Annotated in this window: 45 protein-coding genes and 1 pseudogene; 21 read left to right on the plus strand and 25 right to left on the minus strand. The window is 71.8% G+C overall.

Annotated elements, in window-relative coordinates; all coding sequences use genetic code 11:
* Positions 1 to 200 precede the first annotated feature (200 nt).
* From ABZX96_RS29205 to ABZX96_RS29225, 5 genes are all read right to left on the minus strand, one after another.
* A complete protein-coding gene (locus ABZX96_RS29205; protein ID WP_355550156.1) occupies positions 201 to 743 on the minus strand; it encodes a choice-of-anchor K domain-containing protein in 543 nt (180 codons plus the stop codon).
* Between the two features lie 326 nt (positions 744 to 1,069).
* Positions 1,070 to 1,543, minus strand: coding sequence for a hypothetical protein (locus ABZX96_RS29210; protein ID WP_355550157.1), 474 nt, complete (start codon positions 1,541 to 1,543; stop codon positions 1,070 to 1,072).
* A gap of 135 nt (positions 1,544 to 1,678) precedes the next feature.
* Positions 1,679 to 3,040: an erythromycin esterase family protein gene (locus ABZX96_RS29215; protein ID WP_355550159.1), complete on the minus strand. Its 1,362-nt coding sequence runs from the start codon at positions 3,038 to 3,040 to the stop codon at positions 1,679 to 1,681.
* A 443-nt stretch (positions 3,041 to 3,483) separates the two neighbouring features.
* The gene (locus tag ABZX96_RS29220; RefSeq protein WP_355550161.1) at positions 3,484 to 5,106 is read right to left on the minus strand and encodes an FAD-binding protein; all 1,623 of its coding nucleotides are present in this window, start codon (positions 5,104 to 5,106) and stop codon (positions 3,484 to 3,486) included.
* 301 nt (positions 5,107 to 5,407) lie between these two features.
* Positions 5,408 to 6,088, minus strand: coding sequence for an SRPBCC family protein (locus ABZX96_RS29225; protein WP_355550163.1), 681 nt, complete (start codon positions 6,086 to 6,088; stop codon positions 5,408 to 5,410).
* 218 nt (positions 6,089 to 6,306) lie between these two features.
* Here ABZX96_RS29225 and ABZX96_RS29230 point away from each other — a divergent pair, with 218 nt between their 5' ends.
* On the plus strand, positions 6,307 to 6,966 hold the full coding sequence (locus ABZX96_RS29230) for a TetR/AcrR family transcriptional regulator (protein ID WP_355550164.1): 660 nt from the start codon (positions 6,307 to 6,309) through the stop codon (positions 6,964 to 6,966).
* A 37-nt stretch (positions 6,967 to 7,003) separates the two neighbouring features.
* Here ABZX96_RS29230 and ABZX96_RS29235 read toward each other — a convergent pair whose 3' ends face one another.
* The 5 genes from ABZX96_RS29235 to ABZX96_RS29255 form a co-directional block, all read right to left on the minus strand.
* Positions 7,004 to 7,480 (minus strand): hypothetical protein, encoded by a 477-nt coding sequence (locus ABZX96_RS29235; protein ID WP_355550166.1) that lies wholly within the window; start codon positions 7,478 to 7,480, stop codon positions 7,004 to 7,006.
* 134 nt (positions 7,481 to 7,614) lie between these two features.
* Positions 7,615 to 7,881: a DUF397 domain-containing protein gene (locus ABZX96_RS29240; RefSeq protein WP_355550168.1), complete on the minus strand. Its 267-nt coding sequence runs from the start codon at positions 7,879 to 7,881 to the stop codon at positions 7,615 to 7,617.
* A gap of 39 nt (positions 7,882 to 7,920) precedes the next feature.
* A complete protein-coding gene (locus ABZX96_RS29245) occupies positions 7,921 to 8,160 on the minus strand; it encodes a DUF397 domain-containing protein (RefSeq protein WP_355550170.1) in 240 nt (79 codons plus the stop codon).
* 58 nt (positions 8,161 to 8,218) lie between these two features.
* On the minus strand, positions 8,219 to 8,389 hold the full coding sequence (locus ABZX96_RS29250) for a DUF397 domain-containing protein (RefSeq protein WP_355550227.1): 171 nt from the start codon (positions 8,387 to 8,389) through the stop codon (positions 8,219 to 8,221).
* Positions 8,307 to 9,251, minus strand: a complete 945-nt coding sequence (locus ABZX96_RS29255) for a helix-turn-helix transcriptional regulator (protein ID WP_355550171.1) — start codon at positions 9,249 to 9,251, stop codon at positions 8,307 to 8,309. The genes ABZX96_RS29250 and ABZX96_RS29255 overlap by 83 nt, the downstream gene beginning before the upstream one ends.
* 115 nt (positions 9,252 to 9,366) lie before the next feature.
* Between ABZX96_RS29255 and ABZX96_RS29260 the strand changes: the two genes are divergently transcribed.
* Positions 9,367 to 9,816, plus strand: a complete 450-nt coding sequence (locus ABZX96_RS29260; protein WP_355550172.1) for a hypothetical protein — start codon at positions 9,367 to 9,369, stop codon at positions 9,814 to 9,816.
* A gap of 302 nt (positions 9,817 to 10,118) precedes the next feature.
* On the opposite strand, the gene ABZX96_RS29265 is transcribed toward ABZX96_RS29260, so the two are convergent.
* Together ABZX96_RS29265 and ABZX96_RS29270 are read right to left on the minus strand one after the other, a co-directional pair.
* A complete protein-coding gene (locus ABZX96_RS29265; protein ID WP_355550174.1) occupies positions 10,119 to 10,427 on the minus strand; it encodes a hypothetical protein in 309 nt (102 codons plus the stop codon).
* 617 nt (positions 10,428 to 11,044) lie between these two features.
* Positions 11,045 to 11,848, minus strand: coding sequence for a site-2 protease family protein (locus ABZX96_RS29270; protein ID WP_355550176.1), 804 nt, complete (start codon positions 11,846 to 11,848; stop codon positions 11,045 to 11,047).
* Between the two features lie 128 nt (positions 11,849 to 11,976).
* Between ABZX96_RS29270 and ABZX96_RS29275 the strand changes: the two genes are divergently transcribed.
* Positions 11,977 to 15,531, plus strand: a complete 3,555-nt coding sequence (locus ABZX96_RS29275) for a BTAD domain-containing putative transcriptional regulator (protein ID WP_355550178.1) — start codon at positions 11,977 to 11,979, stop codon at positions 15,529 to 15,531.
* 248 nt (positions 15,532 to 15,779) lie between these two features.
* Here the strand turns inward: ABZX96_RS29275 and ABZX96_RS29280 are convergent, their stop codons facing one another.
* From ABZX96_RS29280 to panB, 3 genes are all read right to left on the minus strand, one after another.
* Positions 15,780 to 16,682: an ABC transporter permease gene (locus ABZX96_RS29280; protein ID WP_355550180.1), complete on the minus strand. Its 903-nt coding sequence runs from the start codon at positions 16,680 to 16,682 to the stop codon at positions 15,780 to 15,782.
* The gene (locus tag ABZX96_RS29285) at positions 16,679 to 17,710 is read right to left on the minus strand and encodes an ATP-binding cassette domain-containing protein (RefSeq protein ID WP_355550181.1); all 1,032 of its coding nucleotides are present in this window, start codon (positions 17,708 to 17,710) and stop codon (positions 16,679 to 16,681) included. Before ABZX96_RS29285 ends, ABZX96_RS29280 begins: the two co-directional genes overlap by 4 nt.
* Before the next feature lie 315 nt (positions 17,711 to 18,025).
* On the minus strand, positions 18,026 to 19,012 hold the full coding sequence (gene panB, locus ABZX96_RS29290) for a 3-methyl-2-oxobutanoate hydroxymethyltransferase (protein WP_355550183.1): 987 nt from the start codon (positions 19,010 to 19,012) through the stop codon (positions 18,026 to 18,028).
* 378 nt (positions 19,013 to 19,390) lie between these two features.
* Between panB and ABZX96_RS29295 the strand changes: the two genes are divergently transcribed.
* The 5 genes from ABZX96_RS29295 to ABZX96_RS29315 all read left to right on the plus strand — a co-directional run bounded on the left by ABZX96_RS29295 (position 19,391) and on the right by ABZX96_RS29315 (position 25,538).
* On the plus strand, positions 19,391 to 20,923 hold the full coding sequence (locus ABZX96_RS29295; protein WP_355550229.1) for an MFS transporter: 1,533 nt from the start codon (positions 19,391 to 19,393) through the stop codon (positions 20,921 to 20,923).
* Complete coding sequence (locus tag ABZX96_RS29300) at positions 20,920 to 21,669, plus strand: TetR/AcrR family transcriptional regulator (protein ID WP_355550184.1); 750 nt, start codon at positions 20,920 to 20,922, stop codon at positions 21,667 to 21,669. The genes ABZX96_RS29295 and ABZX96_RS29300 overlap by 4 nt, the downstream gene beginning before the upstream one ends.
* Before the next feature lie 371 nt (positions 21,670 to 22,040).
* Entirely contained in the window at positions 22,041 to 23,063 is a 1,023-nt protein-coding gene (locus tag ABZX96_RS29305; protein ID WP_355550186.1) for an endonuclease/exonuclease/phosphatase family protein, read from the plus strand.
* A gap of 382 nt (positions 23,064 to 23,445) precedes the next feature.
* Positions 23,446 to 24,678, plus strand: a complete 1,233-nt coding sequence (locus ABZX96_RS29310; protein ID WP_355550188.1) for an MFS transporter — start codon at positions 23,446 to 23,448, stop codon at positions 24,676 to 24,678.
* Between the two features lie 95 nt (positions 24,679 to 24,773).
* Positions 24,774 to 25,538, plus strand: coding sequence for a GntR family transcriptional regulator (locus tag ABZX96_RS29315; protein ID WP_355550190.1), 765 nt, complete (start codon positions 24,774 to 24,776; stop codon positions 25,536 to 25,538).
* A 61-nt stretch (positions 25,539 to 25,599) separates the two neighbouring features.
* Here ABZX96_RS29315 and ABZX96_RS29320 read toward each other — a convergent pair whose 3' ends face one another.
* The 3 genes from ABZX96_RS29320 to ABZX96_RS29330 form a co-directional block, all read right to left on the minus strand.
* Positions 25,600 to 27,354 (minus strand): NAD+ synthase, encoded by a 1,755-nt coding sequence (locus ABZX96_RS29320; RefSeq protein ID WP_355550192.1) that lies wholly within the window; start codon positions 27,352 to 27,354, stop codon positions 25,600 to 25,602.
* A gap of 204 nt (positions 27,355 to 27,558) precedes the next feature.
* On the minus strand, positions 27,559 to 29,376 hold the full coding sequence (locus ABZX96_RS29325) for a multicopper oxidase family protein (protein ID WP_355550194.1): 1,818 nt from the start codon (positions 29,374 to 29,376) through the stop codon (positions 27,559 to 27,561).
* Between the two features lie 85 nt (positions 29,377 to 29,461).
* Positions 29,462 to 30,043 (minus strand): hypothetical protein, encoded by a 582-nt coding sequence (locus tag ABZX96_RS29330; RefSeq protein WP_355550196.1) that lies wholly within the window; start codon positions 30,041 to 30,043, stop codon positions 29,462 to 29,464.
* A gap of 575 nt (positions 30,044 to 30,618) precedes the next feature.
* On the opposite strand from ABZX96_RS29330, the gene ABZX96_RS29335 reads away from it, so the two are divergent.
* The 3 genes from ABZX96_RS29335 (at position 30,619) to ABZX96_RS29345 (ending at position 37,071) form a co-directional block, all read left to right on the plus strand.
* Positions 30,619 to 32,046, plus strand: a complete 1,428-nt coding sequence (locus ABZX96_RS29335; protein ID WP_355550231.1) for an APC family permease — start codon at positions 30,619 to 30,621, stop codon at positions 32,044 to 32,046.
* A 461-nt stretch (positions 32,047 to 32,507) separates the two neighbouring features.
* A complete protein-coding gene (gene glnA / locus ABZX96_RS29340) occupies positions 32,508 to 33,869 on the plus strand; it encodes a type I glutamate--ammonia ligase (protein ID WP_355550198.1) in 1,362 nt (453 codons plus the stop codon).
* A gap of 169 nt (positions 33,870 to 34,038) precedes the next feature.
* Positions 34,039 to 37,071 (plus strand): bifunctional [glutamine synthetase] adenylyltransferase/[glutamine synthetase]-adenylyl-L-tyrosine phosphorylase, encoded by a 3,033-nt coding sequence (locus ABZX96_RS29345; protein WP_355550200.1) that lies wholly within the window; start codon positions 34,039 to 34,041, stop codon positions 37,069 to 37,071.
* Positions 37,072 to 37,118: 47 nt separating this feature from the next.
* Here the strand turns inward: ABZX96_RS29345 and ABZX96_RS29350 are convergent, their stop codons facing one another.
* The 5 genes from ABZX96_RS29350 to ABZX96_RS29370 all read right to left on the minus strand — a co-directional run bounded on the left by ABZX96_RS29350 (position 37,119) and on the right by ABZX96_RS29370 (position 41,621).
* A complete protein-coding gene (locus tag ABZX96_RS29350; protein WP_355550201.1) occupies positions 37,119 to 37,514 on the minus strand; it encodes a PIN domain-containing protein in 396 nt (131 codons plus the stop codon).
* A gap of 23 nt (positions 37,515 to 37,537) precedes the next feature.
* Entirely contained in the window at positions 37,538 to 37,816 is a 279-nt protein-coding gene (locus ABZX96_RS29355) for a CopG family transcriptional regulator (protein WP_355550203.1), read from the minus strand.
* 100 nt (positions 37,817 to 37,916) lie between these two features.
* Positions 37,917 to 38,786: a phosphatase PAP2 family protein gene (locus ABZX96_RS29360; RefSeq protein WP_355550205.1), complete on the minus strand. Its 870-nt coding sequence runs from the start codon at positions 38,784 to 38,786 to the stop codon at positions 37,917 to 37,919.
* A 36-nt stretch (positions 38,787 to 38,822) separates the two neighbouring features.
* A complete protein-coding gene (locus ABZX96_RS29365) occupies positions 38,823 to 39,947 on the minus strand; it encodes a LacI family DNA-binding transcriptional regulator (protein ID WP_355550206.1) in 1,125 nt (374 codons plus the stop codon).
* Positions 39,948 to 39,971: 24 nt separating this feature from the next.
* The gene (locus tag ABZX96_RS29370) at positions 39,972 to 41,621 is read right to left on the minus strand and encodes an alpha-amylase family glycosyl hydrolase (protein ID WP_355550208.1); all 1,650 of its coding nucleotides are present in this window, start codon (positions 41,619 to 41,621) and stop codon (positions 39,972 to 39,974) included.
* Between the two features lie 559 nt (positions 41,622 to 42,180).
* On the opposite strand from ABZX96_RS29370, the gene ABZX96_RS29375 reads away from it, so the two are divergent.
* The 10 genes and pseudogenes from ABZX96_RS29375 to ABZX96_RS29420 all read left to right on the plus strand — a co-directional run bounded on the left by ABZX96_RS29375 (position 42,181) and on the right by ABZX96_RS29420 (position 55,713).
* A complete protein-coding gene (locus ABZX96_RS29375; protein ID WP_355550210.1) occupies positions 42,181 to 43,452 on the plus strand; it encodes an extracellular solute-binding protein in 1,272 nt (423 codons plus the stop codon).
* A gap of 89 nt (positions 43,453 to 43,541) precedes the next feature.
* Entirely contained in the window at positions 43,542 to 44,420 is an 879-nt protein-coding gene (locus ABZX96_RS29380) for a sugar ABC transporter permease (RefSeq protein ID WP_355550233.1), read from the plus strand.
* A complete protein-coding gene (locus ABZX96_RS29385) occupies positions 44,420 to 45,310 on the plus strand; it encodes a carbohydrate ABC transporter permease (RefSeq protein ID WP_355550211.1) in 891 nt (296 codons plus the stop codon). Before ABZX96_RS29380 ends, ABZX96_RS29385 begins: the two co-directional genes overlap by 1 nt.
* 1 nt (position 45,311) lies before the next feature.
* Complete coding sequence (locus ABZX96_RS29390) at positions 45,312 to 46,934, plus strand: glycoside hydrolase family 13 protein (RefSeq protein ID WP_355550213.1); 1,623 nt, start codon at positions 45,312 to 45,314, stop codon at positions 46,932 to 46,934.
* A 236-nt stretch (positions 46,935 to 47,170) separates the two neighbouring features.
* A complete protein-coding gene (locus ABZX96_RS29395; RefSeq protein WP_355550235.1) occupies positions 47,171 to 48,205 on the plus strand; it encodes a LacI family DNA-binding transcriptional regulator in 1,035 nt (344 codons plus the stop codon).
* A gap of 325 nt (positions 48,206 to 48,530) precedes the next feature.
* Positions 48,531 to 50,003, plus strand: a pseudogene (locus tag ABZX96_RS29400) (alpha-amylase family protein); the annotation flags it as partial.
* A 417-nt stretch (positions 50,004 to 50,420) separates the two neighbouring features.
* A complete protein-coding gene (gene pulA / locus ABZX96_RS29405) occupies positions 50,421 to 53,114 on the plus strand; it encodes a pullulanase-type alpha-1,6-glucosidase (protein ID WP_355550215.1) in 2,694 nt (897 codons plus the stop codon).
* A gap of 198 nt (positions 53,115 to 53,312) precedes the next feature.
* Positions 53,313 to 53,720: a peptidase inhibitor family I36 protein gene (locus ABZX96_RS29410; protein WP_355550217.1), complete on the plus strand. Its 408-nt coding sequence runs from the start codon at positions 53,313 to 53,315 to the stop codon at positions 53,718 to 53,720.
* Positions 53,721 to 54,003: 283 nt separating this feature from the next.
* Entirely contained in the window at positions 54,004 to 54,360 is a 357-nt protein-coding gene (locus ABZX96_RS29415) for a YciI family protein (RefSeq protein WP_355550219.1), read from the plus strand.
* 51 nt (positions 54,361 to 54,411) lie between these two features.
* A complete protein-coding gene (locus ABZX96_RS29420) occupies positions 54,412 to 55,713 on the plus strand; it encodes a sigma-70 family RNA polymerase sigma factor (RefSeq protein WP_355550221.1) in 1,302 nt (433 codons plus the stop codon).
* 79 nt (positions 55,714 to 55,792) lie between these two features.
* Here ABZX96_RS29420 and ABZX96_RS29425 read toward each other — a convergent pair whose 3' ends face one another.
* Positions 55,793 to 56,302: a GNAT family N-acetyltransferase gene (locus tag ABZX96_RS29425; RefSeq protein WP_355550223.1), complete on the minus strand. Its 510-nt coding sequence runs from the start codon at positions 56,300 to 56,302 to the stop codon at positions 55,793 to 55,795.
* Positions 56,303 to 56,378: 76 nt separating this feature from the next.
* Positions 56,379 to 57,104, minus strand: a complete 726-nt coding sequence (locus ABZX96_RS29430) for a TetR/AcrR family transcriptional regulator (protein ID WP_355550225.1) — start codon at positions 57,102 to 57,104, stop codon at positions 56,379 to 56,381.
* Positions 57,105 to 57,268: the final 164 nt, after the last annotated feature.

Raw genomic sequence — 57,268 nt, forward strand, 5'->3', positions numbered from 1 at the left:
AACACCCATTACTCTTTTTTCTTTTTTTTGTTCTTTTTTTATTTTTTGTTTTCTTTGGGACCTCCCGCTTGTCTGTGGGGCGTCGTCCTCTGGTAGCGGACCTACCAGGCGTCCCGGCCGCCTTGTGTTCCGGCCGCCCCGAACGGCGCCCCGCTCGGGCTCGGGGCGAACATCGCCGATCGGGCGCTCTGCGGCGCGCTTCAGGAACCCGGCGCCTTCACCTTCTTGATCGAGGCGAAGATCCCGGCCTTTCGCGATCCGCCCTCGGGGACATCGAAATCGGGGGACTTTATCTTGTTCGATCCCGTCCCCACCCAGAAACCGGTGATCTCCACTCCGTACGTGCCCTCGGGGAGGTACAGCACGTCATCCTTCTTGAAGTGGGGAATTTGCACCGTGTCGTGCGGGTGGGCGCTCTGGTTGGGTGTTTCCTCGTGGCGGAAATGCAAGGGGATGGTTTTGTTGGTGCCCGCTTCCTCGAAGAACACGTTGACTTCGAGGTTCACCCAGAACTGCCACTCGTCCGGCAGCGGGATCGTGTAGTTGTAATGCGTGAGCTCGCCCAGCAGGAAATCGGTTCCGTCGAGGGGCGCCGTGGTGGCGGAGCCCGCGAAGGCGTAGCCGCTCTTGACGTCGTAGGGAACGTCCCCCCACTTGATTTTGTCCGTGCCCACCCCCGTGAGCCCCGGGAGGTTGGCGTTGCTGACGCCCGTCCAGGTGCCGCTGGTCACTACGTTCAACATGGCCGGACTCGTCCTTTCCCCGTGTTCTCGGCGAGCGGCCCGCTTATCGCGCCGCTGCCGCACTCGAAAGTGTCCTGCGCACCCTATGATCGTGAAGCGGGGTGGCGGGAATGCGGAAACGAGCCAATTTCACGGCGAAATGACGCCATCTCCCGCAATTCCTTCTCCGCGTGGCCCTCGGTCTCGGCCCGGACCGAAATCCGGGGCCGAACCCGGTCCGCCAGTCGCGCGGACCGAGCCGATGCCGTCAGCCGCGAAGGCCGGACCCATCCCGTCAGCCGGGAAGCTCAGGCCCGCCCACCAGCGGCGGAGGCCAGGCCCGCCCATCAGCCCCGATGGTCGCGGAAGCGCCCGGCGAGCCAGGGCGTGAGCCCCATCAGGACGAGTTCCTTGTACGTCTCGTCGCCGGGCAGCGGCACGACCAGCCACTGACTCGGCGGGAAGAACCGGCCCTTGACGTACGCCACCCCGCCGTAGACGGACCGCAGGAACGCCGGCACGGAGTCCCGGGGCACGTCCTCGAACGTCACCCCGTCCACGGTGATCTTCGCATCGTCCTCGGGGAAGAGGTGGACGGCGACGGCGGGGGACCCGCTCACCTCGACGTACGCCTCGTGCGGCAGCGACCCGTCCGGATCGAGCACCACGAACGCCCCTGCCGCCGTACGCCGGGAGGTCTGGTCGGCGCCGATGTCGTCGCCGACCGTCAGCTCCCGGCCGTACTCCCGCGCGATCTCGCGGATCGCGGCGACGGCGGACTCGGTGGTGGGCAGGTGGGGGCGCTGCGGGAAGGCGGTCATACGGTGATCATGCCTTACGAGGACGGTATGGGGCGTTACGGGGCTTACGGGCCTTGCGGGCGGGTCCGGGGCCCGCGTACGAGGCCCGGGATCCGGCGCCTACGCGGCCCGGGCCCTACGTGCCCGGCCGCCCGCTCACCCCTCCAGCTTCTCCGCCTCCCGCACCTGGTGCAGATGGATGAGCACGTCATAGGAGCGCGCGATCGAGACGTCCGCGAGCGGATACGGGTACTGCGTCCCGAAGGCGTACGTGGGCCGCGCGCCCTCCAGCCAGACGCGCGCCGCGGCCGGGGCCGTGCGGACGTCGACGTAGTAGTCCCGGTGGCGGACCTGGTCGAGGGTGTACTCGTTCGAGCCGGGCGCCGCCGAGCCCACCGTGAACTTCTTCCACGGGCTGCCCAGACCGGCGTCCTGCGACAGGAACGAACCCCGGTCGAACGAGAAGCCGATGGGCAGGTACCTCCGGCCCAGCGCGTCGCGCAGGAAGGCCCCCTGCGACTTGGGGTATTCGACGGGGTCGTCGGACACGTACGCGACGTGGCCGTTGTGCGCCGACATCAGCATCTTGTGACCGGTGCGCTGGTGCCACCAGGTGACATTCTCGGCCATCACCTGGTCGCGGTAGCGCTGCGCGCGGGGCCGGGCCACCGGGTCGGCGAGATCGAAGGCGAGGAACGCGGCCGTCTGGGAGATGGACCGGGCGTGCTGTACCACCCACCCGAACGCGCCCCCGTTCCACCCCTTCAGGCCACTGACCAGGGTGAGGGCCCGCTGCGCGTCGGTGGCCAGCCGCTTGCGCTCCGCGATCGGCTTGCGCAGGTAGGCGAAGGCGTCGTCGAGCGGACGCAGCCCGGCGTAGAGCTCGTTGAGCCGCGGCAGCGCCTGCGGGTGGTGCCGCTCCACATAGCCCGTCACCCGCCGGAAGATGTCGTCGCCCAGCTTGGGGGCGCCGATGTCGTCGCCCATGAAGTGGACCGTGCGGTGGGGGTGGCGGCGGTTGTACTCCCGCATCCACCCGATGAGGCTCGCGAACTCCTCCCGGTCCCACGGGGAGCCGCCCAGCGTCTCCTTCGCGATCCGGCGCGCGTCCCCCTCGCCGCCCTGGAGGTACTCGTCGATCAGCAGCCCCGCGGACCAGCTCGTCTCCAGGGCGAACGTGGTGAAGCCCTTCTCCTCGACGAGGTAGCGGAAGATCCGCTCCTTCATCGCGAAGAACTCGTGCGAACCGTGCGTGGCCTCACCCAGCCCCACGACCTTGGCGCCACCGACCATCGCTCCCAGCGCGCGCAGGTCGGCCGCGCTCCCGCCCGGCTCCGTCGTCCGCAGCGGGTGGGCCACCCGCTCCAGCGCGGGAACCGGGTCGAGCCCGCCGGTCCTCTTGCCCTTCGCGATCGGCGTCGCCTGAGCCGCCGCGGGAGCCAGCAGCGCCCCGGCCGCGACCGCCGCCGTCGTCGTCATCAGCCGCCGACGGCTCATCCGCGTCCCGGTCCCAGCCATACCGCTCACCTCTCAACTCGCCCGGTCCATCGTCCGAGTTGATCGTCTCCCGAGGCACCTCCGCCGCGCCCTGGTGCCAGTCCGAGACTTGTTACGGGGGGATACCCCCCGGGCGGAGGGCGGTTGGCCCGAGCGGACGGGACGGCCAGGGGCTGGGCCCGGCAGGGACGACGGTCCCGGAAACGGCCCGTATTTCCCAGGCGCTCAGGGGCCCTCCCGCGTGGGGTGGCCGCGCGGCTTGACGGTCGTACCGTCCCGGCCCGCTGAGGCGGGGTGGTGCCCGCTCCGGACCCCCGTACCGGGGCGGGCACGTCCCGGGCGCCTCACGGCGGCCCGGAGTGTGTGCGGCCAAGGGCGCGTACGTCCGACGGAACCGGTCCCGGAGGGTGCCCCGAACCGGTCCCGGCGAGCGCTCTCGGCGCTCGTCCCCAGCGTCATTGGCGTCATTCCGGCGGGCGGATGGACAGCGCGTGGTGGAACACGTTGCGCGGGTCCCAGTGCGCTTTGACACGTTGCAGACGGGAATAGTGCTGTTTGTAGTAGAGCGTGTGCCAGGGCGTGCCCGAGGGATTCAGGGCCGGGTCGGCGAGGTCGGAGTCGGGATAGTTGATGAAGGACCCGTCGGTGACCTCGCCGGGAGCCGGAACGCCGCCGCTGTCCGCGTAAACGTCGCGGTAGAAGTCGCGGATCCAGGCCAGGCGCGGCGCGGCGGCCTCACGCGCTTCCCAGCCGACGGCATGGATCGCCTTGAGGACGGAATCCCGCTGGGCGACGGCGGTGGCGTCCGGCGCGACGGTGTTGACCTTCCCGCCGTAGGACACCAGCCACAGCGATCCGTCCACCTCCGGCTTGCTCCGATCGCCCGCCAGATGGGCGTAGACCGCGGCGATCTGCCGATCGGTGAAGCGCCTGCGCAGGTAGGCGGCCTTGCACTTGAACGGTTCCGGGGCGTTCTCCTGCACGGCGCCCGCGGCCTGCAACCACGGAACCTCCTCCTGGAGCCGGGTGGGACGCGCGCCGACGCCCTGGTTGACGGCCGCGACGTAGTCGTCCGCCAGCCGCCGCGCCGCGGGGCCGGTGCTGTCGAGCTGCCCGGTCAGGAGGATGTCGCCCGCCGCGCGGACGTTGAGCATCAGCACGCTGAAGAGGCCCGCGTACGGGGAGTCCGGCGCGCTGTTGCGCTCGTACCAGCTCCCGTGGTTGCGCACCAGGCGGCCGAAGGAAGGCTCGTCCAGGTCCTTCCACGACCAGGTGGCGTAGAAATTGGTGACGGACCCGGGCGGGCGCGGCAGCAACCGGCCCGGGTCGGCGCCGTCGGCCGCCGGATCGCGGAACCAGTAGCGCGTGACGACGCCGAAGTTGCCGCCCCCGCCGCCGGTGTGCGCCCACCACAGGTCGTGGTGCGGGTCCGAAGGCTCCCGTGTGGCCACGATCTTGCGCGCCTTTCCGGACGCGTCCACCACCACGACCTCGACGGCGTACAGGTAATCGACGGACAGGCCGTACCGGCGGGAGAGGGCGCCGTACCCGCCGCCCAGGACGTGCCCGCCGACCCCGACCTCGGCGGTGGCGCCCGCGGGAACGGTCACGCCCCAGCCCAGGTAGAGCTTGCGGTACACCTCCCCGAGGAGGGCGCCGGGCCCGACCGCGAACGCCCGCCGCCGGGCGTCGTAGGACACGTCCGCCATGGACGAGAGGTCGATGAGGACCCGTACGGACGGGTCGTCGACGAAGTTCTCGAAGCAGTGCCCGCCACTGCGGACGGCCACCCGCCGGCCCGTCCGCACCGCCTTCTGCACCGCGTCGACGACCTGATCGGCGGAGTACGCCACATGGACGTGGTCGGGCGTGCCGACGAAGCGCGCGTTGCAGCCGCGGTGGGTCAGGGACGCGTACCGCGGGTCGTCGGGACCGACCACCGTGACGGGCCCTGAGGGGAAGGGGGCCGACGTGGTGGCCCGCGCACCGTCGGCCGTGGCGACCAGTCCCGCGGCGGCCGTTCCGCCGACCGCCGCCGCGCCCGCCAGCAGACCGCGCCGCGACATCCCTGAAGTTCCCGCTGTCACCCGAACTCCTCGCTGCCTCATGGTGGTTGGCATCGTGTACCGGCTCATCGCCGGCCACTCCACCATCGGGGAACGCGTGCGGAGGGGCATCGTCCGTGGTGACCAGAGCGTGCTCCGTCCAAGGGTGCAGTGCGCACCCTCCTGGAGGAGGGTGCGCCAGGACTCCGGGTGTGCCGGTGCAGTGCGCACCCTCCTGGAGGAGGGTGCGCGGGGGCTCCGGGGGTGCCGTTTCTTCGGTCGCGACGGTGGGGTGCGCGGCGATGTCGGTTCAGTGCGGCCGGTGGTGGGCGCGGCGATCTGTTCAGTACGGCCGGTGGTGGGCGGCGGCTTCGGCGGCCGTCTTGAGGTCGCGCAGCCAGGTTTCGAGGCCCTGCCGGAGGAGCTTGGTCGCGGTCGGAACGTCCGCCTCGACCTCGGCGCCGGTGTGGGTCTCCTCCGTGCTGACGCGGACGCCGCCCTTGATCTTGGTGAAGTTCCATACGTGGACGCCGTCGATGCGCAGCCCTTCGCCGATCGCGGGCCCGGTCCAGCGGATGCACGAGTGGCGCTTGATCTGCTCGACGGTCGAGGTGATCTCCAGGCTGGTGGCGGGGGTCGAGGGATTGGGAGGCACCGGAGTCGTCCACCGGAACGCCGAACCCTTGCGGAACGGGCCGTCGTCGAGACGGTCCATGGTCGTGACGCCGGCCTGCCAGGACGGCCAGCGCTCCACGTCGGTCTGCAGCTTCCAGATGGTGCGCAGCGGGGCGTGGATCACGGTCTCGGTCCGGTGGCGGACGAGGGCGTCGGGGTCGACGCCTTTGCCGCGGCAGGTGAGGGATGTCGCGGGGTAGGAGGGGGCGGCCCCGGCCGGCGCGGCGGCGGTGCCGAGGACGGCGGTGGCGACGAGCGGGACGGTGAACAGGGCGGCGCGGGTGCGGGTGCGGGTGTGGGCGCTACGGGCGCGAGTGCTGTGGGCGCGGGTGCTGCGGGTGCCGGACATGGCGGTCCCCTCGTCTTGTCGGTTGGTTGGGTGCGCGTGGTCCGCCGAGCGCGCGTGCGCAGCCGCGCACCGCACGCCCTCCACTCCTCGCTGTGCGAGATGGCCACGCGTTCGTTAGAAGTTATAACGCCCATGCGCGGGAAGGGGCAATAGGTTGAGTGATAGCCTCTAACGCAATCTCGAAGGTGTAGCCGCACGGGCGCGGAAGGTGGCAGGTCATGGCGCAGACGGACGCGAGGACCCCCCGGGAGCGCTACCGCGCCCAGGTGCGTGCGGAGATCAAGAAGCACGCCTGGGAGCAGATCGCCACGGCGGGGGCGTCCGCGCTCTCCCTCAACGCCATCGCCAAACAGATGGGCATGAGCGGCCCCGCCCTCTACCGCTACTTCGCCGGCCGCGACGAGCTGATCACCGAACTCATCCGGGAGGCCTACCGAAGCCTCGCGGACACCGTCCGCGCGGCCTCCACCTCCACCGCCTCCACCGCCGCCGACCTGGCCGCACTAGCGCACGCCCTACGCGGCTGGGCCCTGGAGGACCCCCACCGCTACTTCCTCATCTACGGCACACCCGTTCCCGGCTACCACGCGCCCGAGGACATCACCGGCATCTCCTCGGAGATCATGTCGACGCTGCTCGACGCGTGCACGGCGCTCGCCCCGGACGGTCCCTCGGCCCGGCTCAGCCTCCACCTGCAACACCACCGCGACTGGGCCGACGGCCACCCCGCCCCACCCGCGGCACTCCACCGGGCCCTGACCTTCTGGACCCGCCTGCACGGCATCCTGTCCCTGGAACTCGCCGGCCACTTCACCAACATGGGCTTCGACCCCGCCCTGCTCTTCGCAGCCGAGCTGGATGAGCTGCTGGCGCACTGAGCGTGGCCTCGCCTCGCGGCGAACGTCCGCGGGCTCGTCAATCCCTTCGCGCGCCAACGGGCCAAAGCACGCGCGTGGCCACATTGACGTCCTTGGCGTACGCGACCACGTCGGCGGTTCCCCCGTATCCCCGGGCAGGCAACCCGTCCCAAACGGCCAGCAATTCGTCCACCATGCCGACAAGTAGCTTGCTGCCTTCCATATGAGCGTGGGAGTCGGAATCGGCAAGCCCGGTGCGGTGTACGCGCGAGGCCCGCTCCATCAGCTCGTCATAGGCGGCGTGGTGCCAGTCGGGCAGGCCGTCGCGGTACTCGTCGGCGGGCACCACGACTTCGATACGCCCACCGTGGGCGAGAACGGCTTGCGCGAACCAGGTGTCCGGGCCGTCGGCGAGGCAACTGACGCCCACCAGCGCGGATGCGCCGTACCGAGAGATCGCTTCGTTCAACTCCGCGCGCACGCGGTCGGCTACGCGGGGCGGGAGTCCGCGGTGTCCGGTGATTCCGAGCTTCATGAGGGCTCCGTCCTAAGTAGGCATCATGCGGATGCGCGTCATCCTCGTACTTTCCGTGACTTTTTTGGAGACGGCCGAGCCCTCGCCGCTCCCGGAACTCGGGCGCGACGAGGGCTCGGTGGTGCTGTGCCGGGTTAGAGGGTTCCCGTACGTACTGCGGTGATGAATTCGACGAAGGCTGCGGGCGGGAAGGCGAGGATCGGTCCGTTGGGGTGCTTGCTATCGCGTACGGGAACGGTACCGCTGGCGATCACCGCGCTGGGTGCCCATTCAACGCAGTTCCCGCCTTCCGGCCCGCTGTAGCTGCTTTTCGCCCAGTCAGTCGTGTCGAGCTCGTTTTCGTTCACGCTTGCGCCGTTCTCTCGAAGTTCCGTGCCGATGGGCTTAATCGCCACTGTCATCGGACTCGGGTACACGAAGGCCCGTTGGCGCGTGCGGGGTTACAGGGTGCCGCGCTTCACTGCGGTGACGAAGAAGGAGAATGCGGCGGACGTGAATGTGATGATCAGCCCGTCGGGGGGCTTGCTGTCACGTACGGGGATGGCGCCGGGATTACCGGGGGCGATTTCAATGCAATCGCCGCCGTTTGCCCCGCTGTAGCTGCTCTTGAGCCATTTCGTTGGGTCGGGTCCGTTCCCAGCCATGCCATACCCTTCTTTCGGGTTTTCGGTCAGACGCATCGCCCCCGCCGCTGCCGGGCCTTGGATGCGGCGGGGACTCGCTAGCGTGGTGCTGGGACTAGAGGATTTCACTGCGGACGGCGGTGATGAAGTTCTGGAATGTGGCGGGCGTGAACGTGAGAATTGGCCCGTTGGGGCGCTTGCTGTCACGTACGGGGACGACGCCGGGGATACCGGGGGCGATCTCGATGCAGTCCCCGCCGTTGTGTCCGCTGTGCGACGACTTGATCCAGATCGCCGCGCTGAAATCGTTCCTGGTCATGTTGGGCGTATCCTTCCATGATTTCGCTGATCAGAGCGGCTGATTCGTTTGTGGACATAGTGCCCGCCCACAGCTCATCGTAGTCCCGACTGTGCTGGTCATAGGCCGCTGGATCGCCATTGAAGTGCCCTCGGTCCAGCGACTCCGAGTACACCCACTTCTGCCCATCGGGCAACTGAATGAGGGTCATCGAAGTGTTGGGGCGGGTGAGTGATGGGCGGTTGAATGGCGCCACCTTCACACGGACGTTTGCGCGCTCTGAGATCGTTAGAAGATGCCGGCATTGTTCGCGCATCACGTCGGCTTCCCCTATGACGTAGCGAATGCAGCTTTCATCCAGAATGGCGACGAGCAGCGGTCCGTCAGCTTCCAGGAACCGTTGCTGTCGGCTCAGTCGGGCGCGTACGCGTTCTTCGACGGGCTCCCTGTCGGCTACCTGCTTGAACAGCGCACGGGCATAGCGCTCTGTCTGCAATATGCCTGGCACCACGTGTGTCTGGTAAATGCGGAGCGCCACAGCCTCCGCATCCATCGCTGCCCGGCGCCTGAACCAGTCGGGATGCTCGACCACCGGGTACCAGTCGATCCGGAGCCAAAGCTTTTCCAGTGCCCCGCCCGTGTTCAGCAGCTCGTCGCAACGCGCTACCAACTCGCGGGGAGGGACGCGGGTGCCCAGTTCGAAACGGCCGAGTGTGGATCGGTCGCACGGTAGCAGTGGGGCGAGCTGTTCCTGGGTAAGGCCTGCGGCTTCCCGGTAGTGCTTCAGAAGTTCTCCGAACACCTCGGCGGTGTTGGCTGTCGTACTGTCCGCGCTTTTACGTCGTCGCACGGGCTCTCCTTCGTTCCAGTTACCAGTTGGAACTTTGTGAGCGTTGTGAGGGGTGCCGCCCGTGGACAACGCTGCTTTGAGCAAAGGTAGTTGATTGGCAGCGGAGGCACATCGAATGCTGGAAAACCCGGACGACGCGCACGACGGCCAAGGGGCAAAGTTCGAACACACGTTGGCCGAGGAGCTTAAAACAGTCCTCTCCGCCCGAGGATTCACCCTCACCATCCGCCCCAGCGAAACCCCCGACGGACGACCGGGTGTAGTCATCGGCCCCATCCCGGAGGCCACCGCCCGCCGATTGCTCGCCGTCATCGGCCCGGTGCCCGCGCCCCCGTCCGCCCCCGAGGAAAAGGAACCGTTCGCGCACGTACTGCAAGCCATCGCGGAGCTGAACGCCGCGCTGTTCCGGGCGGGGATCGTGCTGCCCTCCGTGCGCGTCGACGTGGCCGCCGCGGCCTCCGGGGTGCCGCTGGTGGAGCTGGGGCGGGCGCGGCCGGACGTGGTGCGGAGCCTGGCCCTGGTGATCACGAAGGGGGCCGGAAGCAGTGACTGGCCGGCCGGGTAGTGGGGGCGAGCTCACGGAAGGAGATCTGGCCATGGACGAGGAGCGCAGGCGCGTCGGAGTGGTGGTGCGTCGTGTGTCCGGGTTCATCCTCATGGCGGCGGTCAGCGGGAGCCGCGTGTGGCGTGCCGACCCGGAGAGTGTCCGGCCGCTGACGGCGCGGGAAAAGGTCAGTGCGCACAACGGTGTTCGGGCGGCACGGACGAGGTGGCCACGGCGCTGACTCCCTATACGGGAATCAGCGGGAATCAACGGCAATCCGCTTCGCAAGGATGTCGGCAATGAGTGGGGAGGCGCGTGACCGGCTAGAAATGCTCCTCGACTTTCAGGAGCAGCAACGCCTGTCGCACTTCGGGCCATCGCACGTCATCCGCCCATCCGGCGTGGCCGCCCAGTTCCCACCAGAGCGTGTCGGCCTCGGCGATCGAGGCCCCCGTTGCTGACAGGATCTCCCGTAGGACGTCACTGCGGTCGGGGTCCAGCAGGTCGACCGTCATGCACATCAGATCGTCACTCGCACCGGATCTGGGCACCCTCTCGACGGCGGTCTCCCATAGGCGCTTGGCCAGGAGGGGACGAGAGGTTGCCCAGCCGACGATCTTTTCCGTGCTCATGGCGTTCTCCACTACAACCAACAAGGCGCCCGAATTTACGGGCGCCTTGTCTTTCGGGTTGGTCGGATCAGGTATCGAGCTGCATCAGGGCCGTATACGAGTCGTCTTCATGCTCCACCCAATGCAAACGGCTCTGCGCGGCCGGGCACGGGTCGGGGCACTGCTCGGTGCAGGAGTGATTCAACTCGTTGCGGGCCCTTGTTTTCGTGTCTTCGAACACAATGGGATTCCAGACTGCCGGGGACAGATGGCGCTCATGACGCACGCCGCGCAAATTACCCGTATCTGCTCACGGAAAAACCGGCCATCGAACCCGAACGGCCGCACGGGCCGCCGCTGACGTAGCCGGTCGTGAACCTGTCCGCGGTCATACCGGAATCCGGGGCTATTACCCGATGGGAGGGAATCGGTCACTTGGGATGGTGTGCTCGGTCCGACGCTTATCCGATATGAACTCTGGCGGCGTCGGGATGGTCTGGCCGGAATGGGTGCGCGTGCTTGCGGACAAAGGGTTTCCCGGAATGCGAAAGGACCCACCCGAGAAGTGATCGGGTGGGTCCTCGGTGGATTCCCAGGGGGAGCGAATCCGGGCGGGGACTACGGCATGGGCGGAGTCCTCAGAAGCCCTCGATCGACGGCAGGCTCGGCCCGTCCTCCCAGAAGCGGAACAGCCGCTCGCCCCAGTACGTGTCCCAGTCGCTGACGCCGAGCGCCCGCAGGATCGCGTCCACCGCGTCGAAGAAGACCCGGTTGACGTCCGGGATCCACAGCAGCGCGAAGACGGCGAGCAGGCCGAAGGGCACGAAGGGCTCCATCTGGCGGCGGGCCTTCAGCGACAGCCAGGGCTCGATGACCCCGTAACCGTCCAGGCCGGGAACCGGCAGGAAGTTGAGGATGGTCGCCGAGACCTGGAGCAGGGCGAGGAACGCCAGGGCGTACCGGAACGGCTCCGGGACCCCGTCCAGCGCGCCGAGCCAGAACGGGGCCGTGACGATCGCGGCGAACAGGGCGTTCGTCAGCGGACCGGCCGCCGAGATCAGGCTGTGCCGCCACCGGCCGTGGATCTGGCCGCGCTCGATGTAGACCGCGCCACCGGGCAGGCCGATGCCGCCCATGATGACGAAGATCACCGGCAGGACGATGCTGAGCAGGGCGTGCGTGTATTTGAAGGGGTCGAGGGTGAGGTAGCCCTTCGCGCGCACCGAGAGGTCGCCGCTGTGGAGGGCGGTGCGGGCGTGCGCGTACTCGTGCAGGCACAGCGAGACGATCCACCCGGAGACGACGAACAGGAACACGGCCAACCCGATGTTGGCCGCGAGCTTCCCCGTCCAGACGGCCCAGCCCGTCACCGCCATGACGGCGACGATCGCGAGGAAGACGGGACTGACGCGATGGTCCGTCCGACGGGCGGCGGTACTCATGGTGGGACGCTCCAGGGTTGGTTCGGGCAGGTCATGACCGTATCCGGAGCGTGACGGCGTCGCGTAATCGAAACGTCGGGCCCGGGCGGCGGCCGAAAGGGCATACGAGCGTGCAGGACAATGGTGGGGTGCGCTACGCGATTCTCGGCACTGCTCAGGCCCACCGAAGCGACGGGACGCCCGTCGACCTCGGTGGCGCGCGCCTGCGCGCCCTGCTCACCGCGCTGGCGCTGCGCCCGGGGCGGACGCTGAGCGCGGACCTGCTGATCAGCGACGTCTGGGGTGGCGACCCGCCCGCCGACGCCATCGGCGCGCTGCAAGCGCTGGTCGGCCGGCTGCGCCGGGCCGTCGGGCGGGAGGCGGTCGCCTTCGTCCACGGCGGCTACCGGCTCTGCGCGGAGCCGGAGGATGTGGACCTGCACCGGTTCGAGCGGCTGGCGGGCGAGGGCGCGGCGGCGCTGGCCGACGAGGACCCCGAGAAGGCCGCCGTCCTCCTGGACGACGCCCTCGCGCTGTGGCGCGGTCCGGCGCTGGCCGACCTGCCCGAGGCGGTGGGCGAGGCGGCGGGCGCGGAGCGCGGGCGCCTGGAGGCCCGGCGGCTGCGGCTGGCGGCCGAGGTCGCCGTCGGCCGCCCGGAGCAGGCGCTGCCCACGCTCGTCACCCTGTGCCAGGAGCACCCCCTCGACGAGCCCCTTCAGGCGCTGCGGCTGCGAGCGCTGCGCGCCGCGGGCCGCACGGCCGAGGCGCTCGCGGCGTACGCGGCGCTGCGCGCCGACCTCGCCGACCGGCTCGGCGCCGAACCCGGCCCTGAGCTGCGGGAACTGCATGCCGAGCTGCTGGCGGCGACGGATGCGCCGGAGGGTGCGGAGGTGCCGGGGCGCGCGGAAGCGCCGGGTGCCGTGAACGCGCCGGGTGCCGTGGCGGCGTCGGGCGCACCCGGTGCCGCGAGCGCGTACGGTGCCACGGGTGAGCCCGGTGCCATGGGCGGACCCGAGGTCGCGGGCGGGTCCGAGGCCGCGAACGGGGCCGTGAACGGGGCCGCGAACGCGTCCGGCCTCGCGGCCCGACCTGCCGCCACGTACGGATCCGAGCACCCCTCCGAACGCGTCAAGAAGGAGCCCGCCCCGTCCCCCACCCGCCCCCCGCACGGCAACCTGCGCCGCCGGACGACCTCCTTCGTCGGCCGGGACGCCGAACTGGGCGCGCTGCGCGAGGACTTGGCGCGGCACCGGCTCGTGACGCTGCTGGGCGCGGGCGGGTCCGGGAAGACCCGTCTGTCGCAGGAGGGGGCGGAGAGTGCCGCGCTGGCGGCGCCGGACGCCTGGCCGCACGGGGTGTGGTTCGCCGAGCTGGCGCCGGTGGACGACCCGCGCAACGTGCCCGACGCGGTGCTCACCGCCCTCGGGGCCCGCGAGACCGTGGTCCTGGCCAGCGCCGCCGAAGGGCTGCGGGCCGCCGCCGACCCGGCCCTCCGCGACCCGCTCCGGCGGCTCGTCGAACACTGCGTGAACCAGCGGATGCTGCTCGTCCTGGACAACTGCGAGCACGTCATCGGCGCCGCCGCCGAACTCGCCGAACGGCTGCTGGCCGAGTGCCCCGGCGTCACCGTCCTCGCGACCAGCCGGGAACCGCTCGCGGTCCCGGGCGAGGTGCTCTGGCCCGTCGAACCGCTGCCCGACCCCGTGGCGCTGCGGCTGCTCGCGGACCGGGGGGCCGCGGCATCCCCCGGGTTCCGCGTCGAGGACGACCCGGCGGCATGCGCCGAGATCTGCCACCGTCTGGACGGCCTGCCGCTGGCCATCGAACTGGCCGCGGCCCGGCTGCGGCTGCTGACGCCGCGCGAGCTCGCGGACCGGCTCGACGACCGGTTCCGGCTGCTGACCAGCGGCAGCCGCACCGTCCTGCCCCGGCAGCAGACGCTGCGCGCGGTGGTGGACTGGTCCTGGGACCTGCTGGACGCTCCCGAGCGCGCCGTGCTGCGCCGCCTGGCGGTCTTCTCCGGCGGCTGCGACCTGGCCGCGGCGGAGGAGGTGTGCGCGGGGGACGGCGTGGACGCGCGCGACGTGGCCGGGCTGCTCGGCTCCCTCATCGACAAATCGCTGGTCGTGGCCGCGCCCGCGGGCGACGGCCGGATGCGCTACCGGCTGCTGGAGACGGTGGGGGAGTACGCGGCCGAGCGGCTGGACGAGGCGGCCGAGCGGTCCGCCGTCGAGCGCCGCCACCTCGTCGCGTACCGCGAACTCGCCCGCACCTCCGACCCGTTGTCGCGCGGACGCCGGCAGCGGGAGTGCCTGCGGCGGCTGGAACTGGAGCACGACAACCTGCGGACCGCGCTGCGCCGCGCCGTCGCGGACGAGGACGAGCACGAGGCGCTGTGCCTGGTGCTCTCGCTCCAGTGGTTCTGGATGCTGCGGGACCATCGCGCGGACGCCCGCGCCTGGGCGACGGCCGCCGCCGAGCTGGGGCCCGACCCCTTCGCGCCGCCCGTCGAACCGGCTCCGCCGCTCCACGACCGCCCCATCGACGCGCCGCCGCCCATGGCCCCCGAGCAGCTCCAGGAGGCGCGCCGCGGGGTCCGGCTGGTCGCGCTGGCCGCCATGGACGACGATCTCCGGGCGATGCAGGACCCGGACCGGCAGGAGCAGCTCCGGGGCATTCGGGCCGCCTACCGCGGCGGCCTGCCGCAGACCTGCAAGATGCCGGGGGCCATGTGGTACTTCGCGGTGCTGGTCACCGGGTCGGTGCACGACGTGGACCAGGTGATCGGCGAGGCGGAGGCCGCCTGCCGCGCGCTCGGTTACGAATGGGAGCTGGCCTTCGTCCTGCAATTGCGCGCCAAGTTCGCCAACAACCGCGCGGAGGGGCCGGAGCGGACCCGGCGCGACGTGGACGAGGCACTGGAGATCTTCGAGCGTCTCGGTGACGTCTGGGGAGCCGCCGAGGCGCTGGCCGGGCGCGGCGAGACCCGCGAGAAACGTGGCGAGTACGCGCTCGCGGCGGAGGACTACCGCGCGGCGATGCGCTACGCCGAGGAACTGGACGCGCACAGCCAGACCGTGGTGCTGCGGACCCGGCTGGGCGGCATCCTGCTGGAGGACGGGCAGGAGGAGGCGGGGGAGCGGCTGCTCCGCGAGGTCCTGGCGGAGACCAGCGAACACCGGAGCGGAAACGAGGCCGTCCCGTTCGCCCACATGGCGCTCGCGTCGTGGCTGACGTGCGTGGGACGGACGGCCGAGGCGCGCGTCCACCTAGACGAGATGGAGGCCTGGCTCGGCCCGCGCGTACCCGACCTCTTCCTGGGCGTCATCACGGTGGTGCGGGTCGCGCTCGACCTGGAGGACGGGCGGCACGCCACGCTGCTGCCCGATCTGCGCGGGGCGCTGGAAAAGCTGGGCGACCCGCTCATGGAGCTCCTCGACCCGGATTTCCTGCCGGCCCAGTTCCTGCTGGGTGCGCGGGCGCTGCTGGCCGTCCACGGGGAACGGGCCGGCCGGGACGCGGCGCGACTGGTCGGCGCGTACGACGCGCTGCGGGCGATCGCCCACCACCAGCCGCGCATCATCCGGCAGAGCCGGGAACGGGCGGAGGCGGACGCCCGCCGGGCGCTGGGCGACGCGGAGTACGAGCGGGCATACGCCAAGGGCGGCGGCCTCTCTCGCGAAGAGGCCACCGCCCTCATCTGACGCGCGCCGGGCGAGGAAACGCGTCAGGCCCGGGAGCACGGCGAGACGCCACGCACCGATCAGGCCGTCCCGCGCATCGTCGGCCGGGTCTTCCGTCGGGACGTCGATCAGCTCGTCGTCGCGCAGGGCGTCGACCAGCTCACCCCGTAGAACACCGGCCAGGTCTTCCGGCGGAACGTCGATCAGCTCGCCCCGTAGAAGCCCGATCAGGTCTTCCGGCGGAATCAGCTCGTTCCCCAGAACCCCGATCAGGTCTTCCGGCGGAACTTCGATATCGCCAGCGGGGCCGTGACGGCCGTGATGATCACCGTCCACATCAGGGTCATCAGGACCGGGTGGGCCACCGCACCCTGCCCGTTCATGAGCGCCCGGGCCGCGTCCGCGAGGTTGGACAGCGGGTTGTACTTGGTGAACGCCTCCAGCCAGCCCGGCATCGACCCGGGCGGGGCGAAGATCGAGGAACCGAACTGCAGCGGCATCAGCACCAGGAACCCGAGGCCCTGCACCGCCTGCGGCGTCTTCACGGACAGCCCGATCAGCATGAAGATCCAGGTCAGCGCGGAGCCGAAGAGCAGCGTCAGACCGACGGCCGCCAGCAGCTCGCCCGGCCCCGTCTTGAGGTCGAAGCCGATGAGGAAGGCGACGAGCAGCAGCACCACCGTGGAGACCAGCATCCGCCCGGCTTCCACGACCAGCTTCGCGATCAGGACCGACGACCGGGCGATCGGCATCGTACGGAAGCGGTCCATCACCCCCTTGTTGAAGTCGTCGTTGACGCCGGAGCCGACCGACATGGCGATGTTCAGCCCGCCCATGGCCATCAGCCCGGGGATGATGTAGTTGACGTAGATGTCGCGCCCGGCGCCCGAACCGCCGGTGCCCATGCTGCCGCCCACCGCGCCGCCGAAGACGTACACGAACAGCAGGGCGAAGACGATCGGCATCAGCAGGGCGTCGAACATCGACTCCGGGTTCTGCTTGATCTGCAGGGCGTTCCGGCGCACCAGGGCACCGATGTGCCGGAGATTGGCCCGCAGGCCGATGCGCCCCTCGTCGGCGCCCGCCCTGCCCGGCCCGCCCGGCGTGCGGGACGGGCCCGCGGCGGTCGGCCCCGGCGCGGTCTTCGTCGGTGTCGTTGTCGTCGCGGTCATGCGGCGGCCTCCTCGTACGGCTGGTCCCGTGCGGCGTCCCGGCCGTTCTCGGAACCGCTGCTCTTCTGGCCCGTGAGCGCCAGGAACACCTCGTCCAGGCTGGGCAGGTGGGTGTTGATCGCGGCGAGCGCGAAGCCGCGGTCACCGAGCACGTTGACCACGGAGGTCAGCTGCTCGTCACTGATGATCGGGACGTTGACCACGCCCTCCTCGTGATCCGCGGTGGCGCCGCCGACCCCGTCCAGACCGGCCTGCGCGAGGGCGCCGACCATGCGGTCCAGCTCCCCGGCCAGCGCCGGCCGTATCTGGAGCGTCCGGCCGCCCACCTTGGCCTTGAGCTCGTGCACCCGGCCCTCGGCGATCACCCGGCCGCGGTCGATGACCGTCAGCTCGTGCGCGAGCTGCTCGGCCTCCTCCATGTACTGGGTGGTCAGCAGAACGGTCGCGCCGTCCCGGACCATGCGCTGGACCTCGTCCCACACCTCGTTGCGGGTGCGCGGATCGAGGCCCGTGGTGGGCTCGTCCAGATACAGCACGGCCGGGCGGCCGATCATCGAGGCGGCCAGGTCCAGCCGGCGGCGCATACCCCCGGAGTACTTGGCCGCGGGCCGCTTGGCGGCCTCCGTCAGGGAGAACCGCTCCAGCAGCTCGTCCGCACGGCCGCGGGCCTCCTTGCGGGAGAGGTCGAGCAAGCGCCCGATCATGTAGAGGTTCTCCCAGCCGGACAGCTTCTCGTCGACCGAGGCGTACTGACCGGTGAGCCCGATCTTGCGGCGCAGCGCGCGCGGCTGGCGCACCACGTCATACCCGGCCACGGTGGCGGTGCCCGCGTCCGGGACCAGGAGCGTGGACAGGCAGCGGACGAGCGTCGTCTTGCCCGCGCCGTTCGGCCCGAGCACGCCCAGGACCGTGCCTTCCCGTACTTCGAGGTCCACCCCGTCGACGGCCTTCACCGCACCGAAGTGCTTGACCAGCCCGCGGACCTCTACGGCGTTCCCGACGCCGCTGGGTACTGTCTTTCGCGTCATGAACCCAAGGTGACAGCTGCCACTGACAACGCACCGACGAGCCACCGACAGGGTGCCGACGGGCCCGCCGACGCGGCGTGGCCGCTGTCGGCGGGCGACGGCCGGGGCCGGGGCGCGGGCGAGCAGCCGGGGCTGCGGGCGGGCGGGCGAGCGGCCGGGGTCGGGGCGCGAGCGAGCAGCCGGGCGCCGTGGCGTACGTCTCCCGGTACGGACACGAAACGGGCCGGCCTCGAAGGACCGGCCCGTGGCGCGTCCGTCCTCCCCGGGCCCGCTCGATCTCAGCGGACCCTCAGTGGACTCGGCGGAAACTCACCCTCAGTGGAAGCTGTGCTCCTCCGCCGGGAACGTGCCCCCGATCACGTCCTCCGCGAACGCCCGTGCCGCGCCGCCCAGTTCCTCGCGCAGGCGCGCGTACTGCTTGACGAAGCGCGGTACGCGTCCGCTGGTCATGCCCGCCATGTCGGTCCACACCAGTACCTGGGCGTCGCACTCCAGGCCCGCGCCGATGCCCACGGTCGCGATGTGCAGCGAGCGGGTGACCTCGGCGGCCAGTTCCGCCGGTACGGCCTCCATGACGACGGAGAACGCGCCCGCGTCCTGCACCGCCTTCGCGTCGCGCAGGAGCTGCTGCGCGGCCTCCTCGCCCCGGCCCTGCACGGGGTAGCCGCCGAAGGCGTTGACCGACTGCGGGGTGAGGCCGACGTGTGCCATGACGGGGATGCCGGAGGAGACGAGCAGGTCGATCTGCTCGGCCGAGCGCTCTCCGCCCTCCAGCTTGACCGCCCCGACGCCGGCCTCCTTGACCAGCCGCATCGCGTTGCGCAGCGCCTGGACGGGGCCTTCCTGGTACGCGCCGAAGGGCAGGTCGGCGACGACGAGGGCGCGCTCGGTGCCGCGGACGACGGCGGCGGACAGGATCGTGATCTCGTCCATCGTGACGGGGACGGTGGTCTCGTACCCCAGGTGGCAGTTGCCCATCGAGTCGCCGACCAGCAGGACGGGGATGCCGGCCTCGTCGAAGACGGAGGCGGTCATCGCGTCGTAGGCGGTGAGCATGGGCCACTTCTCGCCGCGCCGCTTGGCGGCGGCGATGTCGCGTACGGTGACGCGCCGCGAGCGCGTGCCGCCGTACAGGGACTTGCCGGCGTCGGCCTTGGCGGGTGCCTGGGCGCCGGTCGCGGACCCTTCCGGTCGGGGCGCGTCCGTTCGCGGGCTGTCCTCGCGCGGGGCGCTCTCCGGCTTCTGGGAAGGCTCCTGGGAAGGCTTATGGGCAGACTTCTGGGCAGGCGAAAGCTGCGTCATCGGTGACGGCTCCTGTTCGAATCATCTCGTGGCGCCCTTACGGCGTCCCCGGACTTGCGCCCATGGTGACACGTCCCGTGAGCGGAACGAAAGGGCCCCGGTGTTCGAATGCCCTCGCCCTTCTTGTGCGGGTTTGACGGAAGCTGTTCCCACCCCCTCCCGCTCCACCTCATTGCCCCCTCTTGTCCCCCCGTCCCCCCTCACCAAATACGGAACGGTCCCGTATCGAAATAGGCGTACGCTGCCGGCATGGCCAGTCAACCCGGCGCCTCCGGTCCTTCCGGTCCCCCGGGTACGCCAGACGCCTCCGGCGTGCCCACCGCGCGACGCGTTCCCGAACGCGTCCACCGTCGCCGCTGGGCGATCCTGTCCGTCCTCATGTTCAGCCTGCTGATCGTGGTGGTGGACAACTCCATCCTCAACGTGGCGATGAAGACGATCGCCACCCCCGCCCCCACCGGCCTGGGCGCCACCCAGAGCCAGTTGGAGTGGGCGATCAACTCCTACACGCTCGCCTTCGCCGGCCTCCTGTTCACCGCGGGGGTCCTCGGCGACCGGCTCGGCCGCAAGAAAGTGCTCCTGTTCGGGCTGGTGGTCTTCGGGATCGGGTCCGCGCTCGCCGCCGTCTCGGTCTCGTCCGGGCAACTCATCGGGTTCCGGGCCGTCATGGGGCTCGGCGGCGCGTTCGTGATGCCCGCGACGCTCGCGATCCTGATGCACGTCTTCGAACGGGACGAGCAGCCCAAGGCCATCGGCATCTGGGCGGGCGGCGTGGGGCTGGCCATCGCCGTCGGGCCGGTGGCGGGCGGCCTGCTGCTGGAGCACTTCTGGTGGGGCTCGGTCTTTCTCGTCAACCTCCCCATCGTGGCGGTCGCCCTGACCGCGATGATCATCCTGGTCCCCGACTCCAAGGACCCCCGGCCCGGGCGGCTGGACCCCGTCGGCGTGCTGCTGTCCATCGCCGGTCTCGTCCTGCTCGTCTACGGGATCATCAAAGGCGGCCAGATCGCCGACTTCACCGATCCCGAGGTGCTCGGGACCGCGCTGGCCGGGCTCCTGGTGCTGGCCGGGTTCGTGATGTACGAGAAACGCAACGACCACCCGTCCCTCGACATCGGCTGGTTCCGTAAACCGGCGTTCTCCGCCGCCATCGCCGCCATCGCGCTGGTCTTCTTCGCGCTGCTGGGCGTGACGTTCTTCGTGGTCTTCTACGTCCAGAGCGTGCGCGGTTACTCGCCGCTCCAAGCGGGCCTGCTGATCCTGCCGCTGGCCGTGGCACAGATGATCATCGCGCCGCAGGCCCGGCTCGTCGTCGACCGCTTCGGCGCCCGCGCCGTCTGCGCGGTGGGAATGCTGCTGGTCGCCGCGTCGTTGGCGGGCTTCCTGACATTGGACCTCACCGCGCCGATCTGGCGGCTGGAAGTGCTCTTCTTCCTCATGGGCAGCGGCATGGCGCTGATCATGCCGCCGGCCACCGTCTCGATCATGCAGGCGCTGCCGCGCGAGAAGGCGGGCTCCGGCTCGGCCGTGAACAACACCTTCCGCCAGGTCGGCGGCACCCTCGGCATCGCCGTCCTCGGCTCCCTGCTGTCCACCAGCTACCGCGACGGCATCCGGGACGAACTGGCCGCCGTTCCCCGCCTTCCGGACGGCGTGCGCCAAGCTGCGGGCGAGTCGATCGAGGCGACGCTCGCCGTCGCGCGCCGCCTCGGTGCGGCCGGTTCGGCGCTGATCGACCCCGCGAACGCCGCGTTCCTCCACGCCATGCACGTCACCGCGATCGGCTCCGCCGCCGTCGCCGTGGTGGGGGCCATCGTCGTGCTGGCGTTCCTGCCCGGGAAGATGGGCGCGGATGGGGCGCGGGGCGCGAAGCGGACGGAAGAACAGGAAGGGGCGGGTGCGCGGCCATGAACGGGGTGGTGGAGGGAGAGGGCAAGCGGGCGCCGGTGGGCGGCCCGGCAGCGGGTGACGAGGTCCCGGCCCTGGCCGCGTCCTCGGCTCCGGCCCCTTCCGCGAGCCCGTCCCCGTCCCCGAGCCTGGCCCCGGCCTCGTCCCCGCCCTGCGAGCGCCGTGGTCGGCCGCGCAGCGCCGCCGCTGATACGGCGATCATCGAGGCGGTGCTGCACCTCATCGAGGAAGGCGCCGCCATCGCCGAACTGTCGATGGAACGCATCGCCCGGGTGGCCGGCGTCGGCAAGGCCACCCTCTACCGCCGGTGGCCGGGCAAGGACGCGCTGATGCTCGACGTCATGCGCTCCCTGGAAGCCGACCTCCCCACCCCGTCCGGGAAGTCCGTACGCGACGACTTGGTGGCCCTCCTGGAGGCCTTGCGCAGGAGCGGACTCGCCAAGCGCGATTCCGCGCTGCTGCGGACCGTACTCAGCCACGTCAAGGGCAGCCCGGCGCTGTGGCGCGAGTACCACGACGCGGTGGTGCGGCGCCGCCGCGAGGTCCTGCACGCCGTGCTGCGGCGCGGCATGGCGACGGGGGAGGTCCGCGCCGACCGGGACGTGGAGGTTCTGGGCGACCTGTTCGTCGGCCCGATGCTGGTCCGGGCCATGTTCCAGGAGTGGCGGGAACTCCCCGAAGGGCTCGCCGAGGAGATCGTGGACACGGTGCTGGGGGGCGTACGGCCCCGGGGAAGCGGCGCGGACTGACATGTTCCGTCTCTCCTTCCGCGCTCCCGCATTCCTGCGTTCCCGCGTTCCCGCGTTCCTGCGTTCCTGCGTTCCCGCGTTCCCGCGTTCCCGCGTTCCCGCGTTCCCGCGTTCCCGCGTTCCCGCATTCCTGCATTGCTGCGTTCCCGCGTTCCCCTCCGCGTCGACCTCTTCCCATGTGACCGGACTATGCCCGTTCTGTCACAGCTGCCCCTGGAGGCCCTTCCCCAGGAACCCGAGCGCCGCAGCGTGCCGTCCTCGTTGTCAGGAAAACGCAGTGAGAACCGCAGTGAGAACCATCGCCTAGGGTCTTGGAGGGCCCCGGACGGGTGTGGTGGGGCGTACGGAGCAAGGGCAGTGAGGACGGCGGAATGGCGCAGGCATACATCACGGAGACGGGGCAGGGCCGAGACCCGCGGCGGACCGGCTCCCGGGCCCGGCGCCTCCTGAGCTGGTGGCAACCTGAAGGCATGTGGCGGCGCGGCATCATCCTGGCGGTGCTGGCCGTCGTGCTCGGCCTGCTGATGGCCCTGCACAGTCAGGTCCCCAACGCGGTGGGCAACACCGGCAGCCTGCTGGAGACCTTCCTCCCGTGGCTGGGGATCATCGGCGTTCCGCTGCTGCTCATCGCCGCCGTGCTGCGCCGTTCGTCGACCGCGCTGGTCGCGCTGCTGCTGCCGGCCATCGTGTGGGTCAACATGTTCGGCGGGCTGATCACCGACAAGTCGGGCAGCGGCGGCAACCTCACCGTCGTCACGCACAACGTCAACGCCGAGAACCCCGACCCGGCCGGCACCGCCCGCGACATCGTCGCCGCCCGCGCCGACGTCGTCGCCCTGGAGGAACTGTCGCCCACCGCCCTGCCCACCTACCGCGACGGGCTCGCCAAGGCGTACCCGTACCACACCGTGCAGGGCACCGTCGGCCTGTGGAGCAAGTACCCGCTCAGCGACGCCTCGCCGGTGGACATCAAGATGGGCTGGACCCGGGCGCTGCGCGCCACGGTGGCCGCGCCCGATGGGCAGCGGGTCGCCGTGTACGTCGCGCACCTGCCCTCGGTGCGGGTCAAGCTGAACGCCGGGTTCACCGCCAACCAGCGCGACCGGAGCGCCGAGGCGCTGGGCAAGGCGATCACCGCCGACCGCGAGAAGAAGGTGATCCTGCTCGGCGACCTCAACGGCACGATGAACGACCGCTCGCTGGCCCCCGTCACCGCCCAGATGCGCTCCGCGCAGGGCGCCGCGGGCGACGGCTTCGGCTTCAGCTGGCCGGCCGCCTTCCCGATGGCCCGCATCGACCAGATCATGATGAAGGGGATCGACCCGGTGTCGGCCTGGTCACTCCCGGCCACGGGCAGCGATCACCTTCCGCTCGCGGCGTCGGTGAAGGTCTGAGGCGCACGATCGCTTACGGATCGGCGGGCGGGGCTCCCTGAGAGGGGGTCCCGCCCGCTGTCTGTCCAGGGGGGCGTGCGGGCTCTCCGCCGACCTTGCTTGCGGGCAGGCAGAGGCGACTGTCACACTTTGTTCCGTACGAAAACTTATGGGGACGCGGACGAGCCGGGCGTACGCGTCGCCGAACCCGCCAAGAGCTTGCAGGCGTGGACGCGCGCCGCGCACGTAAACGTTTGCCGCACTTCGCCGTACTTTGCCGTACGCGGAATGCGCGTCGGCCGCGGACGCCTTATACACACGCGATCCGCACGTCCCACGCGTCCCACGCGGACGCCGCCCGGCTGCTCTCCCCCCACACCGCCCTGCCCCAGAAAGGTCCCTCATGCCCCTGGCTCTCCTCGCACTCGCGATAAGTGCCTTCGGCATCGGTACGACGGAGTTCGTGATGATGGGCCTGCTGCCCAATGTCGCGGACGACCTGGGCACGTCGGTGCCCACCGCCGGTCACCTCGTCTCCGCCTATGCCCTCGGTGTCGTCGTCGGCGCTCCGCTGCTGACCGCCCTCGGCTCACGCGTGCCCCGCAAACGGATGCTGCTGCTCCTGATGGGCATCTTCACGCTCGGCAACCTCGCCTCCGCGCTCGCGCCCAGCTTCGACCTGCTGGTCGCGGGGCGGCTGCTGGCCGGGTTGCCGCACGGCGCGTTCTTCGGCGCCGGTGCGGTGGTCGCGGCGCGGCTGGTGAGCGAGGGGCGGCAGGCGCGCGCCGTCGCCACGATGTTCCTCGGGCTGACCGTCGCCAACATCGTCGGCGTCCCCGCCGCCACCCTGCTCGGCCAGCAGCTCGGCTGGCGCGCGACCTTCCTGGTCGTCGCCGCCATCGGCCTGGTCGCCATGGCCGCGCTCGCCCGCCTGGTCCCGCACGTTCCGAAGGACGAGCGCGGCGGACTGGGCGGCGAGATCCGTGCCATGGGCAACCGCCAGGTCCTGCTCGGCCTGCTCACCGCGGTCTTCGGCTTCGCCGGCGTCTTCGCCGTCTACAGCTACCTGGCCTCGATGATGACCAAGGTCACCGGCCTGTCCGACACCCTGGTCACCGTGGTCCTGGCCCTGTTCGGCCTCGGCATGACCCTGGGCGCGCTGGCCGCAGGCCCGCTCACCGACCGCGCCCTGCGCCCCACGCTGTACGGGGCCCTGGCGGCGCTGGCCGTCACCCTCGTCGTCTTCCCGGCGGCGACGCACGCCACCTGGTCCGCCCTGATCTGCGTGGTCATCCTCGGCGCGGTCGGCTTCATGACCACCACCCCCCTCCAGATGCTCGTCATGCGCAAGGCCCGCCACGCCCCCACCCTCGCCTCCGCCTCCAACCACTCCGCCTTCAACCTCGCCAACGCCGGCGGCGCCTGGGCGGGCGGCCTCGCCATCTCGGCCGGCTGGGGCTGGACCTCCCCGGCCCTGGTGGGCGCGGCCCTGGCCGCCATCGGCCTGGCCATCGCCGTCACGGCGGGCGCCTTGGACCGGGATCGGGGCCGGAGCCGGGGCCGGTCGGAGGCGTCGCGGGTGGTGGCGCGGAGTGATGACCCGGCGGTGGCGGAACTGCCGGATCGGGCGGGGTGAGGGAAGGGACGGTCCTCCGGAGCACCCGCTGTTGGTGCGCGGCGTCGCTGACCGGGCAGATTCCGGGGGGGGACGGCCGTCCATAGGGCGTCTCTATGGATGATGAGCAAGGAGGCGCAGTGACAGAGCCCCCCTATCAGCGGATCGCCGCCGCGCTCAGGGCCGCGATCGACGCAGGCGAGTACGGGCCGGGAGACAGGCTCCCGGGGGAGAACGACCTCATGGCCGAGCACGGCGTGGCCCGCATGACCGCCCGGCAGGCGCTCGGGGTGCTGCAGAGCGAGGGGATCGCCGAGGCGCGGAAGGGCGCCGGCGTCTTCGTACGGACCTTCCGGCCGCTTCGGCGGCACGGTATCGCGCGGCTCTCCCGGGAACAGTGGGGAACGGGCCGGTCCGTCTGGTCCGCCGACGCCGCCGACCGTGACGTGGTCGTCGACCAACTCGACGTGTCCGAGCGCCCGGCCCCGGAACGGATCGCCGGAGTGCTCGGCCTGGCGCTCGACGAACCGGTGTGGGTGCGCGACCGCCGCTTCGTCCTGGACGGCAAGCCGGTGTCGCTGGCGACGTCTTACCTGCCCGCCGCGCTGGTCACGGGGTCCGCGATCACCACGCCCGACACCGGTCCCGGTGGGACGTACGCGCGCCTGAAGGACCTGGGCCACGAACCGGTCCACTTCCGCGAGGAGGTGCGCACACGGATGCCCACCGCCGACGAGGCCGAGCGCCTCGCGCTGCCCGGTGGCACGCCGGTCATCCTGATCCGCCGCACAGCCTTCAGGGCGGACGGTCGGGCGGTCGAGGTCAGCGAAATGGTGCTGGACGCGGCGGCGTACGTGCTGGAGTACGACTTCGACGCGTGAAGGGGACGAGGGGACGAGGACCGGCCGACGCCCGGGGATCCGCCTGCGGCGGGTTCCGCCCCTACCCCCGCTCCCGCCAATGATTGGTGATCGGCAGCCGTCGGTCCTTGCCGAAGCCCTTGGCGGAGATCTTGGTGCCCGGGGGGTACTGGCGGCGCTTGTATTCGGCGGTGTCGACCAGGCGGAGGATGCGGGCGACGAGTTCCGGGTCGTGGCCCTGGGTGATGATCTCGTCGCGGCCCAGGTCGCGGTCGACGTACAGGGCCAGGATCGTGTCCAGGACGGGGTAGTCGGGGAGGGAGTCGGTGTCCACCTGGCCGGGGCGGAGTTCGGCGCTGGGGGGCTTGGTGAGGGTGTTCTCGGGGATGGGCGGGGTGTGGCCGCGGGCGGTCGCGGCCTGGTTGCGCCAGTGGGCGAGGGCGTAGACGTCGCTCTTGTAGACGTCCTTGATCGGGCCGTACGCGCCCACCGAGTCCCCGTACAGGGTCGAGTAGCCGCAGGCCAGCTCGGACTTGTTGCCGGGGGCGAGGACGATGTGGCCCTCCTGGTTGGAGATCGCCATCAGGAGGGTGCCCCGCAACCGTGACTGGAGGTTCTCCTCGGCCAGGCCGGTCAGGCCGAGGGATCCCATGTACGCGTCGAACATGGGGGCGATGGGGACGGTACGGAAGTTGAGCCCCGTACGGCGGGCCAGTTCGGCGGCGTCCTCCTTGGAGTGCTCGGAGGAGTAGCGGGAGGGCATCGAGACGCCGTGGACGTGGCGGGCGCCCAGGGCGTCGCAGGCGAGGGTGGCGACCAGCGCCGAGTCGATGCCGCCGGAGAGCCCGACCACCACACTGCGGAAACCGTTCTTCGCGACGTACGCGCGCAGCCCCACGACGAGTGCGGTGTAGACCTCCTCCATCTCGTCGAGGCGGTCGGCCACGCCGCCGGACGTCTGCGGCTCGTAGGCGGGCAGCGGGTCCGCGCTGAGGACGACGTGATCGACGCGCAGCCCGTCGTCCACCGTCCCCGACGGCGGCTCCGGCGCGGCGGCCGGGAGATCCAGGTCCAGCAGTACGCACCCCTCCGCGAACTGCGGGGCGCGCGCGATGACCGTGCCGTCCCCGTCCACGACGATCGAGTCGCCGTCGAAGACCAGGTCGTCCTGCCCGCCGATCATCGCCAGGTAGGCGGTGGTGCAGCCGGCCTCCTGGGCGCGCTTGCGGACGAGTTCCAGGCGGGTGTCGTGTTTCTCGCGCTCGTACGGCGAGGCGTTGACGGACAGCAGCAGACCGGCCCCCGCCGCCCGGGCCGCGGGCACCCGGCCGCCCTCCTGCCACAGGTCCTCGCAGATGGCGAGCGCCACGTCCACGCCGCGCACCCGCACCACCGGCAGCGTGTCGCCCGGGACGAAGTACCGGAACTCGTCGAAGACGCCGTAGTTGGGCAGGTGGTGCTTGGCGAAGGAGAGCGCCACGCCGCCGCGGTGGAGCACGGCGGCGGCGTTCTGCGGCGCCCCGGCCGGCTGCCCGTACCGCGGCTGCGCCTTCTCCGAACGGTCCAGGTAGCCGACGACCACCGGCACCTCCCCGAACCCCTCCGCCTCCAGCCGCGCCGCCAAGGCGCGCAGCGCGGACCGGCTCGCCTCTACGAAGGACGAGCGCAGGGCCAGGTCCTCCACGGGGTAGCCGGTCAGCATCATCTCGGGGAACGCGATCAGGTGCGCGCCCCGCTCGGCGGCGTGCCGGGTCCAGTGCACGATCGTCTCGGCGTTCCCGGCGAGGTCGCCGACGCAGGAGTCGATCTGGTTGAGGGCGAGACGGAGTTGGGGCACCCGGCCAGTTTATTCGTCCGGTTGACGCGAGGGCCTGGTGGAGGAGGCGGGGAGGGGGTCCCGTACGGGCGGGCGTGCTCTTCCGGCCCGTACGGAACCTCGGTCATCGGTGCGGGTTCGCCGCCCCGGCGGCCGGGCCGTCACTCCGGCCGCCGGGTTGCTGGGTTGCCGGGTTGCTGGATTGCCCGGCCACCGGGGCGCTGATCAGCGCTGATAGCCCAGGACTGTCATCATCCCGGACTCCGAGTGGTAGACGTTGTGACAGTGGATCATCCACAGGCCCGGGTTGTCGGCGTCGAAGTCGACGTGCAGCGTGCGGCCGGGCAGGACGATCGCGGTGTCCTTGCGGGGGCCGCCGTCCGGCAGCGCGAAGGTGTGGCCGTGCAGGTGCATCGGGTGCCACATCGTGGTCGTGTTGCGGAACGACAGCCGGACGCGTTCGCCGGCGCGAACGGGGTGCCGCTGCGCCGGGTCGTACTTCCGGCCGTTGATGGCCCAGTCGTACCTCGCCATCGAACCCGTCAGGTCCAGCCGGATGACGCGGTCGGGCTTGCGGGACTTCGGGCGCACGCTGTCGGCGGCCTTGAGCTGGTCGGCGCGGAGCAGCTTCCCGTCCAGTTCACGGGGGCGTACGGACGGGTCGGGGGCCGCGCCGCCGCCCGTGCGCAGGACGGCCAGCCCGGACCGCCGCTTGCCCTCGGCGACCGCGGTGAACGGGAAGGCGCCGTCCTTGGCGGTGACCAGCACGTCGTAGCGCTCGCCCATGCCCAGCAACAGCGCGTCGGTCTTCGCGTGTGCGACGGGGAAACCGTCGGTGTGCGTGACGGTCATCGTGTGGCCGCCCAGGGCGACGCGGAAGGCGGTGTCGCCGCCCGCGTTGATGATGCGCAGCCGGATGCGGTCGCCGGGCCGGGCGCGGAAGGTCTGCGGGTCCTTGGAGGTGCGGCCGTTGACGAGGTAGTGCGGGTAGTTCACGTCGCCCGCGTCGCCACCGAGGAGCGGGCTTGTGGCGCCCATCATCATGCGCGACGGGGAGGAGGGGGAGGCGGACGGGGAAGAGGACGGGGTGCTTGTTCCCCCGTGGTCCATTCCTCCGTGGTCCATTCCGTCATGGCCTGTTCCTCCGGAGCTCATGGCCCCGTGGTTCATTCCTCCGTGGTTCATGCTCCCGTGGTCCATGCCTCCCTGGCCGGAACCACCGTGGTCCATGTTGCCGTGGTCCATTCCCCCTTGGCCGGATCCGCCGTGGTCCATGCCGCCCATGCCCTTGGAGAGCTCGGCGAGTACCGCGTCCGGTGTGCTGCCGTCCACGCCGTCGACCCAGTCGTCCAGGACGATCACCCACTCCTTGTCGTACGACAGCGGCTCCTTGGGGTCCTCCACGATCAGCGGCGCGTACAGGCCGCGGTCCTGCTGGACGCCGGAGTGCGGGTGGAACCAGTACGTGCCGGGGTGGGCCACCGTGAACCGGTACGCGAAGGAGGCCCCCGGCTTCACCGGCCGCTGGGTGAGGTCGGGCACGCCGTCCATGTCGTTGCGCAGCGCGAGGCCGTGCCAGTGGAGGGAGGTGGTCTCGGGGAGGTGGTTGGCGAGCGTGAGGGCGAGCGTGTCGCCCGCGGTGACCCGGACCTCGCGGCCGGGCAGGTCGTCGCCGTAGGCCCAGGTCCGGACGGTACGGCCGCCCAGGTCGAGCTGGGCCTCGGTGGCGGTGAGGGCGAATTTCCGTACGGGTCCCGAGCCGCGCTTCGCCTCGGCGGCGGCGACTTCGGGGCCGTCGGGGGAGACGTAGCCCTTGGGCGCCGCGGTGGCGCCGTGACCGGAGTGGTCCGTGCCCGCCTTGCCGGTGCCGGAGGCCGTTCCGGAGTCCCCGGACGAGCAGGCGGCGAGCAGTCCACCGCCCGCGACGGCGAGCCCGGTGCCGAGCACGGCGCGGCGGGAACGCACGGCGGCGGGCAGGGACGAGCGCGGGGAAGAAGGGGAAGAAGGGGAAGAAGGAGTGGACGAGCGCAGGGATGAGCGCATGAGGAAGCACCTCGCGAAGGTGTGGGTCTTGAGTAGGGCGCGACGGACCGCGGGCACACGTGGGCGCGCCGGCGGCCGGGCGCCTCTACACGCGCAGGACCGACAACTGGGCGAGGAACTTGTGACGGGGGAGGGGCGGCGGTATCGGCCGCAGGCCCCGCAGCAGGCGGGCGCGCAGCGCGGCCAGCAGGTCGGCGGCGCGGCGGCCCAGCAGGTGGCCCGTACCGAGGAGCGCGATCGTCCAGACGGAGAGGACGGCCAGGCAGACGGAGGCCGAGTCCATGCCGGTGCCGCCGTCGGCGGTGTGCGTGCCGCCGGGACTCACGGCGGGGGCCGGGTGCGGCCCGTAGGCGGGGACGGGAGTGGTGTGCGGTTGGTGCCGCGCCTCCTGGAGTGGGTCGGCGGGCGGCCGGGCGCCGACCGCGTGGACGCCCAGAGCATGGGCGTCCGCGTCAGGCGCATGGGCATCGGCATCCCCGTCAGGCATACGGGCGTCCGCGCCGAACACCCCGCCCACCACAGCACCCCCTGAGGAGTGCGCGGACCCGTGCCCGCTCACCGGGTGCCCCAGCGTGTGCATCGTCACGATCCCGGCGATCAGCGCGGCGAACAGCAGCAGCCGCGCGCACCACGCGGCGGTCCTGCTCTGCTCGTGCGCTACGGACATGGGGAGCGGGTTCCTCCAGAGGCGGGGCGGGCCGGAGACCGTCGTGGTACCGGGCCGACCTGGCACGTATGTGGACGACGGCCGTAGGGAAACCGGCCCCGCGGCCGTGAACAGCACCCTACCCCTGCGGGGTATCGGCGCCCAGGGTGGGCCGGAAAGCCGGAGCGGCAGGCCAGGCCGGAAGGCCGGAGCGGACGGCTCGCTCCCGAGGGCTTCCCGGCCCGCCTCACACCGCCCAGCCGCTCCGTATCACCACCGCATCGCCGACGACTCCCTGTCGGCCGCATACCTCGACCACCCGAATCTCCCCCCACCCCCGACAACCACCCCCGTTCCACCCCCACACCCCCATGTCCCCCATATAGCCCCTCCACCCCCAATGTGCGTACTCGCCCCGCACCACGGATCATGAACCCGTGGAGAAAGACACCGACCATTCCCCCGAGCCCACCCCGGCTCACCAGGCCGTTTCGGCATCGGGGGCCGACAGCCCCGGCGCAGCCCCCGGCCGTCCCCGCCCCTCGTCCGCCGCGCCCGGCGCCCACCCCGCGCCCAAGGCGCCCGGGGTTCCGGGGGTGCCGGCGCCGCGGTTGATCTCGTGGCTGACGCTGGCGTTGATGACCACCTCGTCGGTGGCCAGCCTGCGGCCGGCGCCGTCCATGGCGATCTACGGGCTGGCGGCGATCTTCCTCTACCTCGTCCCGGCCGTCGTCTTCCTCCTGCCGACCGCCCTGGTCTCGGCGGAGCTCGCCTCCGGGTGGACCGGCGGCGTCTACCGCTGGGTGAGCGAGGGGCTGTCCCGGCCGCTCGGCTTCCTCGCCGTGTGGTGCCAGTTCGCCATGACGATCGCGTACTACCCGAGCCTGCTCGCGTACGTGGCGAGCACCTTCGCGTACGTCATCGACCCCCGTCTGGCGAGCAACGGCGTCTACATCGCCATCGTGATCATCGTCGTCTACTGGGCGGGCGTGTGGATCTCCGCCCGCGGCACCAAGGCCGTCGCCGGACTGTCCAGCGCGGGGCTGATCCTCGGCACCCTCGTGCCGGGCGTGGTGCTGGTGGTGCTGGGGCTGGTCTTCCTGGGGCAGGGCAACGCGTCGGCCGCCCCCATGGACGGCGGTCACGTCCTGCCGCCCTGGACGGGGCTGGCCAGCCTCGTCCTGATCGTCAACAACTTCCTGTCCTACGCGGGCATGGAGATGAACGGCGTGCACGTCTCCTCGCTGCGCAACCCGGGCCGGGACTTCCCGCGCTCGATGTTCACCGCCACCGCCCTGGTCCTGCTGATCTTCGTGCTGCCCGCGCTGGCCATCAGCTGGGTGATGCCGGGCAAGGACCTCAGCCTCACCGCCGGGGTCATGCAGGCCTTCCAGGGGTTCTTCGAGCACTTCCATGTCGGCTGGCTGACCAAGGTCGTCGGGGTGCTGCTGGTCGCGGCGGCGCTGGGCGGGATGCTGACGTGGCTGGCCGGGCCGTCCAAGGGGCTGCTGATGATCGCCCGGCAGGAGGGCTACCTGCCGCCGGTGCTCCAGCGGCTGAACAAGCAGGGCGTCCAGCGGAACATCCTGGTCGCCCAGGGCGCGCTCACCACCGTGATCGCGCTGCTCTACGCCTTCATCCCGGACGTCTCCAGCGCGTACTGGATCTTCTCGGTGATCACCACGCAGATCTACCTCATCGTCTACCTGCTGGTGTTCGTGGCCGTGGTGCGGCTGCGGAAGCTGCGGCCCGACCAGCAGCGGGGCTTCCGGGTGCCGGCGGTGCACCTGGTGGCGGGCGTCGGGTTCGCCGCGTCCCTGTGCGCCATGGTGATCGGCTTCATCCCGCCCGAGCAGTTCGGGAGCGGGCCGCTGTGGCGGTACCTGCTCATCGTCGGCGGCGGGCTGCTGATCATCGGCATCCTGGCACCGGTGGCCTTCCTGGTGTTTCGCAAGCCGAGCTGGGTGCACCCGGAGCACCGGGACGTCCGTCCGGAACGGCCAAAGGCCCCGGCCGCCGGGTGAGGACGCCGGACGGGGGCATCGACCGGGATCCGCAACAGGGACGCCGACCGGGCCCCGGAGACGGGTACATCGACCGGGCCCCAGGACGGGGACGCCGCATGCGCCGCCGCCGGGGGGACCGGTACGCGCACGGCGGGTGCCGAGTGGCGCCCGCCGCCGTGCACGGGTGTGCCCGGATGACGACCGGACCCGGGGACCGAGGGTCACGCGCCAACAGGCCGCCGGGCGGACGCGACCGCCGGCGGGCCGGTTCCCGGGGTCCGGGGACCGGCCCGCCCACACCCCGCTCCGGCCGTGGCCCGTACCCTGAAACCCCACGTGAGGAGGTCACGGCCCGGCGGTTCTGATCTAGGCCAAGGGTGCGTAATGTGACGGTAACCCCCTCCCGTGATACTGGTGTGCCGCGCCTCGATCGCCGATGAGCGGGGACCGGCCGATTGACCCGCAAGGATTGGTGAGTCATGGACAAGCAGCAGGAGTTTGTGCTCCGCACGCTGGAGGAGCGCGACATCCGGTTCGTGCGACTGTGGTTCACCGACGTGCTCGGGTACCTGAAGTCCGTGGCCGTGGCGCCCGCCGAGCTGGAGCAGGCCTTCGACGAGGGCATCGGCTTCGACGGCTCGGCGATCGAGGGGTTCGCGCGGGTCTACGAGTCCGACATGATCGCCAAGCCGGACCCGGGCACCTTCCAGATCCTGCCGTGGCGGGCCGAGGCGCCGGGGACGGCCCGGATGTTCTGCGACATCCTCATGCCGGACGGGTCCCCGTCCTACGCGGACCCGCGCTACGTCCTCAAGCGCATCCTGGCCAAGACCTCCGACCTGGGGTTCACCTTCTACACCCACCCGGAGATCGAGTTCTTCCTGCTCAAGGACAAGCCGGTGGACGGCACCCGGCCGATCCCCGCGGACTCCTCCGGCTACTTCGACCACACGCCGCAGAACGTCGGGATGGACTTCCGGCGGCAGGCGATCACCATGCTCGAATCGATGGGGATCTCCGTCGAGTTCAGCCACCACGAGGGGGCGCCCGGCCAGCAGGAGATCGACCTGCGGTACGCCGACGCGCTGTCCACGGCCGACAACATCATGACCTTCCGCCTGGTGATGAAGCAGGTCGCGCTGGAGCAGGGCGTGCAGGCGACCTTCATGCCCAAGCCGTTCTCCGAATACCCGGGCTCGGGCATGCACACCCACCTCTCCCTCTTCGAGGGCGACCGCAACGCCTTCCACGAGTCGGGCGCGGAGTACCAGCTCTCCAAGGTCGGCCGGTCCTTCATCGCGGGCCTGCTGCGGCACGCGGGCGAGACCTCCGCCGTCACCAACCAGTGGGTCAACTCCTACAAGCGCATCTGGGGCGGCGCCAACCGCACCGCCGGCGCCGGCGGCGAGGCCCCCTCGTACATCTGCTGGGGCCACAACAACCGCTCCGCGCTCATCCGCGTGCCCATGTACAAGCCGGGCAAGATGGGCTCCACCCGCGTCGAGGTCCGCTCCATCGACTCCGGCGCCAACCCCTACCTGACGTACGCCGTCCTGCTCGCCGCCGGGCTGCGCGGCATCGAGGAGGGGTACGAGCTGCCGCCGGGCGCCGACGACGACGTGTGGGCGCTGTCCGACTCCGAACGCCGCGCCATGGGCATCGAGCCGCTGCCGCAGAACCTGGGCGAGGCGATCGAGCTGATGGAGCGCAGCGAACTGGTCGCCGAGACGCTGGGCGAGCACGTCTTCGACTTCTTCCTCAGGAACAAGAAGCAGGAGTGGGAGGAGTACCGCTCGGAGGTCACCGCCTTCGAGCTGCGCAAGATGCTGCCGGTGCTCTGAGCGGTCCGTCCGCGGTCCCCAAGAGGCCCGCGGACCCGCCCGCCGAGGGCCCGTAAAGGTCCACCGACCCGTCCGTCCAGGTCCACCGACCCGTCCGTCCAGGTCCTCAGAGGCCCACCGACGCCACCCCACCCGAGGTCCCCCGAGTCCTTCGTAAGGCGGCCCCACCATGACGCTTCCCGCTCCCCAGGGACGGCGGAGCAGCACCTTCACCCGGCTGCTGCGGCACGGCTTCACCGACCCCTCGGCGGCCGGGCGGCTCCTGGAGACCCCGGCGCTCGCGCCGGTGCGCGAGGACTCCGCGCTGCTGGATGCGCTCGGCGCCACCGCCGACCCGGACCTGGCGCTGCGCGGCCTCGTCCGGCTGGTGGAGGCCCAGGAGGCACGGGACGCGGACGAGGCGCAGGCCCTGCTGTCCACCCTGACCACCGCCAAGCCGCTGCGGGACCGGCTGCTGGGGGTGCTCGGCGCGTCCGAGGCGCTGGGCGACCACCTCGTGCGGCACCCCGGCGACTGGCACTCGCTGGTCCGGTACGAGGCGGTCGACCTGCACCCCACCACGCCCGAGTTCGAGGCGGCGCTGGCCGAGGGCATCTGGGGCGAGCGGGGCGCGCCCCGGCCGCGGGCGGACGCGCTGCGCGCCGCATACCGCCGGTGCCTGCTGGGCATAGCGGCCCGCGACGTGTGCGGCACCACCGACATCGCGCAGACCGCCGCGGAACTGGCGGACCTGGCGACCGCCACGGTGCGCGCCGCCCTGGAGATCGCCGTCGAGGAGGAGCCCGGGGACGCCGCCGCCTGCCGGCTCGCCGTCATCGGCATGGGCAAGTGCGGGGGCCGCGAGCTGAACTACGTCTCGGACGTCGACGTCATCTTCGTCGCCGAGGCCCGCGACGGCGCCCCCGAGGACCGGGCGCTGCGCGCCGCCACCCGGCTCGCCTCCCGCCTGATGCGGCTGTGCTCGGACGTCACCGCCGAGGGCACCATCTGGCCGGTGGACGCCAACCTGCGGCCGGAGGGCCGCAACGGTCCACTCGTGCGGACGCTGAGCAGCCACCTCGCCTACTACGAGCGGTGGGCCAAGACCTGGGAGTTCCAGGCGCTGCTGAAGGCCCGGCCGCTGGCCGGGGACGCGGACCTGGCGCGGGCGTACACCGACGCCGTGGCCCCGCTGGTCTGGCAGGCCGCCGAACGCGAGAACTTCGTCGCCGACGTGCGGCAGATGCGCCGCCGCGTGGTCGAGAACATCCCCGCCGCCCAGATCGACCGCGAGCTCAAGCTCGGCCCCGGCGGGCTGCGGGACGTCGAGTTCGCCGTGCAGCTCCTCCAGCTCGTGCACGGCCGCAGCGACGCCACGCTGCGCAGCCCCACCACCCTGGAGGCGCTGGCCGCGCTGGCGGCGGGCGGCTACGTGGGACGCGAGGACGCCCGCGCGCTCGACGAGGCCTACCGCTTCCTGCGCTCCCTAGAACACCGCATCCAGCTCCACAAACTGCGCCGCACCCACCTGATGCCGGAGGAGGACCCGGATCTGCGGCGGCTGGCGCGCTCCCTGGGTTACCGCACCGAGCCGGTGGAGACACTTCGCAAGGAATGGAAGTGGCACGCCAGGGAGGTGCGACGACTGCACGAGAAACTCTTCTACCGACCGCTGCTCGACGCCGTCGCGCACCTGGAGCCCGGCGAGACCCGCCTGTCGGCCAAGGCCGCCGGCCACCGCCTGGAGGCCCTCGGCTACGCCGACCCGATCGCCGCCCTGCGCCACCTGGAGGCCCTCGCCTCCGGCGTCACCCGGAAGGCCGCGATCCAGCGGACCCTGCTGCCGGTGCTGCTCGGCTGGTTCGCGGACTCCGCCGACCCCGACGCCGGGCTGCTCAACTTCCGCAAGGTCTCCGACGCGCTCGGCAAGACCCCGTGGTACCTGCGCCTGCTCCGCGACGAGGGCGCCGCGGCCGAGAACCTCGCCCGCGTCCTGTCCGCCGGGCGGCTCGCCCCGGACCTGCTGCTGCGCGCGCCGGAGGCGGTCGCGCTGCTCGGCGCCGCCGACGGGCTGCGCCCGCGCGGCCGGGCGGCGCTGGAACAGGAGGTGCTGGCCGCCGTCGGCCGCGCGGAGAACGCCGAACAGGCCGTCGCGGTGGCGCGCGGCGTGCGCCGCCGCGAGCTGTTCCGCACCGCCGCCGCCGACCTGATCGGCGCGTACGGCACCGAGGGCACCCCGGCCGTGGACGACCCCGGGACCGCCGTGGACACGGTGGGCCGCGCGCTCTCCGACCTGAACGCCGCCACGCTCGCGGGCGCGCTGCGCGCCGCCGTCCGCGAGCAGTGGGGCGACACCCTGCCCACCCGGTTCGCGGTGATCGGCATGGGCCGCTTCGGCGGCCAGGAACTGGGGTACGGCTCGGACGCCGATGTCCTGTTCGTCCACGAACCGTGGGAGGGCGCCGACGAGCAGGAGGCCGCCAAGGCCGCGCACGCCGTCGCCAACGAGATGCGCCGCCTGCTCCAGCTCCCCTCCGCCGACCCGCCGCTGCCCATAGACGCCGACCTCCGCCCGGAGGGCAAGTCCGGCCCGCTGGTCCGCTCGCTGGCCTCCTACGCCGCGTACTACCGGCGCTGGTCCAAGGTCTGGGAGTCGCAGGCCCTGCTGCGCGCCGAACCGGTCGCCGGGGACCCCGACCTCGGACGGCGCTTCCTGGACCTCGTCGATCCGCTGCGCTACCCGGCCGAGGGGCTCGGCGAGGACGCCGTCCGCGAGATCCGCCGCCTCAAGGCCCGCATGGAAACTGAACGCCTGCCGCGCGGCGCCGACCCCACCACCCACACCAAGCTCGGCCGCGGCGGCCTGAGCGACGTCGAGTGGACCGTCCAGCTCCTCCAGATGCGCCACGCCCACACCGTCCCCGGCCTGCGCACCACCCGCACCCGCGAGGCCCTGGCCGCCGCGCACGCCGCGGGCCTGCTCGGCGCGGAGGAGACCCGGATACTGGACGAGGCCTGGATCACGGCCACCCGCGTCCGCAACGGCGTCATGCTCGTCCGGGGCCGCCCCGGCGACACCTTCCCCTCCGACCCCCGCGAACTGGCCGCCGTCGGCCGCTACCTCGGCTACGAGGAAGGCCACGTCGGCGAGATGCTGGACGACTACCGCCGCGTCACGCGCCGGGCGCGGGGGGTGGTGGAGGAGGCGTTCTACGGGGGGTGAGGCGGTCGGCGGGGGAGAGCGCGGACTCGGAGCCTCGGAGCGCGGACTCAGACTTTCCGGACGAGGATGGTGTCGGGGACCAGCTTCTCCAGGTCGTCCACGTCCGAAGTGAAGATCGTGACCCGTCCTCGCTGCCGGCGTGCGACCACCGCGAGCATGGCGTCGATCGCGTACTTGTGACCGTGCGGTCCGGCCTCGGCCGGCAGGCGGCGAGCCTGCCGGGCCTCGTCTCTGCCCAGCTCGGCCACGGTGATGCGGGAAAGCACCCAGTCCCAGCGCCCCTCGGTGGTCCTGCCGTCGTACGCTTCCACCAAGGTCAAGGGAGAGGTCACGATGTCGGCGGCTTCCTTGCGGACGGCGAGGCCGAGCCGGTTCATCATGGTGCGATCCCCGCGGACGGCGAGGGACAGGGCTTCGCAGTCGAGTACGTGGGTGCGCGGCATCGGGGGGTTCCCGGGACGCTGACTCACGCGGCCTCTCCGCCGCGACGTGCCGCGGCGGCGCGACGACGCTCGTGCTCGGCGTCGATCTCGGCCAGCTCCGCTTCCGCCGCGGCTTGCTCGGCGTCGGTCATCGGGCCGTGTTCTTCCTCAAGCCAGTCGATGAGTTCCAGGAGCCGGTCGCGTTCGCGCTTGGCGCGCAGCGCCTCGGCGACATACGCCGAGAGGCCACGTTCGGAGGCGTCCGCGCGGATCTCCTCCAGAAGCTCTTCGGGGAGCGTCACCGTCACCTTTTTGCTCGCCATACCAACGACCATACTCGCGGTGGTTCCGGCGGTGCGAAGAAAGAGGGGCGCCCGGCCTTTCGACCAGCGCCCGTACGGAAAGAGCGCCGCCCACCGCGCCTCACCCCCGCGCCGACACGACCTCCAGCTTCGGCACCCCCGCCACCCGGCGCGGCAGCCGGTGGAACAGGACGCCGTACCAGGCGGCGGCGAGGGCGAGGCCGAAGGCGAGGCAGAGGATGCCGCCGACGGCGTCGAGCCAGAAGTGGTTGGCGGTGGAGACGATCACGATCAGCGTCGTGGTGGGGTAGAGGAGGCCGAGGATCTTCACCCACACCGGGCGCGCGATCAGGGCGATCGTCAGGCCGCACCACAGGGACCAGCCGATGTGCATCGAGGGCATGGCCGCGTACTGGTTGGACATGCTGGCGAGGTTGCCGGAGGCCATCGAGCCCCAGGTGTGGTGCACCACGACCGTGTCGATGAAGTCCCCGCCGGGCATCAGGCGCGGCGGCGCGAGCGGGTAGAAGTAGTACCCGATCAGGGCGACGCCCGTGGTGGCGAAGAGGGCGAGCCGGGCCGCGGCGTAGCGGCCGGGGTGCCAGTGGTAGAGCCAGACCAGCACGCCGATGGTCACGATGAAGTGCAGCGTCGCGTAGTAGTAGTTCATCGCGACGATCAGCCACGTGACCGAGTTCACCGCGTGGTTGATGGTGTGCTCCACGGCGATGCCGAGCGTGTGCTCCGTGTGCCAGATCCAGTCGGCGTTCTTCAGTGCCTGGGCCTTCTGCTCGGGCACCGCATTGCGAATGAGCGAATACGTCCAGTAACTGATCGCGATCAGCAGGACTTCGAACCACAGTCGTGGCCTACGAGGCACCCGCAGCCGGGCCATCACCCCGCCGCCGGTCGGCCGGTGGTCGGCGCGCTCCTCGGTGGGTGGCGGTTCGGCCGTCTGGCCGTCAATAGTCCTCACATTCGCTTCACCCATAGGCAGACAGTCTGCCAGAAAGGGTGGTATGCCCGATCATCCTCCGGTCGGGTCTTGACGCTCCGCCGTCCCTCCTGAGAGGGAGGCGTGTTCCTGAGAGCCATTGGGCCACTCGGCGTAGGGGGCCGAGCGGGGGGCTACGACGGATTTGGGAGCCGAGGCGGTCGAGCCGCGGACGACCAGTTCCGGGTGGAAGACGAACTCGCTGTGCGGGGTCGGGGTGCCCCCGATCTCCTCCAGCAGCGCGCGCACCGCGGCCTGCCCCATCGCCGTCACCGGCTGCCGGATCGTGGTCAGCGGCGGATCGGTGAAGGCGATCAAGGGGGAGTCGTCGAAGCCGACGACGGAGAATTCGCGCGGCACGTCCAGGCCGCGCTGCCGGGCGGCGCGGATCGCGCCGAGCGCCATCATGTCGCTGGCGCAGACCACGGCCGTGCACCCCCGGTCGATCAGCGCCGCCGCCGCGGCCTGGCCGCCTTCGAGCGAGTAGAGGGAGTGCTGGACGAACCCCTCGGCGTCGGCCGCCGGCAGACCCAGCCGCTCGCCGAGGCTGCGCACGAACCCCTCGATCTTGCGCTGCACCGGCACGAACCGCATGGGGCCCACCGCCAGCCCGATCCGCTCGTGGCCGAGCGCGGACAGGTGCGTCACCGCCAGATCCACCGCGGCCCGGTCGTCGGGGGAGACGAAGGGCGCCCGCACCCGGTCCGAGAACCCGTTGATCAGGACGAAGGGCACGCCCTGGCCGCGCAGCCGCTCGTACCGCTCCATGTCGGCGGTGGTGTCGGCGTGCAGCCCGGAGACGAAGATGATCCCGGCCACCCCGCGATCGACGAGCATCTCGGTCAGCTCGTCCTCGGTGGAACCGCCCGGGGTCTGCGTGGCGAGCACCGGCGTGTACCCCTGCCGGGTCAGTGCCTGGCCGATGACCTGCGCGAAGGCGGGGAAGATCGGGTTGTCCAGCTCCGGGGTGATCAGGCCGACCAGCCCGGCGCTGCGCTGCCGCAGCCGCACCGGACGCTCGTAGCCGAGCACGTCCAGCGCGGCCAGTACGGATTGGCGGGTGGCGGCGGAGACCCCCGGCTTCCCGTTGAGAACCCGGCTGACGGTGGCCTCGCTGACACCCGCCTGCGCTGCGATGTCGGCGAGCCGGGCGGTCATGCAGGGGACTGTACCGGTCACCTGTCAGATTGCCCACCAGACGCAGCCGTCGCCGGGGAGGAGGGTGAGGCCGTCCCGTGTCACCGGGGTGACGCTGGCGAGGAGCGGCTCGCCGGGCACGGGGATCTCCACGTCGTGCCCGAGGGTGTTGAGGGTGCACAGCATGCCGGGCCGGGCGAAGGCGAGCACCCCCGGCGGGGCGGGGACCCAGGTCAGGGAGCCGTCGCCGAGGCCGGGCAGCCGGCGGCGCAGGGACAGGGCGGCACGGTAGAGCTCCAGGGTGGAGGCGGGGTCGCCGGTCTGCGCCTGGACGGACAGCCGCCGCCAGGACGGCGGTTGCGGGAGCCAGCTGCCGCCGGGGCCGAAACCGTACGGGGGGCGGTCGCCGGACCAGGGGATCGGGACCCGGCACCCGTCGCGCCGGCCCTCCTGCCCGCTGAGGTCGGCGGGGTCCTCGTCGGCGCGCGGGACGTTGTCTCCGGTGGTGTGCGTGCGGCGGCTGCGCAGGAAGGCCGGGTCCTGCCGCACCTCGTCCGGCAGGTCGGTCACCTCGGGCAGGCCCAGCTCCTCGCCCTGGTAGAGGTAGGCCGAGCCGGGAAGGGCCAGCATCAGGAGGGTGGCGGCGCGGCCCCGGCGCGGCCCACCGAGGCGGGTGGGGTGCCGTACGACGTCGTGGTTGGACAGGACCCAGGTGGTGGGAGCGCCGACCGAGGCGGTGGCGGCCAGCGACGCGTCGATGACCTCGCGCAGGGCCGCAGCGTCCCAACTCGCCGTCAGGAAAGGGAAGTTGAACGCCTGGTGCAGCTCGTCCGGGCGGACGTACAGGGCGAGTCGTTCGGGGGACGGGGCCCATGCCTCGGCGACGCCGATCCGGTCGCCGTCGTAGGAATCCAACAAGCGGCGCCAGGAGCGGTGGATGGCGTGGACGCCGTCCTGGTCGAAGAACGGCAGCACCTGTGAGCCGATCAGCTTGGCCTGCGCGCCGTGGCCGATGTCGGGCAGGCCGGGCGCCTTGACCATGCCGTGCGCGACGTCGATACGGAACCCGTCCACCCCCAGGTCGAGCCAGAAGCGCAGGACGGAGTCGAACTCGGCGGCCACGTCCGGGTTGTCCCAGTCGAGATCGGGCTGCTCGGGCGCGAACAGGTGCAGGTACCAGTCACCGCGCTCGGTGCGCGTCCACGCGGGCCCGCCGAAGACGGACTCCCAGTCGTTGGGCGGCAGCTCCCCGCCCGGCCCCTTCCCGGGCCGGAAGACGTAGCGCTCGCGGGCCAGGTCCGGGTCCCGGAACCACGGGTGCCGGTCGGAGGTGTGGTTCGGCACGATGTCGACGATCACGCGCAGGCCCAGGTCATGGGCGGCGCGGACGAACTCGGCGGCGTCCCGGAGGGTGCCGAACAGCGGATCCACGGCGCGGTAGTCGGCCACGTCGTACCCGCCGTCCGCCTGCGGCGAGGCGTAGAAGGGCGTCAGCCAGACGGCGTCCACACCCAGGTCCTTGAGGTACGGCAGGCGCGAGCGGGCGCCGCGCAGATCGCCGATCCCGTCGCCGTCGCTGTCCGCGAAGGAACGCACGTACACCTGATAGATGACGGCGTCACGCCACCACCCCGGGGCCTCGCCGGAGCGGGCCGCCGGGCGGGCGGGATCGGTGGAGGTGAGCTCCTGGGTCATCGGCCATCCCTGTTCGTGGTCGAGAGTCGGTGCTTGTGGGGGGTGGTGCGGGTGCCGTCGTCGCGCCGTTCGGTTGCGGCGCGCGGGACGCATGGGTCGCACGGGCTGTACGGAGTCGCGTGGGTTGTCCGGGGTTTCGCGGGTTACGCGGCTTCGCCCGGAGTTGGAGCGGGTTGCCGCGCTCGCCGGGGTTTCCCGGGCTTGCGCGGGGTTTCACCGGCTCAACGCGCGGGCGGGGCGGTGGTGACGGGGGAGGGCGTGGCGGGGTACCGGGCGCGGGAGAGGTCCTTGGCGGCGCTCGGACGGGGTGTGCGCCCCTGGTCAGATGGGGAAAGCGCGCTTTTCGTGCGCCGTGGGGGGCGAGGCGGGACCCCGAGGTGAACCGAGCGCGCCGCCCCAGGCGCCGCCCTCGCGCACCCCCCCGCCACCCCTCCCCATATCTCATCCGTGCAACTTCTTCCCGCAATCTTGCAGAAATTTGCCGCAAGGTCTTTCGGTTTTGTTTCGCCGCTGTTACGTTCCTGACCGCCATCTCGGGCGGTTTCCCTAAGGAGTTCACATGCGGCGTGGCATAGCGGCCACCGCGCTGGTAGCGGGCCTGGCACTGGCGGCGACAGCGTGCGGTGGTGGTGACGGTGGCGGGAGCAACCAGGAGAGCGGGGGCGAACTGTCCGGCACCGTGACGTTCTGGGACACCTCCAACGACGCCGAGAAGGCGACGTACAAGGCGCTCGCCGAGGGGTTCACCAAGAAGCACCCCAAGGTGACGGTGAAGTACGTCAACGTTCCCTTCGGCGATGCCAACGCCAAGTTCAAGAACGCGGCCGGGGGCAACTCCGGCGCCCCGGACGTCATGCGGACCGAGGTCGCCTGGGTGGCCGACTTCGCCAATCTGGGGTACCTCGCGCCGCTGGAGGGCACCCCGGCGCTGGACAAGACGGACGACTACCTGCCGCAGGCCGCCGGCAGCACCACGTTCAACGGGAAGACCTACGCCGTGCCGCAGGTCACCGACAGCCTGGGCCTCTTCTACAACAAGCGGCTGCTCAAGGAGGCGGGCGTGAAGGTCCCCGCCACCTTCGCCGAGCTGAAGGAATCCGCCAAGAAGATCAAGGAGAAGACGGGGGCGACCGCGCTGTACCTGCGTGGTGACGACCCGTACTGGTTCCTGCCCTACCTCTACGGCGAGGGCGGCGACATGGTGGACGCCCGGGACAAGGTCGTGGAGATCGACGACGAGTCCGGCGTCAAGGCGTTCGCGACCATGAAGGACCTCGTGGACTCCAAGGCCGCCATCACCGACGCCACCGACGGCCAGGAGAACCAGCTCAAGGCCCTCAAGGACGGCACCGTCGCGATGGCCATCGACGGCCCCTGGGACATCGAGGGCGCGCGGGCCGGCAAGGAGTTCAAGACCGGCGACAACCTCGGCGTCGCGCCCGTCCCCGGCGGCTCCGCCGCGCAGGGCTCCCCGCAGGGCGGCTGGAACCTCTCCGTCTACGCCGGGTCCGCGAACCTGAAGGCCAGCTACGAGTTCGTCAAGTACATGAGCTCCGCCGAGGTGCAGCGGCTGACCACCGAGAAGCTCAGCCTGCTGCCCACCCGCAAGTCCGTGTACGAGATGCCCTCCGTCAAGGACAACGAGATGGTGCGGTTCTTCAAGCCGGCGGTCGACAAGGCCGTCCAGCGCCCCTGGATCGCCGAGGGCAACTCGCTCTTCGAGCCCATCAAGGTCCAGATGAACAAGGTCCTCACCGGATCGTCCACGCCAGAGCAGGCCGCCAAGGCCACCGGTGACGCCTACCGGAAGATCCTCAAGGACTACAAGTGACGCTCGCGGTCAAAGCCGGCAAGGCCACGGCCACGGCCACGCCGGGCCGGGTGCGCCGGGCACTGAGCACCCATTGGTACGCCTGGACGATGGTCGCCCCCGTGGTGCTCGTCATCGGCGTGATCATCGGCTACCCCCTGGTGCGCGGCGTCTACCTCTCCCTGACGAACGCCAACGAGGCCAACGTCGAGCGGAACATCGGGGTCAACCACATCCCGGCGACATACGAGTTCACCGGCCTGGACAACTACAAGGCCGTCCTGACCGACGGCGTCTTCTGGAGCCGGCTGGGCTGGACCGCCCTGTGGACGGTGGCGTGCGTCGGGCTCACCTACGTCATCGGGCTCGCCCTCGCGAACATGCTCAACCGCAAGCTGCGAGGCCGGACCTTCTACCGGCTGGCGCTGATCCTGCCCTGGGCCATCCCCGCGTTCATCTCCGTCTTCACCTGGCGGATGCTCTACAACGAGAAGAGCGGCCTGCTCAACAAGGTGCTCACCGGCGGCGGCATCGACGCGGTGCCGTGGCTGAACGACCCGACCTGGGCCAAGCTCTCGGTCATCGCCGTCAACGTGTGGCTGGGCGTCCCCTTCATGCTCGTCGCCCTGCTCGGCGGGCTGCAGTCCATCCCCGGCCAGCTCTACGAGGCCGCCGAGATGGACGGGGCGGGCCCCTGGCAGCGGTTCCGGCACATCACGCTGCCGGGGCTGCGCGCGGTGAGCAGCACCGTGATCCTGCTCTCGACCATCTGGACGTTCAACATGTTCCCGGTGATCTTCCTGCTCACCCGGGGCGGCCCCGGTGACTCCACCGAGATCCTGGTGACGTACGCCTACCGCCTGTCCTTCATCGACAGCCCGCGCAACTTCTCGGAGTCCGCGGCCTGGGGCGTGCTGATCCTGGTGCTGCTCGCGGTGATCGCGGTGGTCTACCGGCGGGCGCTGCGCAAGCAAGGGGAGGTGTGGTGATGTCGTCCCTGCCGACGACTTCCCAGGAGTCCGTACCGACGACCACGCGCAAGCGGGTCCGCAAGCGGAACCAGCGGGGGCCGCTGGCGTCGTTCGCGCTGCACGCGGCGCTGATCGTGGCCGCCGTGGTGGCGGTCTTTCCGCCCCTGTGGCTGCTGGTGACCTCCTTCAAACCGAAGAACGACGCCTTCTCGACGGAGTTGGTCACGCACTTCACGTTCGCCAACTACACGCATGTGCTCGCCGACACCAAGTTCCTGACCTGGTTCGGGAACTCGGTGGTCGTCGTGGGCCTGACCACCCTCATCGGCGTGTTCGTCGCCGCGACCACCGGCTACGCCGTCAGCCGCTTCCGCTTCCCCGGCATGCGCCCGCTGATGTGGCTGCTGCTGATCACGCAGATGTTCCCGGTCGCGGTGCTGATCGTGCCGCTGTACAACCTGCTGGCGAGCCTGGGGCTGCTCAACCAGCCCGCCGGTCTGGTCGTCACCTACCTGACGATCGCGGTGCCGTTCTGCGCCTGGATGATGAAGGGTTTCTTCGACACCATCCCGGTGGAGATCGACGAGTCCGGGCGGGTGGACGGGCTCAACCCCTTCGGCACCTTCTGGCGGCTGGTGCTGCCGCTGGCCCGGCCGGGGCTGGCCGTCACCGGCTTCTACACCTTCGTCACCGCCTGGGCCGAGGTCGCCTACGCCTCCGCCTTCATGACCGGCGAGGAGAACCTGACGCTCGCGGGCGGCCTGCAGACCTTCGTCAACCAGTACACCAACGACTGGGGTTCGATGACGGCCGCCGCGGTGATCATCGCCGTGCCCGCCGCGATCGTCTTCGCCTTCGCCCAGCGCCACCTCGTTTCCGGACTGACCGCCGGCACCACCAAGGGATGACATGACTCAGCACGATGCCACCCGGACCACCGGTACGACGACGACCGATCCCGCGGGCGGGAGAACCGGCTGGTGGCGGGACGCGGTGATCTACCAGGTCTATCCGCGCAGCTTCGCCGACGGCAACGGCGACGGCATGGGCGACCTGCGCGGCGTCCGCGACCGGCTGCCCTACCTCAAGGACCTGGGCGTGGACGCCGTCTGGCTCAGCCCCTTCTACGCCTCCCCGCAGGCCGACGCCGGGTACGACGTCGCCGACTACCGCGCCATCGACCCGATGTTCGGCACCCTGCACGACGCCGACGCGGTGATCCGCGACGCGCACGCGCTCGGCCTGCGGGTCATCGTCGACATCGTCCCCAACCACTGCTCCGACCAGCACGAATGGTTCCAGCGCGCGATCAAGGAGGGGCCCGGCTCGCCGCTGCGCAAACGGTTCCACTTCCGGCCCGGGCGCGGTGCGGACGGCAGCCAGCCGCCCAACGACTGGGAGTCCATCTTCGGCGGGCCCGCCTGGACCCGGCTGCCCGACGGCGAGTGGTACCTGCACCTGTTCGCCGCCGAGCAGCCCGACCTGAACTGGGACCACCCCGCCGTCCACGACGAGTTCCGCTCCATCCTGCGCTTCTGGCTCGACCTGGGCGTGGACGGCTTCCGGGTGGACGTCGCCCACGGACTCGTCAAGGCCGCCGGACTGCCCGACATGGGCCACACCGGCCAGCTCAAACTGCTCGGCAACCAGGCGCTGCCCTTCTTCGACCAGGACGGCGTGCACGAGATCTACCGCTCCTGGCGGGCCGTGCTGGACGAGTACCCGGGCGAGCGGATCGGCGTCGCCGAGGCCTGGACGCCCAGCGCCGAACGCACCGCCCTCTACCTGCGCCCCGACGAGCTGCACCAGGCGTTCAACTTCCAGTACCTGGGCACCGAGTGGGACGCGGCGGCCCTCCGGGCGGCCATCGACGAGTCCCTGGACGCCATGCGGCCGGTCGGCGCGCCCACCACCTGGGTGCTGTCCAACCACGACGTGGTGCGGCACCGCACCCGGCTCGGCGGCGGCCTGCCGCGCGCCCGCGCCGCCACGCTGCTGATGCTGGCGCTGCCCGGCTCCGCGTACGTCTACCAGGGCGAGGAACTGGGCCTGCCGGAGGTCACCGACCTGCCCGACGAGGTGCGGCAGGACCCGTCCTTCTTCCGGGACAGCGGGCAGGACGGGCTGCGCGACGGCTGCCGGGTGCCGCTGCCGTGGTCGGGGACGACCGCCCCGTACGGCTTCGGGGACGGCGGGAGCTGGCTGCCGCAGCCGGCCGAGTGGGCGGAGCTGTCGGTGGCCGCGCAGACCGGCGACCCCGCCTCCACGCTGGAGTTCTACCGCTCCGCGCTCGCGCTGCGCCGCGCCCACCCCGGCCTCGGCGCGGGCGACGCGGTGGAGTGGCTGCCGGCTCCCGAGGGCGTGCTCGCCTTCCGGCGGACGGGCGGCTTCGGCTGCGTGGTCAACACGACGGAGCGGGCGGTACGGGTGACGGTCCCCGGGCGGGTGCTGCTCGCCTCCGGGCCGGTGGACGCGGCCGGGGGAGGGGAGTGCGAGCTGCCGGCGGACACCGCCGTGTGGTGGGAGGAATGACGCGGGGGCGGTTGCCGGGGGGTGTTCTGCCCGGGGGCGGGGTCCTGTCCGGGGGCGGTGCCGTGCCTGCGGGCGGGGGGCCGCCGTCGGGTGCGGGTGGCTCGTCGGGTCGAGTCGGCCCGTCCGGTCGCGTCGGCTCGTCCGAACGGGAGGCGGGCGCGGTCCGGGAGGCGGGCGCAGGCCGGGGTTCCTCCGGTGGCGTCCCGTCCTCCCGGGCGGCCCCGCGCCTCGCGGACATCGCCGCGCAGGCGCGGGTCAGCGAGGCCACCGTCAGCCGGGTCCTGAACGGGCGGACGGGCGTGGCCGCCACCACCCGGCAGCGGGTGCTCGCCGCGCTCGACGTGCTCGGGCACGAGCGGCCGGTGCGGCTGCGGCGGCGCAGCGCCGGGCTGGTCGGGTTGGTCATCCCGGAGCTGACCAACCCCATCTTCCCGGCGTTCGCGCAGCTCATCGAGCAGGCGCTGGCCGGGCACGGCTACACGCCGGTGCTGTGCACCAAGCAGCCGGGCGGCACCACCGAGGACGAGCTCGTCGAGCAGTTGGAGGAGCGGGGCGTCACCGGCATCGTCTTCCTCTCCGGCCTGCACGCCGACACCGGCGCCGACCCGGCCCGCTACCGGCGGCTGGCCGAGCGCGGCGTCCCCTTCGTCCTCATCAACGGCTACAACGAGCACGTCTGCGCGCCCTTCATCTCGCCGGACGACCGGGCGGCGGCCCGGATGGCCGTGCGCCACCTGGTGGAGCTGGGGCACGAGCGGATCGGGCTGGCCGTCGGGCCGGCCCGGTACGTGCCCTCGCGGCGGAAGGCGGAGGGGTTCGTGGCGGCGCTGGAGGAGGCGTTCGGGGTGCCGGGGGAGCGGGCCGGGGAGTTCGTCCGGCACACGCTGTTCGGCGTCGAGGGCGGGCACGCGGCGGCGGTGGGGCTGCTGAACGCCGGGTGCACCGGCATCGTCTGCGGCAGCGACCTGATGGCGCTGGGCGTGGTCCGGGCGGCGCGGGAACGCGGGCTGGCGGTGCCGGGGCAGGTGTCGGTGGTGGGCTTCGACGACTCGAAGCTGATCGCCTTCACCGACCCGCCGCTGACGACCGTGCGGCAGCCGGTGCAGGCCATGGCCACGGCGGCGGTGGGCGCGCTGATCGAGGAGATCCGGGGCAATCCGGTCGAGCGGACGGAGTTCGTCTTCCAGCCGGAGCTGGTCGTGCGCGGCTCGACGGGTCCGGTGCCGGGGTCCGGACCGGTCCGGCCGGCCGGGCGCGTGGGGCCCTGCTGACGCTCCGCGGAACGGCGCGTCCGTACGGGCCCCCGGCCGACCGGACCGGCGCGGGCGGACCGGCCCAGGGGGACGGGGCCTGAGACCGGTGGCGCGGGAGGACCGTAACACCGTTGCAATCTCTTGCGTAAGATCTTGCATCAACCGACCGGCCGGACTACAACCATCCACAACAGGCGACGGCGACGGGGCCGGGTCGGCCCGCCCCGCCCCTCGGCGGCCGGACGCGTCCACGCACGCGCGTCCGCCAGGAATTCCGTTCACCAACGGCCTTACGGGCATGGCGCGTTGCCGGGCAAGGTCGCTTCCCCTCAGGAGGACACCCATGCCCCAGCGGTACCGACAGCGGACCCGGCGGCTCCGCAGACCCGTCGCCGCCGCCCTCGCCCTCGCGTTGGGCGCGGCGGCCTGGCTCACGGCCCCGCCGCAGCAGGCGGCGGCGCGGGACGCACCACGGCAGGCGTCGAAGGACGTGACGCGGGCCGCCCAGGGGGCGGAGGCAGCCCCGCCCGGTGGCAAGGACGTCACCGCCGTCCTGTTCGAGTGGCGCTTCGACTCGGTCGCCAAGGAGTGCGCGCAGACGCTGGGACCGGCCGGTTACGGCTACGTCCAGGTCTCGCCGCCCCAGGAGCACATCCAGGGCGGCCAGTGGTGGACCTCCTACCAGCCCGTGAGCTACAAGATCGCCGGGCGGCTCGGCGACCGGGCGGCCTTCGCCGACATGGTCGCCACCTGCCACCGCGCGGGCGTCAAGGTCGTCGCCGACGCCGTGGTCAACCACATGACCTCCGGCTCCGGGACCGGCACCGGCGGCTCCCGGTACACCAAGTACGACTACCCGGGCACGTACGCGTTCCCCGACTTCGACGACTGCACCTCCGAGGTCACCGACTACCGCGACCGCTGGAACGTCCAGCACTGCGAACTCGTCGGCATGGCCGACCTGGACACCGGCGAGGACTACGTCCGCGGCCGGATCGCCGCCTACCTGGACGACCTGCGCTCCCTCGGCGTCGACGGCTTCCGCATCGACGCGGCCAAGCACATCCCGGCCGCCGACCTCGCCGCCATCAAGTCCCGGACGCGCGACCCCGGCACCTACTGGAAGCAGGAGACGATCTACGGCGCCGGCGAGGCGGTCGCGCCGGAGGAGTACCGGGGCACCGGCGACGTCCAGGAATTCCGCTACGCCCGCGACCTCAAACGCGTCTTCCAGCAGGAGAAGCTCGCCTACCTGCGCAACTACGGCGAGGGCTGGGGCTACCTGCCCGGCGCGTGGGCCTCGGTCTTCGTCGACAACCACGACACCGAGCGCGGCGGCGACACCCTCAGCTACAAGGACGGCGCGGACTACACCCTGGCCAACGTCTTCATGCTGGCCTGGCCCTACGGGTCACCCGACGTCCACTCCGGTTACGAGTTCGGCGACCGGAACGCCGGACCGCCCAACGGCGGCGAGGTCCGCGCCTGTTGGCAGGACGGCTGGAAGTGCCAGCACAAGTGGCCCGAGATCCGGAGCATGGTCGCCTTCCGCAACGCCGTCCGCGGCACCGCCGTCACCCACTGGTGGGACAACGGCAACGACGCCATCGCCTTCGGCCGCGGCGACCGGGGCTTCGTGGCGATCAACCACGGGGGCGCCACGCTGACCCGCACCTTCCAGACCTCGCTCCCGGCGGGCGGCTACTGCGACGTGCAGAGCGGCCGGACGGTGACGGTGGACGGCTCCGGCCGGTTCACCGCGTCGCTGGGGGTGAACACGGCGGTGGCGCTGCATGTGGGGGCGCGGAGTTGCGGGTGACCACCTCTTGATCGTCTGACGGCTTGACGGGCGCGGCCCGGGGAGGGGCTTTGGGAGGGCCTCGGGAGGGGCCGCGCTTCACTCCGGCGCGCCTTCGCAGGGGCCTCATCCGATGGGCGCGTCCCACGGGCTCGTCCTTCGCACGCCCCCGGGACCGGCGCGCCACCCGCGCCCGTCCCCCCCACGAACCGGCCGCCCGGCGCCCACCCCGCCCGCCGGGCGGCCTCGTCCTCCTCCGTCCCATGGCCGGGTTTCCCTGTGCCTCCGCCCTCCCGACGAACCGGCCGCCCGGCGCCCACCCCGCCTGCCGGGCGGCCTCGTCCTCCTCCGTCCCATGGCCGGGATCCCCCGTGCCTCCGCCCTCCCCACGCACCACCCCCATACCCCACCCATCCGCCCAAAAGGAGTCTCGACGTGACCGGCCCCCTCCGCCGTACCGTGGCTGCCGTGGCCCTGGCCCTGTCCGCGACGGTCCTGTTCTCCGCGGTCCCCGCGTCCGCGGTGCCGCCGGACGCCGCCCCGCCGCCCGAGCCGGCCACGGCCCAGGCCCAGTGGATCGACCGCGACACCGTCGTGTGGAAGGGCGCCCGGCGCGCCCCGGCCCAGCTCCGCTACGGCGACGGCACGGACGGCGGCGCCGCAAGCGGGCGGCTGCGCCTCACCCCGGCCGAGCTGTCGCCCGCCGAACGCGCCGCCCACCCGCACCTGAAGGACTTCCCCGCCTTCGCCGTCGATCCCCGGGACCAGCGGCTGGCCCGCCCGGCGCTGCGCGAGCGGCTGGTCGCCGTCCAGCCGTCCGCGGACGGTTCCCCGGCGGCCGTCACCGGCGTGCAGATCCCGGGGGTGCTGGACGACCTGTACGGTCCCGCGGCGGCGCGCGCCGCGCTCGGCCCGGTGTTCCGGCACGGCCGTCCCACGCTGTCCGTGTGGGCGCCCACCGCGCGGACCGTGGCGCTGGAGCTGGACGGCCGTACGGTCGCGATGCGGCGGGACGACGCGAGCGGGGTGTGGAGCGTGCGCGGGCCCCGGTCCTGGATCGGGAAGCCGTACCGGTACGCCGTCACCGTCTGGGCGCCCGAGGCCGGCCGGACCGTCACCAACAAGGTCACCGACCCGTACGCCACCGCGCTGACCGCCGACTCCGAGCGTGCCCTCGTCGTGGACCTCGCCGACCCGGCGCTCGCGCCCCGGGGATGGGCGCGGCTCAAGAAGCCCGCCCCGGTGCCGCTGCGCTCCGCGCAGATCCAGGAGCTGCACGTCCGCGACTTCTCGATCGCCGACCCCACCTCCCGTCACCCCGGCCGGTACCTCGCCTTCACCGACCGCCGCTCGGACGGGATGCGGCACCTGCGGTCCCTGGCCCGCGCCGGGACCTCGTACGTCCACCTGCTCCCCGTCTTCGACATCGCCGGTATCCCCGAGCGCCGGGCCGACCAGGCCGCGCCGGACTGCGACCTGGCCGCGCTGCCCCCGGACTCGGAGCGGCAGCAGGAGTGCGTGGCGCGGACCGCCGCCCGGGACGCCTACAACTGGGGGTACGACCCGCTGCACTACACCGTCCCCGAGGGCTCGTACGCCTCCGATCCGGGGCCGGACGCGTCCGGGAAGCCCGCGAGAAGGACGCACGTCGCCGCCCGCACCGCCGAGTTCCGGCAGATGGTGCAGGGCCTGAACGGCGCCGGGCTGCGCGTCGTCATGGACGTGGTCTACAACCACACCGTCGCGCACGGCCAGGACCCCAAGTCCGTTCTCGACCGGATCGTGCCCGGGTACTACCACCGGCTGCTCGACGACGGCCGGGTCGCCACCTCCACCTGCTGCTCCAACACCGCGCCGGAGCACACGATGATGGGGAAGCTCGTCGTCGACTCCGTCGTCACCTGGGCGCGGCAGTACAAGATCGACGGGTTCCGGTTCGACCTCATGGGGCACCACCCCAAGGCCAACATCCTCGCCGTGCGCGCCGCCCTGGACGCGCTGACCGTCAGGAAGGACGGCGTGGACGGCAAGGCGATCGTCCTGTACGGCGAGGGCTGGAACTTCGGCGAGGTCGCCGACGACGCCCGCTTCGTCCAGGCCACGCAGAAGAACATGGCCGGTACCGGCGTCGCGACCTTCAACGACCGCACCCGCGACGCGGTGCGCGGCGGCGGGCCCTTCGACGCCGACCCGCGCGTGCAGGGCTTCGCCTCCGGCCTGTACACCGACCCCAACACCTCGCCCGCCAACGGCACCCCCGACCAGCAGCGCGCCCGGCTCCTGCACTACCAGGACCTGCTGAAGGTCGGCCTGACCGGCAACCTCGCCGACTACACCTTCACCGCGAGCGACGGCCGCACCGTCAAGGGCTCCCAGGTCGACTACAACGGCGCCCCCGCCGGCTACGCCGCGGCCCCCGGCGACGCGCTCGCCTACGCCGACGCCCACGACAACGAGACCCTCTACGACGCCCTCGCCTACAAACTCCCGCAGCGCACCTCGCCCGCCGACCGGGCCCGCATGCAGGTCCTGGCCATGGCCACCGCCGCGCTCTCCCAGGGGCCCGCGCTGTCCCAGGCGGGCACGGACCTGCTGCGGTCCAAGTCGCTGGACCGCAACTCCTACGACAGCGGCGACTGGTTCAACGCCCTGCACTGGGACTGCGCCCGAGGCAACGGCTTCGGCCGCGGCCTGCCGCCCGCCGCCGACAACCGCGACAAGTGGCCCTACGCCCGCCCGCTGCTGGCCGATCCCGCGCTGCGGCCCGGCTGCGCGCCGATCACCGCCACCTCGGCGGCCTACCGCGACCTGCTGCGCATCCGCGCCGGTGAGCCGGACTTCCACCTGGACACCACCGCACGGGTGCGGGACCGCCTGTCCTTCCCGCTCTCCGGCCCGGACGAGACCCCGGGCGTCGTCACCATGCGGCTCGGCGCACTGGTGGTGGTCTTCAACGCGACCCCGCACGCCCAGAGCCAGACGGTGCCCGCGGCGGCGGGTGAGCGCTACGCCCTGCACCCCGTGCAGGCACGCGGCGCCGACCCCGTGGTCAAGTCCGCCGGATTCGCCCGTGCGACGGGTACGTTCACCGTCCCGGCGCGCACGGTCGCGGTCTTCCACCGGCGCTGACGGCTCCGGGCGGCGCTCTGAGCTGCGCGATCGTGCGCCGGGGCGCGTGCGGGACGCGGGGCGCGCGCGTTCCCGCCGGGTTTCCCGTTGCCCATCGCGCACGGGCAACGGGAAACCTCTGCCGCTCCGGCCGGCCCCGGCCCCACGATCGTGGACGACGGCCGATCGGCCGTGCTCGGCACCAACGGGGAGAACCTCATGCGACGCACCCACCGGATCACGCACCCCTTCACCCGACGGGCGGCCTACGGAACGCTGGCCGCCGCCACCCTGCTCGTGGCCGCGGCCACGACCGGCACCGGCAGCGCGGACGCCGCCTCGCACGGCGCGGCCTCGCACGCCGCCGCCCTGAAGCGGGCCGCCGCGAGTTGCCCGTCCGGAGACGTGTGCTTCTGGCCGCAGCCCAACTTCGGAGGCCAGGTCGAGGTCTGGCACAACCCCTGGGCACGCACCTGCGACTGGGTCAAGGCCCGCCCGGCCCGCTCCCTCTTCAACCACGACAACGACACCTGGTCCTTCTACCGGGACGCCAACTGCCGCTCGCACGCCATCACCCTGGGCCCGGGGCAGTCGAACGGGCACGTCAACGTGCAGACCTGGCAGTAAGGCGGGGCGGGGGCGGCACTCGGGGGCAGGGCCGCCCGGAACCCCGGGCGCGGGGCGGCCAGGGAACGCCTTCGGGGCGTCCCGGGATCCGGCCGGGAGCCGTCCCGGAACCCGGCCGGGAGCCATTCCGTAATCCGGCCGGGGCCGTCCCGGAACCCGGCCGTGGACCGCCCCGGAAAATTCCTCGAAAGATTTCCGGGGCGGCTGTCGATCCGGCCGCTCCCCGTTCGACGCAAGGGTGAGAGGCGGGGAGAGCCCCCGCCCCACCGACCGAGGAGCCACCGTGCCGCGCTTCCTGACGATCATCCGCGCCGACGAGCGGAACGCCCCCACCCAGGAGCCCACGCCCGAACTCGCGCAGCGCATGGGCGAGCTGTACGAGGAGATCACCAAGGCCGGGGTCATGCTGGACACCGCCGCGCTCGCGCCGTCCTCCGAGGCCACCCGGCTCACCTGGACCGACGGCGAGCTCAGCCGGATCGACGGCCCCTTCACCGAGACCAAGGAAGTGATCGGCGGCTACTCCCTCATCCAGGCCAAGGACAAGGCCGAGGCCCTGTATTGGGCCCAGCGGTTCGGAGAGATCCAGGGGCTGCACGAGAACCTCGTCGTCGAGGTCCGCGAGATCGTGGAGGGCTGACGACCCGAACGGGTTTGCCGCACACATGAGCGGCTGTTCTCATGACAAATCATGAGGACAGCTCAGCTCAGCGAGACGGTCGAGACCGTCTTCAGGATCGAGTCCGCGCGGATCGTCGCCAGTGTCGCCCGCATCGTGCGGGACGTGGGCATCGCCGAGGAACTCGCGCAGGACGCGCTGGTCGCCGCGCTGGAGCAGTGGCCGCGGTCGGGCGTCCCGGACCGACCGGGCGCCTGGCTGACGGCCGCCGCCAGGCACCGCGCGATCGATCTCGTCCGCCGCAAGGAGACCTACGCGCGCAAGCTGGCGGAGGTCGGCCGGACGCTGGAGGACGTGCCGCCGCCCGAACCCGCGGACCCGGACGACATAGACGACGACCTGCTCCGGCTGATCTTCACCGCCTGCCATCCCGTGCTCTCCACCCAGGCCCGGATCGCGCTGACGCTGCGGCTGCTGGGCGGTCTGACGACGGCCGAGATCGCCCGGGCGTTCCTGACCACCGAACCGACGGTCGCCCAGCGCATCGTCCGGGCCAAGCGGACGCTCGCCAAGGCCGACGTCCCCTTCGAGGTCCCCTGCGGCGCGGACCGGGCCGCCCGCCTGTCCTCGGTGCTGGAGGTCATCTACCTGATCTTCAACGAGGGGTACTCCGCCACCGCCGGTGACGAACTGGTGCGTCCGGCCCTGTGCGAGGACGCGCTCCGCCTGGCGCGCGTCCTGGCGGGCCTGGTGCCCGAGGAACCCGAAGTGCACGGGCTGGCGGCCCTGCTGGAGTTCCAGGCCGCCCGCATTCCGGCCCGCACGGGCCCGGACGGCGCGCCCGTCCTGCTCGCCGACCAGAACCGCACCAAGTGGAACCGGATGTTCCTGCGCCGTGGCGCCGAGGCCCTGCGCCGCGCGGGCCACGGCCCCTACTCCCTCCAGGCCGCCATCGCCGCGCACCACGCCCGCGCGTTCCGTTACGAGGACACGGACTGGCCCGCGATCGCCGCCCTGTACGGCCGACTGGCGGCGCTGACCGGCTCCCCCGTGGTCGAACTGAACCGCGCGGTCGCCCTCGCGATGGCCGACGGCCCCGCGGCCGGCCTGGCCCTCGTCGACACCCTGGCGGACGAACCGGCCCTGAAGGGCTACCACTTGCTGCCCAGCGTCCGCGGCGACCTGCTGGAACGCCTGGGGCGCGCGGACGAGGCCCGGACGGAGTTCGAGCGCGCGGCCTCCCTGACCCGCAACGAACGGGAGCGGGAACTGCTCAGGGAGCGGGCGGGGAGGGTGACGGCGTCCGCGGCCCCGGCCTCAGCGGGTACGGGGAGGGTGACGGGGGCCGGGGCTCCGGGCTCGGACGAGCCGTAGCGGGTGCGGGGCGGACGGCGCGGGTGGAATTCCGCACGGACCCCATAGGGACGGTGGTTCAGGCGCCGCCTCGGTGCCGTCACCCGATCCGCTTCTCCAGCAGCGTCACGGCGTACTTGCTGCCGCCCGACCCCTCCTTGAACGGCTGCTCGCCGACGACGGTGTACCCCGCCGCCTCGTAGTACGGGCGCAGGCGCGGGTTGGTGGAGACGCAGTCCAGCCGGCACAGCGGGCGCCCGGCCTCGGCGACGCGCCGCTCGGCGCGCGCGAGCATCGCCCGGCCGGTACCCGCGGGGGCGCTGCCCCGGGCCGTCATCAGCCGGTGCACGTACCCGGCTACCGGCGGCTGCGGCCCCCAGGCGGGCTCGTCCTCCCACCACAGCTCCCAGCCGCCGACGACCCGCCCCGCCACCTCGGCGAGCCAGACCTCGCCCTCCTTCATCCGGAGCCGGAAGTGCTCCTCGTCCCTCTCGCCGGGTGTCCACTGGGCGATGCCGTTGTCCTGCATCCAGCGGGCGGCACCGTCGTACAGGCCGACGAGAACGGGCAGGTCGCGAGCCTCGTCCGCGAGCCGAAAGGTGATCTCCATGGGGGGATTGTGCCGTACGGGTGTTCGAGGGGGTGTGGATGAGTACGGAGACGGGCGGGGCGGAGGCCGGGGTGGGTCACCCGTCCCCGGGAGCCAGGGCGATCAGGCGGCCGACGAGGTCGGCGAACGGGCCGTCGGCCGGTTCGTCCCGCAGCATCCGTGCCAGCGCCCGCGCCGTCTCGGGATCGTTCGCGGCGCTCACCGCCGTCAGGGCGACGAAGTCGTGGACGAGCTGCCGCTCCAACTCCTCCCGGGGGATGCGCCGTCCGTCCAGCCACATCAGGGCCGTGGTCTCGGCCAGCGAGATCCAGGACCGGACCACCAGCTCCATCCGGGGCGTGGCGGAGGCGATCCCGAGGTGCGCGAGGATCTGTTCGTACGCGGCCTGGCGCACGCCGTTGATCATGTCGCCGGTGCGGCTGGTCGCGGTCGGGGTGCCGTGGCGGCCGACGGGGATGCCGGGGCCGCCCCGCATCAGCGCGGAGAAGCCGGGCCCGTGCTCGTCCACGAAGTCGAAGAAGCGCTTCATCACGCGTAACAAGCGGTGCCCCAGCGGCCCTTCGCGCGGTTCCACGAACCGCTCGGCCAGCTCGTCCGCGGCTCGCCGCAACGCGGCCTCGTACAGGTTCTGTTTGCCCGGGAAGTAGTGGTAGACGAGCGGCCGGGAGATCCCGGCGGCCTCGGCGATCTCGTCGATCGACACGTCCTCGGGGGAGCGGCGGCTGAAGAGGTCGAGCGCCACGCCGATGAGCTGTTCCCGCCGCTCCTCGACGCCCATCCTGCGCCGACCCCCGGTTTTCATACCGAACAGCCTAGCGAGCAGGGGCGGAACGAGACACGCACGGCTGGGGCGGCACGAAACCCTTAAGCGGAACGGGACTCTTGGGCGGAACGGGACTCTTGGGCGGAACGGGGCTCTTGGGCGGGAAGAGAGAAGCGCGGCCGGGCGAGGGCGGTCGCCCGGCC

The organism is Streptomyces sp. NPDC003077, from assembly GCF_040611095.1.
In the GTDB taxonomy this organism is placed as follows: Bacteria; Actinomycetota; Actinomycetes; order Streptomycetales; family Streptomycetaceae; genus Streptomyces.

Coding starts and splice junctions, on each gene's coding strand:
- ABZX96_RS29205 (WP_355550156.1), bottom strand. CDS start 743: ATGTTGAACGTAGTGACCAGCGGCACCTGGACGGGCGTCAGCAACGCC.
- ABZX96_RS29210 (WP_355550157.1), bottom strand. CDS start 1,543: ATGACCGCCTTCCCGCAGCGCCCCCACCTGCCCACCACCGAGTCCGCC.
- ABZX96_RS29215 (WP_355550159.1), bottom strand. CDS start 3,040: ATGGCTGGGACCGGGACGCGGATGAGCCGTCGGCGGCTGATGACGACG.
- ABZX96_RS29225 (WP_355550163.1), bottom strand. CDS start 6,088: ATGTCCGGCACCCGCAGCACCCGCGCCCACAGCACTCGCGCCCGTAGC.
- ABZX96_RS29230 (WP_355550164.1), top strand. CDS start 6,307: ATGGCGCAGACGGACGCGAGGACCCCCCGGGAGCGCTACCGCGCCCAG.
- ABZX96_RS29235 (WP_355550166.1), bottom strand. CDS start 7,480: ATGAAGCTCGGAATCACCGGACACCGCGGACTCCCGCCCCGCGTAGCC.
- ABZX96_RS29240 (WP_355550168.1), bottom strand. CDS start 7,881: ATGACAGTGGCGATTAAGCCCATCGGCACGGAACTTCGAGAGAACGGC.
- ABZX96_RS29245 (WP_355550170.1), bottom strand. CDS start 8,160: ATGCGTCTGACCGAAAACCCGAAAGAAGGGTATGGCATGGCTGGGAAC.
- ABZX96_RS29260 (WP_355550172.1), top strand. CDS start 9,367: ATGCTGGAAAACCCGGACGACGCGCACGACGGCCAAGGGGCAAAGTTC.
- ABZX96_RS29265 (WP_355550174.1), bottom strand. CDS start 10,427: ATGAGCACGGAAAAGATCGTCGGCTGGGCAACCTCTCGTCCCCTCCTG.
- ABZX96_RS29270 (WP_355550176.1), bottom strand. CDS start 11,848: ATGAGTACCGCCGCCCGTCGGACGGACCATCGCGTCAGTCCCGTCTTC.
- ABZX96_RS29280 (WP_355550180.1), bottom strand. CDS start 16,682: ATGACCGCGACGACAACGACACCGACGAAGACCGCGCCGGGGCCGACC.
- ABZX96_RS29285 (WP_355550181.1), bottom strand. CDS start 17,710: ATGACGCGAAAGACAGTACCCAGCGGCGTCGGGAACGCCGTAGAGGTC.
- panB (WP_355550183.1), bottom strand. CDS start 19,012: ATGACGCAGCTTTCGCCTGCCCAGAAGTCTGCCCATAAGCCTTCCCAG.
- ABZX96_RS29295 (WP_355550229.1), top strand. CDS start 19,391: ATGTTCAGCCTGCTGATCGTGGTGGTGGACAACTCCATCCTCAACGTG.
- ABZX96_RS29300 (WP_355550184.1), top strand. CDS start 20,920: ATGAACGGGGTGGTGGAGGGAGAGGGCAAGCGGGCGCCGGTGGGCGGC.
- ABZX96_RS29305 (WP_355550186.1), top strand. CDS start 22,041: ATGGCGCAGGCATACATCACGGAGACGGGGCAGGGCCGAGACCCGCGG.
- ABZX96_RS29310 (WP_355550188.1), top strand. CDS start 23,446: ATGCCCCTGGCTCTCCTCGCACTCGCGATAAGTGCCTTCGGCATCGGT.
- ABZX96_RS29315 (WP_355550190.1), top strand. CDS start 24,774: ATGGATGATGAGCAAGGAGGCGCAGTGACAGAGCCCCCCTATCAGCGG.
- ABZX96_RS29325 (WP_355550194.1), bottom strand. CDS start 29,376: ATGCGCTCATCCCTGCGCTCGTCCACTCCTTCTTCCCCTTCTTCCCCT.
- ABZX96_RS29330 (WP_355550196.1), bottom strand. CDS start 30,043: ATGTCCGTAGCGCACGAGCAGAGCAGGACCGCCGCGTGGTGCGCGCGG.
- glnA (WP_355550198.1), top strand. CDS start 32,508: ATGGACAAGCAGCAGGAGTTTGTGCTCCGCACGCTGGAGGAGCGCGAC.
- ABZX96_RS29345 (WP_355550200.1), top strand. CDS start 34,039: ATGACGCTTCCCGCTCCCCAGGGACGGCGGAGCAGCACCTTCACCCGG.
- ABZX96_RS29350 (WP_355550201.1), bottom strand. CDS start 37,514: ATGCCGCGCACCCACGTACTCGACTGCGAAGCCCTGTCCCTCGCCGTC.
- ABZX96_RS29355 (WP_355550203.1), bottom strand. CDS start 37,816: ATGGCGAGCAAAAAGGTGACGGTGACGCTCCCCGAAGAGCTTCTGGAG.
- ABZX96_RS29360 (WP_355550205.1), bottom strand. CDS start 38,786: ATGGGTGAAGCGAATGTGAGGACTATTGACGGCCAGACGGCCGAACCG.
- ABZX96_RS29365 (WP_355550206.1), bottom strand. CDS start 39,947: ATGACCGCCCGGCTCGCCGACATCGCAGCGCAGGCGGGTGTCAGCGAG.
- ABZX96_RS29370 (WP_355550208.1), bottom strand. CDS start 41,621: ATGACCCAGGAGCTCACCTCCACCGATCCCGCCCGCCCGGCGGCCCGC.
- ABZX96_RS29375 (WP_355550210.1), top strand. CDS start 42,181: ATGCGGCGTGGCATAGCGGCCACCGCGCTGGTAGCGGGCCTGGCACTG.
- ABZX96_RS29380 (WP_355550233.1), top strand. CDS start 43,542: ATGGTCGCCCCCGTGGTGCTCGTCATCGGCGTGATCATCGGCTACCCC.
- ABZX96_RS29385 (WP_355550211.1), top strand. CDS start 44,420: ATGTCGTCCCTGCCGACGACTTCCCAGGAGTCCGTACCGACGACCACG.
- ABZX96_RS29390 (WP_355550213.1), top strand. CDS start 45,312: ATGACTCAGCACGATGCCACCCGGACCACCGGTACGACGACGACCGAT.
- ABZX96_RS29410 (WP_355550217.1), top strand. CDS start 53,313: ATGCGACGCACCCACCGGATCACGCACCCCTTCACCCGACGGGCGGCC.
- ABZX96_RS29420 (WP_355550221.1), top strand. CDS start 54,412: ATGAGGACAGCTCAGCTCAGCGAGACGGTCGAGACCGTCTTCAGGATC.
- ABZX96_RS29425 (WP_355550223.1), bottom strand. CDS start 56,302: ATGGAGATCACCTTTCGGCTCGCGGACGAGGCTCGCGACCTGCCCGTT.
- ABZX96_RS29430 (WP_355550225.1), bottom strand. CDS start 57,104: ATGAAAACCGGGGGTCGGCGCAGGATGGGCGTCGAGGAGCGGCGGGAA.